Raw genomic sequence first — 57671 nt, 5'->3', positions numbered from 1 at the left:
ACCAGAGGCGGCGCGGACGCGGGTGCTGGACGCGGCCGAGGCCCTGTTCTACGCCCGCGGCGTGCAGAACGTGGGCATGGACGAGGTCCGCACCACCTCCGGGGTCTCCCTCAAACGCCTCTACCAGCTCTTCCCCTCCAAGGGCGACCTGGTCGAGGCCTACCTGCGGCGGCGCGACACCACCTGGCGCCAGGACCTGACCCGCTTCGCCGACGCCCCCGAGGACCCCCGGGAGCGGGTGCTGGCGGTCTTCGACTGGCTGGAGCAGTGGTTCGCCCAACCCGACTTCCGCGGCTGCGCGTTCATCAACGCGTTCGGCGAACTCGGCGCCACCGCACCGGCGGTGGCGGACGCGGTGGCCGAGCACAAGGCAGCCTTCCGCCACTACCTCGCCGGCCTGGCCACCGCCGCCGGCGGCACCGCCGCCCTCGGGGAGCAGCTCGCCCTGCTCGCCGAGGGCGCGATCACCACGGCCGCGATCAGCGGCACCCCCGCCCCCGCCCGCCAGGCCCGTACCGCCGCCCAGGCCCTGCTCCCCCACCGCGCATAGCGCCACCCCAACAACGAGCAAGCACCGCAGGCCTTTTCCTCCGATGACTGACGTGACCCTGACCGCCGGTCACAGCAGAAGGCTGCCTTCAAGGTTGGCTACAGAACCGCATATTACGGACGTTTGAGCGGGCAGGTGGCGAGCAATTCCGGCACAGCTCTTGTGGAGAGCTCGGATGTCTCCCAGAATCCCCGGAGAGTTCGCCACCCTTTCTCGCGTCCCCCGAGGCGGACGGCCCCCTCACCGTCGCACGCGGGTTGCCCCAGGAGGCCCTGCATGTCCGAACAGCCCCTGCCCCACTTCGAGTACCCCGCCGGCGCGAGCTCGCGGCGGGACTTCCTGCGGCTGGGGGGTGCCACCGGCGCGTTCCTGGCGCTGAGCAGTCTGCCGGTGTTCCGGCCGCAGACCGCCCAGGCGACGGCGCGACCGTCCACCGCGACCCTGGTCCCGCCAGGCCGGGCGACCACCCTGTGGTATCCGACGCCCGGGACCGAGTCCGGGATCATCCAGCAGGGGCTGGCCATCGGGAACGGCCGGATGGGCGGTCTGGTCACCGGCGACACCGCCGACGACGTCCTCTACCTGACGGACGCGACGCTGTGGACCGGCGGGCTGAACGCAAGCCTCGGCTCGGACGGCCAGTTCCCGTACGACACCGCGGACTTCGGCACCCTGTCGCTGCTGGCGAAGGTGTACCTGTCGATACCCGGGCACACCTCCTCGGCGATCAGCGGGTACCGCCGCCAGCTGGACCTGAGCAACGGGTACGTCTCCGCGACCTACCAGCTCGGCGGCGTGACCTACACCCGCGAGGTGTACGCGAGCCACCCGGACGACGTGGTGGTGCTGCGGCTGCGGCAGAGCGGTAGCGGCGGCTACACCGGCAGCGTGGCGCTGACCGGAACGCACGGCGAGACGACCGGCAGCGACGGCGCGACGGCGACGGCGTCCTTCGGCGGCACGCTCGGCAACGGACTCGCCTACGGCGCGGTGGTCCGCGCGACCGGCACCGGCGGCAGCGTCTCGGCCGGCGGCGGCCAGGTCGGCTTCACCGGCTGCTCCGAGGTACTGATCGTGATCGCAGCCGGCACCAACTACGTTCCTGATGCGAGCAGGCAGTTCATGGACACCACCGTCGACCCGCTGACCGTCGCACGTGGCAGGGCCGCTGCCGCCGCCTCGGTGTCCGGCGACTCACTGCTGGCCGCGCACGTCGCCGACTACCAGGCGCTGTACTCGACGCTGACCGTCGACCTGGGCAGCTCCACCGCCACGCAACGCGGCCAGGACACCGCGACCCGGCTCGCCGCGCGCGCCGCCGCCGGTGCCGTACCCGACCCGGAACTGGAGGCCAGCTACCTCCAGTTCGGCCGCTACCTGCTGATCAGCGGCTCGCGCGACAGCGTGCCCGCGAACCTCCAGGGGCTGTGGCTGGACCGCAACGATCCGGACTGGATGGCCGACTACCACACCGACATCAACCTCCAGATGAACTACTGGCTGCCGGACCGGGCCGGACTCGGCGGGTGCTTCGAGGCGTTCGCCGACTACCTGGTCGCCCAGGTCCCGTCCTGGACCGCGACGACCCAGTCGCTGTTCAACGACCCGCGCAACGGGTTCCGCAACTCCTCCGGCACGGTGGCCGGCTGGACCACCGCGATCTCCGCCAACATCTACGGCGGCCTGGGCTGGTGGTGGCATCCTGCGGGCAACGCCTGGCTCTGCAACTCGCTGTTCGACCACTACCAGTACACCCGGGATCCGGCCTATCTGGCGAAGGTCTACCCGCTGCTGAAGGGCGCCTGCCAGTTCTGGGAGGCACGGCTGGTCACCGACCCCGCGACCGGACTCCTGGTCGACGACGCCGACTGGTCACCGGAACAGGGTCCGACGAACGCCAGGGGCAACACGTACGCGCAGGAACTGGTCTGGCAGCTGTTCCAGAACTACGGTCTGGCCGCCGCCGCGCTGAACCTCGACGCCGGCTACGCCGGCACCGTCGCCGGGCTGCAGCAGCGGCTGTACCTGCCGGTGGTCAGCCCGACCACCGGCTGGCTGGAGGAGTGGATGACGCCGGACAACCTGGGCGAGACCGCCCACCGGCACCTGTCCCCGCTGGTCGGCCTGTTCCCGGGCGACCGGCTGACCTACGACGGCATGCCCGCCGACATCGCCACCGGGGTACGCAACCTGCTCACCGCACGCGGCATGACCAGCTTCGGCTGGGGCCTGGCCTGGCGGGCGCTGTGCTGGTCGCGGCTGAAGGATGCCGGCAACGCCTATCAGGAGTTCCTGACCGCGATCACCCCGTCGGTGAACTTCGGCAACGGCACCGCGATCAACTTCCTGGACATGTACAGCTTCGGCAACCGCGTCACCTTCCAGATCGACGCCAACTTCGGCGTGCCCAGCGCCGCGCTGGAGATGCTGCTGTACTCCCGCCCCGGCCTGGTCGAACTGCTGCCCGCACTGCCCTCCGCCTGGGCGGCCGACGGCAGCGTCACCGGCCTCGGCGCCCGCGGCGGCTTCACCGTGGACCTCGCCTGGTCCGGCGGCCAGGTCAGCTCGGCGACCCTGCACAGCACCCACGGCGGCAGCACCACGGTGAAGTTCGGCGACTGGACCCAGCAGGTCACCGTCTCCCCCGGCGGGTCCGCCACGCTCGCCCCACCGCCGACCACCACCACGTTCACCCTGGTCAACCGGCGCAGCGGCCTGGTGCTGGACGACCCGGGCCGGTCCACCGGCCCGGGCACCGGCCTGATCCAGTACGCAGGCAACGGCGGCACCAACCAGCAGTGGCGCTTCACCACCCAGGGCAGCGGGATCTACACCCTGACCAACGCCTTCTCCGGCCTGGTGGCCGACGTCGCCGGCGGCACCACCGCCGAAGGCGCGACGGTGATCCAGTGGCCGGGCAGCGGCAGCACCAACCAGCAGTGGACCCTCTCCGACGCGGGTGGCGGCTACCTCAAGGTCGTCAACGTCCGCAGCGGCAAACTCCTCGCCGTCGCCGGCGACTCCACCGCGAACCTCGGCAGCATCGTCCAGCAGACCGACACCGGCGACCCCAGCCAGCAGTGGACCCGCAAGCCCTACTGACCACCACACCCCGCAGGCCCTGCCCCCGACCCTTCTGCCCGGGGCTCAGTCGGCGATGCGGCGGAAGAGCCCCTCCTGCATCACCGACACCACCAACTGCCCCTGCCGGTTGAAGAGCTGCCCCCGGGCCAGACCACGGCCGCCCACCGCCACCGGCGACTCCTGCTGGTAGAGCAGCCAGTCGTCGGCGCGGAACGGCCGGTGGAACCACATCGCGTGGTCGAGCGAGGCCATGTCGAAGTGCCGCTTGCCCCACAGCGGTTCGACCGGCACCCGGACCGCGTCCAGCAGCGACATGTCGCTGGCGTAGGTCACCGCGCAGGCGTGCACCAGCGGGTCGTCGCCCAGCTGCCCGTTGGTCCGCAGCCAGACCCCGAGCTTGGGCTCGACCCCCACCAGCTCCTCCTGGCTCCACCTCAGCCGCTCCACATAGCGCAGGTCGAACGGCTGGCGGCGGCTGATGAACGGCGGCAGCTCACCCAGGACCGAACCGACCTCCTCCAGCGCGGTCGGCAGCGTCTCCGGGTCGGGGAGGTCCGGCATGGCGGTCTGGTGGGTGAACGGGGACTCCTCCGGCAGGTGGAAGTCCGCGGTCAGCGCGAAAATGGTCCGTCCCTGCTGCACCCCGAGCACCCGGCGGGTGGTGAAGGACCGGCCGTCCCTGATCCGGTCGACCTGGTAGACGATGGGCACGCCGGGCGTGCCGGGCCGCAGGAAGTAGGCGTGCAGCGAGTGCACCGGGCGGTCGGGGTCCACCGTCCGTCCGGCGGCGATCAGGGCCTGGCCCGCGACCTGCCCGCCGAAGACCCGCTGCAGCGATTCCTCCGGGCTGCGGCCGCGGAAGATGTTCAGCTCGATCTGCTCCAGGTCGAGCAGGTCGACCAGCTGGTCCACGGGGTTGCCCATCGCGGTACGTCCTCTCGGTGCGCCAGGTGCTGGCCCCCATTCTCGCTGGCCGGTCGCGGATCCACCCGCGAGGGGTGCGCACGGCGCCGCGCGCCGCTCATCCGGGTGATCCCGGCACCGCCTTCGCATACCCCCATCATTCAGCGATCGTCACAGGTCACGAAGTTGGGAATGGCGGATGAACAGCACGAACGGCGCGCGATTCGCGCAGGAATGCATGCAAAACTGCGCCCGTGCCTCTAGTGACCCCCGTGCCGTCGGCAGGTTCCACGCAGGTCGGCGACCCCGGCTCCGGCCAGGGGCCGTCGCGACTCTCCACCGGCGCCTGGCTGCGCATCCGGCTGAACCCGTTCGCCACCGGTCCCGGCGCCTCGCCCGGCGCCCTGCGCCGCCCGCCGGAGCAGGTCAACCGGATGCTCACGGTGCTGGCCTGCTCCAGCATGCTGATCGGCGCCCGGGACGTCTGGAACCGCACGATCATCAACCAGCATACGCACGCGCTCGCGGTGATCCTGTACTTCGGCGCCATTCTGGTGCTGGGCGTGCTGGCACTGTCGGTCCGCAGCCGCCGCGCGATGATCACCATCGACATCCTGGTGCTGGCGGTCGCCGCGCTGGAGTGCCTCAACCGCTTCTACACCGTCACCGCCGCGAAGCCCACCGGCACCGCCGCGACCAGCCACGTCTACTACGGCACCGACGAGGGCTCGCTCGTCGACATGGCCGCAAGAACGCTTCTCCACGGCGGCCACATGTACGGAACGCAGTGGCCGCAGATCTTCCGGCTGTTCCATGTCGGCACCACCCCGCTGATGGACGGCGGCGCCGCCACCGGCCTGGACTACCCGCCGCTCGGACCGGTGTTCACCGCCGTGCCGATGGCCCTGCACCTCAGCCACCCCCCGGCGGGGCTGGCCGCCACCGCGATGCTGCTGGTGGCCTCGGTGGTGATGTTCCTGCTGCTGCCCAAGCCGTGGCGTCCGGTCGCGGTCATCGTCTGCTACGGCTTCGGCTGGCTTCCGTCGTACGCGCAGATGGGCTACCCCGGCTGCATGGAGCTGCCGTTCCTGATGGTCGCCGTCGCGTACTGGCAGCGGACCGGACGCGGGGGCCGGCTCGGGCGCGGCGGGGTGGCCCGCGCGGTCTGCCTCGGGATCGCCGTCTGCCTGCACCAACTGACCTGGTTCCTGGCCCCGTTCCTGGTCGTCGGCCTGTTCATGATCCGCCGCGGCGAGATGTCCGGCAGGGACGCCGCCACGGTGGTCGGCCGGTACGTCGCGATCGTGGTCGGCGTGGCCTTCGCCATCAACCTGCCGTTCATCGTCCAGGACCCGTCGGCCTGGCTGCGCGGGGTGCTCACTCCGCTGTTCCAGAAGGCCATCCCCAGCGGCCAGGGCCTGGTGGGCATCTCGTACTACTTCCGCAGCGGCAGCGGCGATCTGCACCTGTACAGCGACGCGGGTCTGCTGCTCGGCCTGGCGATGCTGATACTGCTGATCGTCTTCCCGCGCCGGCTCGGTCTGGCCGTCACCATCATGCCGTGGCTGGTCTTCTACCTGTCCACGCGCTCGCAGGAGGACTACTTCGACCTGACCGTGCCGCTGTGGGTACTGGCCGCGGCCACGGTCAGCGCAGCCGACTTCGACCAGGCCTGGCATCCGCGCCGGTGGCTACTGCGGACCCGCAGCCGCCGGGCGCTGCTGGTGCCGGTGCTGCTGGCACCGGCCATGCTCTGCCTGGTCGCGGCGGTGCAGGCGCCCACTCCCGTCACCATGCGGATCACCTCGGTGTCCGGTTCCGGCGGGACCGGGCCGCTGGCGCTCACCGGCCTGGTCGGGCAGATCGACGTCGACGTCACCAACACCACCGGCGGCGCGCTGCAGCCGCACTTCGCCACCAGCACCGGGGCGAACATCTCCGACTACTGGCTGCTTCTGCGCGGCCCGGCCCAACTCGCCCCGCACACCACGGCGGACTACGTGCTGGCCGCACCGCCCGGTGGGGTCTGGGGGCCCGGCGTCCTCGGCAAGTTCCTGCTGCGCGTGGTGACGCCCAACCCGATGAGCCTGACGACCCAGCTGATCGGCATCGGCCCCAACGACGCCCAGATCGCCACCGCGAAGGCCGCGCAGGCGGCCCAGGCGGCCAGGGCGGCGCAGGTCGCCAACGCCGAACAGGCCGTCAGGGCAGCAGCCCGGGCGTCCGAAGCCCGGAAGCCGCACAGGGGGTAGCCGCAGGCTCAGCCGCAGCCGGGGGCGGCCGTGCCACCGTTGTTCATCGCGACCAGGGTGCAGAGGGTGGCGTCGGCGACCTTCCAGGTGCCCGTCTCCAGCACCGCCTTGCCCGCGGCGCCGGGGAGGGCCGGGGTCCCGCTCTCGCAGAGGTTGAAGGTGACGTCGGCCGTGGTGGCGCTGGTGAAGGTCACCGTCAGCACCGTCACAGTGGCCTTGGCGGCCAGCGGGTTGCCGTTGAACCCGGCGATCACCGGCTGCAGCATCGCGCCGTTCTGCAACAGCCCGACCTTGGTGTCACCGGGGGTCGCCGGGTCGAAGAACTTCGCGTAGTCGGTGGCCACCGCGGCTCCGGCCGAGGCGGTGTCGCTCGGCCCGCTGCCGCTCACCGTCGGAGTGCCCGACGTCCCGCAGGCCTGCCCCGAGGAGGCAGACGGGGCCGTCGACGCGGACGGGGCCGTCGACGCGGATTCGCTCGCGGACGGCACACCCCCGCTCGACGTGGCCGACGCGGCGGTGCTGCCGCCACCGCTGCTGCTGCAGGCCGTCGCCAGCAGCAGCACGAGCGCCGCGCACGCCGCCCCCGGCACCACTCTCCGAACGCCTGCGGAACCACCATCGACCATGGAACCCTCACCACCCGATTCGGCATCCCACCTGACTGCCCGTCAGCTCCCCCCACGATAGCGGCTCCGCTCCGCGCTGTGGACCTGCTGTCACGCTCAAGCGCACAATCGACGCCCGTCCAAGGATCAGCAACGAACCTCACCAATGCCGCTCGGCGATGGCGGCCAGGGCCCTCGTCGCGCTACCGCTACTACTGCTGGAAGGTCCAGAATTCCTGCACATCATCAGCGCTGTCGCCCAGCACGATCGGCTTCGGGCCAAGGCTCCTGTCCTCGACGACGCTGCGGCCGAGGTAGGAATCCGATCCGGCGAGGCTCACGGTGTACACGCTGTGCGCGACGTCGTTCTCGTCGTAGTCCTCGTCGTAGTCCTCGACCTGGTTGTCGTACTCATCGTCCTCCGCATCCACTGGCGCAATGACCCAGACGGCGTTGGGGGTGTTTGGGTCAGCGGACTTCGCCACGACCTGGGGCTTCCCGAAGTAGGACGGGCCATCGCTGTCGTCATCGGCGTAGCCGGGGACCATGGCCAGGTAGTTGCCCGTGAGCGCGTCCTGGATCTGGTACCCGCCATCGACCTCGGTGAAGTTCCAGGTGGTGCGGGTCTGGGTCACGTAGAAGTAGCCGAACACGAGGCCGTCGCCCCTCCCCACCCCGACCGTGTTGCCGCCGTTGGCGAGGGTGACCGGCTTCGTAAGGTCTGCCATGTGATGTCCTTCCGTGGCGCGCGGCTCGGTGATCAATGTCGCGATGCACTCGAACGTTCCCAGGGGAGCCAACACCCCTACAAGCACACGAATTTAGACACCGCCCTGGAATTTCGGCCGGATCAGCAAAGCCTGCGCCTGCGTCCTGATGCGGCAACAGGGACCCGGGGGGACCGGAGCCTGTTGGCGCCGGGGCGGGTCAGCGGAGTCTGAGGACTGTGCCGACGGCCAGGTTGTCGGGGTGGGGGCCGATGGCGGTGCGGTTGAGCCGGTACAGGGCGCGCCAGCCGTGAGGGAGCGCGAAGCGGGTGGCGATGGCCGCGAGGGTGTCGCCGGGGCGGACGGTGTAGAGGGTCGGCGCGGGAGCGGGGCCACCGGGCGTCGGCTGCGGCCCCGTCGGTGCGGACGGAGGTGTTGAGGCGCTCGGCGTGGAGGTCGGAGTGGGCGTGGGCCGGAGGATTGGCGTCAGCGTGGGCCGGGGTGTGGGCATGGGCGTCGGCCGACGCGTGGGCGCGGGCGTCGGGTGGGCCGTAGACGTCGGCGTCGGCGTGGGGTGGGGCGTCAGCGTGGGCGCGGGCGTCGGGTGGGCCGTAGACGTCGGCGTCGGCGACGGCGACGGCGTCGGCGTCGGGTGGGGCGACGGCGTCGGGTGGGGCTTGGGCGTTGGCGACGGCGTGGGGTGGTGGGTGGGGAGGAGGCCGAGGTCGTGGGCGCAGCTGGGCCAGGCTCGCCAGCCCTGCCAGCGGAGGATGCGTTCGGCGGTGGCGATCTGCTGGGCCTTGGTGGCCAGGTCGGGGCGTCGGGCGTAGCGGGTGCCACCCGCCTCGCGCCAGGTCTCGACGGAGATCTGGACGCCACCGTAGTAGCCGTTGCCGGTGTGGATGTGCCAGTTGCCGCTGCTCTCGCAGGCCGCGAGGGCGTCCCACACCGCAACCGCCACGCGCCCCGGCGCCGCGCCCGCGCTCGTCGCGCCCGACGTGGTCAGCAGCGCCACGACGGCGGTGGCCATCGTCGCCACCGACGCGGCCGTCATCACGATCCTCGTTGGTATGCCCACGGCGAATGACGCTATGTCGTATCAGCACACAAACAGCTGATCTGACAGTGCGGCACACCGCGCAGTCACCTGGACAGCCGTACGGCCCGCACCACCACACCGTGGTGCGGGCCATGCCGCGAGAGCTGCCCGAGGGCGGTGGAACGGACGGGTCGTCAGCCGACGGTCAGGACCTGACCCGGGAAGATCAGGTTCGGGTTGGACCCCACGGTGCCGGTGTTGGCGGCGTACAGCTTCTGCCAGGTGGTGCCCTTGGCCGCGGCGATCGCGCTCAGGGTGTCGCCGGACTTCACGGTGTAGCTCGCGCCGGAGGCGGTCCGCGGGCTCTGGGTCGGCGCGGCGGCGGCCGGGGTGCCGGATGCGGCAGCCGAGGAGGCGGTGTCGTTGCTGGTCTGCTGCGGGGCGGCGGACGCGGAACCGCTGTCGCCACTGCCCTGCTGCGTGCTCGCGGCGGAGCCGGAGGCGGCGGCACTGGAGCTGGACGAGCTGGAGCTGCCGGACGAGGTGTCCACGGCGGCCGGGGCGCCACCCTGGCTCAGGCCGGCCTGCGGGCCGCAGACGGGCCAGGCACCGGGACCCTGGGAAGCCAGGACCTTCTCGGCCACGGCGATCTGCTGGGCCTCGGAGGCCTGGCCGGCGCTGGACGCGTACTGGGTGCCGCCGTACGCGGCCCAGGTCGACGGCGAGAACTGCAGGCCACCGGAGTAGCCGTTGCCCGTGTTGATGCTCCAGTTGCCCGTGCTCTCGCACTGAGCGACCGCGTCCCAGGTGGAGACGCTGGCGGCGGAGGCGGTGGTGGCGGTGACCAGACCGGCCACGGGGGCGGCGACGCAGACACCGGCAAGAACGACGGCACGGAGCCGGGTCTTCTTCGAGCCACCCTCGGTGGTGGCGGTGCGGGCAGCGTCGGTCTCGCGGCGGAAGATCATCAAGTCCCTCTCGACAACCCCGGACCGGTCGACGGGCGGCGCGTTGCCGCGCATCTGCCCCGTCGTCACGGTTCACAGGACGGGCGGCCTCACGGGGGCGAGGCCTGACCGTCCCGGCGCCTGCCACTCGCCACCGACCTGTCGTGCGGCGGCGGGTGCGTCTCCGTGGATGACCACGGAGTCGCACAGAGGCGGGCGGACCCGGGTGGTGCTCGTTGCACCGGGGACTGAACGTAGGCAAGTCCAGTGCCGCATTCAACTAAATGTGCGTTCCAGCAGGTCAATCCGCGGTTACCAGCAGTACAGGTCGAGGATTCGAAGGTCATCCCTGGCATTTTGTCCGATTTATCCATGATTGAGAGAGGTCGTGGTGGCTTGTGCCACACACAGGACCGGGTGAGCTGTCCCACATCGTCGACGGAACGTCACTGGTGACGGCCTCACGGTGAGATCCGGAGCCCGGCTTTCCCTACTTCGCCCCGGTCAACCGTGACCCGGACCACACCCGGTCCGTTTGTCATCACGGCTGGGGCAGCACCGCCCCACGCCTCCGCGATCCAAGGAGTCTTCGTGCCGCGCTTGATCGACGTCAGCGACGAGGTCCGTGCCGAGATCGGCGACGACGAGGCCGACCGCCTGCTCTCCGGAATGACAGCCCCCGACCGGTACGACTGCACGTCCTGCCGTGCGCCGGGCGACGTCGCCCTCGAACCGACCGCGACCGTGCTGTTCATCGGCGAGGAAACGGCGGTGCTCGCCTTCGCCCATGCCCGCTGCATCCCCTCCCAGGTCGTTCCGGTCGCCGAGGAGCAGCTGCTCGGCGCGGTCCGCAGCATCGGGCAGGCAGGCGGTGTGGAGCCGGCCGGCGCCATCGGGCAGGCGGGCGCCGACACCCACGCCGTCCAGGTCCAGCCCCGGCCGGAGCCGCAGCCCGAGCCACACCAGCCCCAGCAGCCCCAGCAGTCGGCCGAGGGGGACGCGACGCCGCCCGCCGTGCTCGGCGTCACCTGCGGGCTCGTGCTGAGCCAGACGGGCCCGTTCGCCGGCGTCCCGCGTGCCGCGCTGGTGGTCGAGCCGACCGGCCCGGTCGGCCGGCCGGGGAGTGAGGGCGGGCAGGACCACTTCGCCGCTCTGCTGCTGGACCACGGCTTCGCCCAGGTCCGGGACGTCGAGCAGGCCCCGGCCGAGCTGCCCGGCTGGTCCGTGCTGATGGCGATGGGACAGTTGCACGCGATCCTGCAGCCCGCCCAGGTCGGCGGCACCGTCGCCTGGTGGCAGGCGCACCAGCCGCTGCAGGTCACCGAGGCGTGGCGGTCCGCGGCGAGCCAGCAGGGGCAGGTGCTGATGTACGCGGCCCCGGCCGGCAGTGTGGGCCGTCAGCCCCGGGAGGACCTGCTGCGGTACGCGATGGACGGAGCGGCCCGGCGCGGCCTGCTGTTCGGCGCGGTGCTGCCGCTGGCCGGCACCTGAGGCCCGACGCGACGGGGAGCATGGGTCCGGCGAGTACGGGGAGACCCCGCATCCGGCGGGGCGGCCGGTCGTTGGCCATGGTGTGCAGACCTTCGACGCCTTCCCGCCGCCCCGCCGGGCTCCCGGCTATCCGCCGACCTCCCCGGTGCCGTCCCCCCGCGCCTTCGAGAGGGAGCTGCCCACCGAGACTCCCATCTACGACGTGCTCTACTCCGAGTTCCGCCGGCTCTTCCGCGCACTCCCCGGAGACCGCTCGGGCGAGGAGGAGCTGCGGTTCACCGGGTTCGGCCACACCGGCAGCCCGGTCGGCTACGCCGCGCCCGGGGTGTTCACCCCGTGGGAGCGGATCTCCCCCTACCCGCAGGACTCCGTCGGCTACGACACCGCGGGCCACAGCGCGGGCCGGCACCGCAGCTACCTCTCGCTGCCCCCCGGCCGAGGCTGACCCCGCCCCCCTGGGCTGACCCCGGCCGCGGCGGACCTGCCAGAGCCGACGCCGGCCGCAGCCGCAGGAACGGCCGACAACACCGCGGCGACGGCAGCGCCGCGGCGGCAGCAGACCCCGGGCGCGCGGCTCCGCTCGCCGCGCCCCGGGCGTAGGCCCGTACTACTTCTTGCGCCCGCGCTTCTCGCGGACCCGCACGCTGATCGAGATCGGGGTCCCGACGAAGCCGAACTCCTCGCGCAGCCGGCGCTCGACGAAGCGGCGGTAGCCCGCCTCGATGAAGCCGGACGCGAACAGCACGAAGCGCGGCGGCTTCGCACCGGCCTGGGTGCCGAACAGGATGCGGGGCTGTTTGCCACCTCGCACCGGGTGCGGGTGCGAGGCCACCAGTTCGCCCAGGAAGGCGTTGAGCCTGGCGGTGGGGATGCGGGTCTCCCAGCCCTCCAGTGCGGTCTCGATCGCCGGGACCAGCTTCTCCATGTGGCGGCCGGTCAGCGCGGAGACGTTGACCCGGGGCGCCCACTGGACCTGCACCAGGTCCTGCTCGATCTCCCGCTCCAGGTAGTAGCGGCGCTCCTCGTCGAGCTTGTCCCACTTGTTGTAGGCGACGACGACGGCGCGGCCGGACTCCACCGCCATGGAGATGATCCGGGTGTCCTGCTCGGCCAGGGTGTCGCTGGCGTCGATCAGGATCACCGCCACCTCGGCCTTCTCCAGCGCGGCGGCGGTGCGCAGCGAGGCGTAGAAGTCCGCGCCCGCGGTCTGGTGGACGCGGCGGCGGATGCCGGCCGTGTCGATGAACTTCCAGGTCTTGCCGCCGAGCTGGATCAGCTCGTCGACCGGGTCGCGGGTGGTGCCGGCCAGCTCGTTGACGACGACCCGGTCCTCCTTGGCCACCTTGTTCAGCAGGCTGGACTTGCCGACGTTGGGGCGCCCGATCAGCGCGACCCGGCGCGGGCCGCCGACGATGTCGCCGGCGAAGGTCTGCGGCGGGGCCGGCGGGAGCTTGTCCAGCACCGCGTCCAGCAGGTCGCCGGAGCCGCGGCCGTGCAGTGCGGACACCGGGTGGGGCTCGCCCATGCCCAGCGACCAGAGCATCGCCGCGTCGGCCTCGGCGGACTGCCCGTCCACCTTGTTGGCGCAGAGCACCACCGGCTTGCCGGACCGGCGGATCAGCCTGACCAGCGCCTCGTCGGTGTCGGTCGCGCCGACCGTGGCGTCGACCACGAAGAGCACCGCGTCGGAGTTCTCGATGCCCAGCTCGGCCTGCGCGGCGACCATGGCGTCCAGGCCGAAGACGTCGATCTCCCAGCCACCGGTGTCGACCAGCCGGAACCGGCGCCCGTTCCAGGTGGCCTCGTACTGGACCCGGTCGCGGGTTACGCCGGGGCGGTCCTCGACGACCGCCTCGCGGCGGCCGATGATCCGGTTCACCAGGGTCGACTTGCCGACGTTCGGGCGGCCGACGACGGCGAGGACCGGCAGCGGCCCCTCGTCCTCCAGGCTGCCGATGTCCTCCGAGTCGAAGCCCTCCTCGGCGGCCAGCGCCATGAACTCGGCGTAGTCCGCGGGGTCGATCCCGCCAGTGCCTTCGGTCGCGGCGCTGCCTGCCGTCGCGGCGGTCCCGCCGACGTTCTCACTGCTCATCTGCCCGTGCCAACTCTCGTTCGTCGCTGCCCGGTCAGGGCGCAAAGCGTCAGTACTGCTCACTACATGCACTACATGCTGAAGGGGTGTTACCGCGCTATCGACTCACCGGCACGGCGGCGCGCTGCCGCACCAGGCCGATGATGTGGTCGATGACCTCGTCCGGGCTCATCTCGCTGGTGTCGACCTCGACCGCGTCGTCGGCCTTGCGCAGCGGCGCGGTGGCCCGGCCGGAGTCGGCGGCGTCCCGGCGCTCGATGTCGGCCATGATCGCGGCGACCTCGGCCGGGTCCTGCAGGCCGAGCTGCGCGGCGCGGCGCGCGGCCCGGGTGTCGACCGAGGCGGTCAGGAACACCTTGAGATCGGCGGCGGGGAAGACCACGGTCCCCATGTCCCGGCCTTCGGCCACGATCCCGCGCGGCGCGGCGTGCGCCGACCCGCGCTGCAGCTCCACCAGCCGGGTGCGCACCTCGGCGACGGCGGAGACGGCGGAGACGGCCGCGGTGACCTCCGGGCCCCGGATCGGCCCGGACACGTCCTGCCCGTCCACGGTGATCGTCGGTCCGCTCGCGTCGGTGCCGGACAGGATGACCGGCTTGGCGGACGCGTTGGCCACCGCCTCCGGGTCGTCCACGTCGACGCCGTTCTGGAGCAGCCAGTACGTCATCGCCCGGTACATGGCGCCGGTGTCCAGGAAGCTCAGGCCCAGGCGGGAGGCGATCTCACGGGAGACGGTGGACTTACCGGTGCCGGCGGGACCGTCGAGGACGACGATCACCGGGGCATCCGAGCGGTCGGCGGTTTCCACGGTGGAAGGTCCTTCTCTGTCGGTCTTTCGGGCGGCGGATCCGGCTGCTTCGCGGCATGGGGCGACGCGAGGCGAACGGAGGTCACCCTCAAGGTTACCGGTCGGAGCGGACCCTCCAGCCCCGCTCCTGCAGCGCGGAGGTCAGCGGACCGGCCGCCGGGGGGGCGACCATCAGCTGGACCAGGCCGGCCTGCTGCCCGGTGGAGTGCTCGATCAGCACGTCCTCGATGTTGACCCCGGCCCGTCCGGCCTCGGCGAACAGCCGCGCCAGCTCGCCCGGCTGGTCGCCGATGAGCACCGCGACGGTCTCGTAGCGGGTCGGCGGGGCGCCGTGCTTGCCCGGGATCCGGGCCCGTCCGGCGTTGCCCCGGCGCAGCACGTCCTCGACGGCGACCGCCCCGGCGCCGCGCTTGGCCTCGTCCTCGGCCTGCAGGGCGCGCAGTCCGGAGACCGCGCCGCCGAGGTCGGCCGCGAGCTCCTCCAGTACGTCCGCGACCATGCCGGCGTTGGCGCTGAGGATCTCCACCCACATCCGCGGATTGGATCCGGCGATCCGGGTGGTGTCGCGGATGCCGGGTCCGGCCAGGCGTACCGCGTTCTCCTCGGCGTGTTCGAGCCGGGCCGCGACCAGGCTGGCCAGCACCTGCGGGGTGTGCGAGACCAGGGCGACGGCGCGGTCGTGCGCGGCGGCGTCCATGACCACCGGGACGGCCCCGCACAGGGCGACCAGTTCCAGGGCGGCGTTGAGGGTGTCGGTGTCGGTGTCGGGGGTGGGTGTCAGCACCCAGGTCCGGCCCTCGAAGAGGTCGGCCCGCGCCGCCAGCGGGCCGTTGCGCTCGGCGCCGGCCATCGGGTGGCTGCCGATGTAGTGGACGGTGTCCAGGCCCAGCTCGGCGATGTCCCGCCGCGGGCCCGCCTTGACGCTGGCCACGTCGGTGTAGTGGCGGGCCAGGCCCTCGCGCTGGGCGGCGGCCAACACCGGGGCGATCAGGGCCGGCGGCACGGCGAGGACGGCGAGGTCGACCGGGCCCTCGGGATCGTCGAGGGTTCCCGCACCCAGCGAGGCCGCGGTCCTGGCGGCGTCGGGATCGGCGTCGCGCAGGTGCACCGCTATGCCGCGGGCGCTCAGCGCGAGCGCGGCGGAGGTGCCGATCAGTCCGGTGCCGATGACGGCGGCGGTGCGCATGGCGGGTTGTCCGTCCTCTGGTGCCCGGCCTTGACCGGCTGGGCCGTTGCGGTGAGCACCTGTCGCCAGGACCCTGCTGCGCCGGACCCGGACAGTGCCGGCTCTCATGATCCCGCATCGGCCCGGCGGCGGGGGTACGCCCGGCGCAACGGATCGGGAGATCGCCTGGCGGAGGTCTCGTGATGCACGGGAGATCCGCCGATCGGGCCGGGGCGCAGACCGACCCGATCAGCGAGCCGGTACGGCACCCCCCGCGAAGCACCGTACCGACCCTTCCGGCCGGGTCACCCTAGTCCGCCTGCCCGCCATTCGGAATTCTTCGTCCAGCGACCGAGACGCGGAGCTGCCGTCGGCCGTCCCGGCCCGCCCACTGGGTCAGCGCGATGCACCCCACCACCAGCGTCGCGGTCAGCAGGGCCAGCGGTGGCAGCGACTCCCGCAGCAGCAGCACCGACCAGAGCAGGGTCAGCAGCGGCTGCGCGAGCTGCAGCTGGCTGGCCCTGGGCACGCCGACCGCCGCCATCCCCCGGTACCAGAGCACGAACCCGCCGAACTGGGAGACCGCCGCCAGGTAGAGCAGTCCGGACACCGACCGTGCGGTCAGGTGCACCGGCTCCAGGGCCAGCGCCGGGACCGAGACCAGCAGGGTGACCGGCAGCGCGGCGACCACGCCCCAGGCGATCACCTGCCAGCCCGGCATCCGGCGGGCCAGCCGTCCCCCTTCCGCGTATCCGGCCGCGCACACCAGCAGCGCGCCGACCAGGAACAGATCGCCCAGGCCCGGACGGCCGCCGCTCTGCGCCACCGCGAACCCGGCCACCGCGGCCGCACCGACGCCGGCCGCGCACCAGAACACCCCGGTCAGCTGGGTCCGGCCACGGGCCGCCGCGACCACGGCGGTGGCCAGCGGCAGCAGGCCGACGACCACGGCGGAGTGCGCCGTGGTCGAGATCCGCAGGGCCAGCGTGGTCAGCAGCGGGAAGCCGACCACGCAGCCGAGCGCCACCACGGCCAGCGCCGGCCAGTGCTGCCGCGCGGGCACCGGGACCCGGGCCCGAATCAGGCAGACGCCGGCCGCCAGCGCCGCCAGCACGCCGCGCAGGCCGGTCACCGTCCACGGGCCGAAGCCGTCGCCGCCGCTCAGGGCCCAGGCGGTGGCCGGGAAGCTGAGCGAGAAGCAGAGCACGCCGAGCCCGGCGAGCAGAGTGCCACTGCTTCCCGATATCGACCTCGGGGAGATAGCGCTACCATGTATTCTCATGAATGAGCGTAGCAGTGTCGCCACCCTCGCCGACTCGCTGCGGCGGGAACTGCAGCGCTACACGGACGGCCAGATGCTGCCGCCGAGCCGGACGCTGATGGAGCGGTACCGGGTCAGCCCCGGCACGGTCTCCCGTGCGGTAGCGGTGCTGGCCGCCGAGGGTCTGGTGGTCTCCCGTCCCGGCGCGGGCGTGTTCCGTGCGCCGCGCGCCCATCCGCGCGCCGGGGCGGTGGGCGACCTGTCCTGGCAGCAGGTGGCGCTGAGCGCCCAGGCGGACGCCCGTACCGTCGACGCCTCCGGGGTGCTGGCGACCCTGTCCGTGCCGCCCGCCGAGGTGATCGACCTCAACGGCGGCTATCTGCACCCCTCGCTGCAGCCCGAACGCGCTCTCGCCGCCGCACTGGCCCGGGCCGGTCGCCGGCCCGGGACCTGGAGCCGGCCCCCGGTCGAGGGACTGCCGGAGCTCAGGGCCTGGTTCGCCGCCGACATCAGCGGCCCGGCCGGGTCGCTGAGCGCGGCGGACGTGCTGGTCACGGCGGGCGGGCAGAGCGCGCTGAGCACCGCACTGCGCTCGCTGGCCCCGCCCGGGGCGCCGGTCCTGGTCGAGTCGCCGAGCTATCCCGGCACCCTGGCCATCGCCCGCGCGGCCGGACTGCGGCCGGTTCCGGTGCCGGTGGACGACTCCGGCGTCCGTACCGACCTGCTGGCGGACGCCTTCGCGGCCACCGGGGCCCGGGTCCTGGTGTGCCAGCCGCTGTTCCACAACCCGACCGGCGCGGTGCTCTCCCCGCGGCGCCGCGGCGAGGTGCTGCGGATCGCCCGCGAGGCGGGCGCCTTCGTGGTCGAGGACGACTTCGCCCGCAAGCTGGTGCACGCCGACGCGCCCCCGCTGCCACTGCCGCTGGCCGCCGACGACCCGGACGGCGTGGTGGTCCACGTCGGCTCGCTCACCAAGGCCACCTCGCCCAGCCTGCGCATCGGCGCGCTGACCGCGCGCGGCGCGGCGTACGAGCGGCTGCGCGCGCTGCACGCCGTGGACAGCTTCTTCGTCCCCCGCCCGCTGCAGGAGACCGCGCTGGAACTGGTCGCCGCGCCCAGCTGGCGCAGCCATCTGCGGCTGGTCGCACGGGAGTTGCGGGACCGCCGGCAGGCCGTCGCGGGCGAGCTGCTGCGCCGTGCCCCCGAGCTGCTCCCGCCCGCGATCCCGCTCGGCGGCTACCACCTGTGGCTGCGGCTGCCCGAGGGCACCGACGAGGCCGCCGTCGTCGCCGCCACCCACCGCGCGGGCGCGGCGGTCACCCCCGGCCGCGCCTACTTCCCGGCCGAACCCCCGGCCCCGTACCTGCGGATCAGCTACGCCGGCGCCGCCAACACCCAGCAGCTCACCGACGGCATCGGCCACCTCCTGGACGCACTTCGGCGCTGACCGGGAGGTGAATGCTCCCCGTCAGCCGTCCAGGCGGACCAGGTCACGGGGGGTCAGGTTCAGGCGGTCGCCGCCGTCCTCGGTGCAGACGGCGATGTCCTCGATCCGGGCGCCGAAGCGGCCCGGGAGGTAGATGCCCGGTTCGATGGAGAAGGCCATCCCGGGCTCCAGCGGACGGGCCGAGCCGGAGACGATGTAGGGCTCCTCGTGGGTCTCCAGGCCGATGCCGTGGCCGGTGCGGTGGATGAACCGGTCGCCGTAGCCGGCCTCGGTGATCAGGTCGCGGCCGACCGCGTCCAACTGCTCGGCGGTGATGCCCGGGCGGACCGACTCGCACTGCGCGGTCTGCGCCGCGAGCAGGATCCCGAACGCCCGCAGGTACTCGGCCGGGGCCTCGCCGACGCAGTAGTTGCGGGTGGAGTCGGAGCAGTAGCCGCTCGGCATGGTGCCGCCGATGTCCACCACCACCGGCTCCCCGGCGCCGATGACCCGGTCCGAGAGCTCGTGGTGCGGGCTCGCGCCGTTGGGGCCCGAGCCGACGATGACGAAGTCGACCGTCTCGTGGCCCGCCGCCAGGATCGCGTCCGCGATGTCCCTGCCCACCTCGCGCTCGGTGCGGCCGGGCCGCAGCCACTGCCCCACCGCCGCGTGCACGGCGTCGATCGCCGCCCCCGCCTCGCGCAGCGCGGCCACCTCGGCGGCGGACTTGCGCATCCGCAGCGCCCCGAGGACCTCCCCGGCCAGCGCCTGCTCCACCCCCGGCAGCGCCGCCCGGAAGGCGAGCACCTTCTCGGCCCACATGTGGTTGTCCACGCCGACCCGCCCCTCGGGGCCCACCGGCAGCCGCCCGGCGACCAGCGCGTAGGGGTCCTCGGTCTCGCGCCAGCCGACGATCTCCAGGCCGAGCCCGCCCACCGGCGAGGCCTCCGCGGCCGGCTGCTCCAGCAGCGGCACCACCAGGAACGGGTCACCGTTCGCCGGAGCGACCAGGCAGGTGAGCCGCTCCAGCGGCAGCGCCTGGTACCCGGTGAGGTAGCGCAGGTCGGGACCGGGCGAGATCAGCAGGGCGTCGAGTCCCGCCTCGGCCGCCGCCTTCTGGGCGCGGGCGATGCGGTCGGCAGGGTACAGCTGTGCGTCATGGGCCATGCGGCCAAGTCCATCACGCCGTCACCTGCGCTGCCAGACAGATGACCTGCGGGCGGCGATCAGGTACAAACGGAGCATGATTCTGCACCTGACGACGCTCGACGGCTGGCTGGCGTACCCCGACCGCCCCTACGCCACGGCCTCGCTGGCGTTGGAGGGCTTCATCCACTGTTCACCCGACCCCGACACCGAACCCGGCGACCAGAACACCGTGCTGGCCGTCGCCAACGAGCGCTTCACGCGCACCACCGGCCCGCTGATGGTGCTGCTCATCGACGAGGAGGCGCTGGACGCCCCGCTGCGCTGGGAGGCCGCCGCCCCTGCCCCGCCGCCCGGATCGCAGGCGGTGCTGTACCCGCATGTCTACGGCCCGATCAACCGCAGCGCGGTGGTCGGCATGCTGGAGGTCCAGCGCGACGGCACCGGCCACTGGGCCCGCCTCACCGCCTGGAGCTGACCGCCCGACCCGCCTGACCGATCGTCACCCCGCCTGCTCCGCAAGGACGCAGCGCGCGGGGTGGGTCCCGCCTGTCCGGACCCGTCCGCGCTCCCGGCGCGTTACCGCCGGTTCACCTGCTTCTTACCGACGGTGAGCCAAACGCCCCCTGTCGCGTTCGCCGACCCTGTGGAACTCTGATGCGCGTGCGACGGGGGGCGTCCTTGGGGCCTTCCCGGATCACGATCTACGCGCGTCATATCCGGCGCGCGTCAGTGTCCAGAGAAGGAGCAGGATGCGCAAGAGGAAGGTACTCGCGCTGGCACTGGCCGCCGGCCTGGGACTCGGCGGGGTCACCGCCGGCTCGGCCGCCGCGACGTCGCCGCAGCACGGCGGCGGCAGCCAGGGCAAGAAGTCCGGTTGTCAGCTCTCCGCAGGGGGACGCGATGTCAGCCACGTGATCTACCTGCAGTTCGACAATGTGCACCTGACCCGGGACAACCCCAACGTCCCCTCCGATCTTGAGCAGATGCCGAACCTGCTCAACTTCCTGAAGAGCAACGGCGTGGTGGACAGCAACCACCACACGCCGCTGATCGCCCACACCGGCAACGACATCCTGACCTCGCTGACCGGCCTCTACGGCAGCGACCACGGACAGCCGGTGGCCAACTCGTACCGGTACTACAACCCGGACGGCACCACCAACTCGGCGAGCAGCTTCGCCTACTGGACCGACGGCGTCGCCGACACCTCGGTGCCGACCCCGACCGACTCCTCATACACGATGGTCGGCCAGAACGGCAAGAACACCCCCGCGCCGTGGGCCGCCTACACCAGGGCCGGCTGTGACTTCGGGGCCGTCTCGGCGGCGAACACCATCCTGGAGAACACCACCGTCGACATCAACAAGGTGTTCGGCCCCAACTCCGCCCAGGCCGCCGAGGCCAAGGCCGACCCGACCAAGGCCCAGGCCGACTTCGTCGGCATCGGCGTGCACTGCGCCAAGGGCTCCAAGGTCTGCGCCAAGGGCGGCACCAGTGCGGACCTGCTGCCCGACGAGCCCGGCGGCTACAACGGCTACCAGGCGCTGTTCGGCGCCAAGTCGGTGGACCCGGCGATCGCCGCCAACGGTGTGGTCGACTCCACCGACGGCAACCAGATCACCGACTACAAGGGCAACCCGGGCTTCCCCGGCTTCGACTCGATGACGGCGAACAACTCGCTCGGTTACGTCGCCCAGATGCAGGAGTCCGGCGTCCCGGTCACCTACGCCTACATCTCCGACGCCCACGACCAGCACGGCGCCAACAGCGGTGCCTACGGTCCCGGCGAGGCCGGATACGTGGCGCAGCTCAAGTCCTACGACAACGCCTTCGGCAGCTTCTTCACCCGGCTCGGCAAGGACGGGATCAACTCGTCCAACACCCTGTTCGTGGTGACCTCCGACGAGAACGACCACTTCGTCGGCGGCGCGCCCACTCCGGCGAACTGCGACGGCGTCACCGTGCCGTGCAGCTACCAGCAGATCGGCGAGATCAACGCCAACGCCAACGGCCTGCTCGCCACGCAGCAGAACAACACCACACCGTTCAAGCTGCACGCGGACTCCGCGCCGAACTTCTACCTGACCGGGAACCCGACGCAGACCGCGCCCGCGACCCGGGGGCTGGAGCAGGCCTGGTCCAAGGTCACGGCGGTGAACCCGATCACCGGCAAAACCGACACGATCAACAACTACCTCGCCGACCAGACCGAGATGAACCTGCTGCACATGGTCAGCGGCGACCCCAAGCGCACGCCGACGTTCACCTCGTTCGCCGACCCGAACTACTACGTCTACGGCGCGGCGAACAACTGCAACTCCCCGTGCGTGGCACTGGGCCCCGGCTTCGCCTGGAACCACGGCGACTTCTCCAGTGACATCAACACGACCTGGCTCGGCCTGGTCGGACCGGGTGTCCGCAAGCTCGGCCAGACCGGCGCGGTGTGGTCCGACCACACCGACATCCGGCCCACCATGCTGGCGCTGCTGGGCCTGCGCGACGACTACCGCAGCGACGGTGTCGTGCTGACCCCGTTCCTCAAGCACGACGCGCTGACCGGCTCCCTCGCCGACCAGACGGACTCGTACCAGCGCCTGGCGGCCGCCTACAAGCAGCTCGACGCCGGCGTCGGCCAGTTCGCGCAGGCGACGCTGAAGCTGTCCAACGCGGGTGTCTCCTCCAGCAGCGCGGGCGACGCCACCTACACCGCCGACGAGGCGAAGCTCGTCAAGCTCGGCACCGCGCGTGACAAGCTCGCGGCGCAGATCTCGCAACTGCTCGACGCTGTCGCCTTCCACCACGGCTGCATCGACCGGCACCAGGCCGCGACGCTGACCCACCAGGCCGACGTCCTGATCAAGCAGGCCCAGCAGGCCGCTGCCGCGTGACGCCGCCTGACGCAGCACCCGCACGAGGCCGGCCGCACGCCGAGGCCGGCTGATCCGCAGAACCGTGGGAGGGGCCACCCGGCCCCTCCCACGCCGCGTTCCCGCCTACGGCTCGTTCCCCAGCGGCGCCTACGCGGCACGATCCACTCGCGGCACGGCGCGGACGCGGGCGGTGTCAGAGCCAGCCTCGGTCGCGTGCGGCCATGCCGGCCTGGAAGCGGGTGCCCGCGTCCAGCTCGCGCATCAGCGCCTGCAGCCGCCGCTGCGTGGTGCGGTAACTCCACCCCAGGGCGCGGGCGATGCCCTCGTCGGTCAGGCCCGAGGCCAGCAGGGCGAGCAACCGCCTGCCGTCCTCGCCGGGACCGTGACCCTCCGCCCCGGCCGCCCCGGCCGCCGTGGCCTGAACCGGTACGGCCCGCTCCCACTCGCCCTCGAACAGCGCGACCAGCGCGTCCAGCAGCGAGGACGGGTGGATCACGTACGCGGCCTCGACCACGTGCTCCTGCGCCCCGATCGGGATGACGGCCTGGCGGGCGTCGGCCAGGACCATCTTCATCGGCAGCTCGGGACGCACCCGGGCCTGCTCCCCCTCCCCGCAGCTCACCAGGATGTCGCTCTCCAGCCGCCCCGGCCAGGCCACCGCCGCGCGGTCGTAGATGATCCGGTAGCCGATGCCCTCACGCAGCCGGCGCCGGGTACGGCCCAGATTGGCGCCCGGGTCCTCCAGGTAGGGCGGCCGGTCGAAGCCCCGGATCTGCTCGCGGGCACCCTCCTGGAGCTGGTTCACCCGGTGGCCGATGGTCTCGCGGCCGGTGAGCACCTCGACGGAGTGGGCGGGGTGGGTGTACCGGGAGGCCTCGCGGTAGGTCTCCATCAGCCCGTGCACCGCCGACCTGGTCTGCCGCAGCACCTCCTCCTGATGGCCGATCAACGAGCCGATGGCCACGTCCGGGGCGGCGGCCAGGAAGCGGGCCGGGCGACCGCCGGTCCGGCTGGCCATGCCGTCCCGCGCCAGCCGCGCCAGCGAGCGGCCCACCTGACCGGGCGCCAGACCGCAGGAGAGCCCCAACTCGGCGGCGCTCGCGTACGGATGGCCGACCAGCGCCGCGTACACGGCACCGTCCGGCCCAGGCAGTCCGACTGCCTCGAACATGGCCGTCCTCCCCACTGGCGTGGTTGCGCCACTTGGCGATTACCCGTCAGGCGATCATCTTGTGCCTCGCCGTCCCCACCTGCCAAGTTGCTCCCACGCGGCTGCCGGAATCACACCCCTGAACGAACTCCGGTGTCGTGGCTGCGGTTTGACGCCGCAGGTCATATGCGCGAACGCGACCCCGTCCGCGCAGAAAGGAAGCCCATGACCCGGCACATACCGGGCGGAGCCACCCGCGCTCTCGCTCTGCTCACCGCCGTCGGCGCGCTCATCGGCGCCGCCACCGGTCCCGCCACGGCCCTACCTGCCGCGACCTCCAGCACGGCGACCGCCAACACCGCCGCCGCCAACACCGCGGCCTCCGCCGCCCAGGCCGCGCCGCCGGTGTCCCCCGCAGCGCCCAAGGGCCACCCGGCCCTCGGGGCCGGCTGGACCCCGACCCCGGCCACGGGCGCGGCACGGAAGGCCGGACAGGTCGTCCCCGGACAGGTGCTGCTGCAACTCGCGCCGCAGACCACCCTCGCCACCACCAGGACCAGCACCGGTACCGCCGCGCCCACCTCCAGTGCTCCGCTGAACGCCGCGCTCGCCGGGCTGCGTGCGACCGCTCTGCACCCGCTGGCCGGCGGACTCCTGATCGCCGACGTCGGCACCGAGGACCCGGCCGCCGCCGCGGCCCGGCTGGCCTCGGTCCCCGGTGTGCTCCGCGCCGAGCCGAACCGCTATGTCGGCGGCATGAGCAGCGGCTACACCCCGCTGCCGGCCGCCGCCGTCAGGGCCGGGAAAGCCGCCACGACCGCCGGCAGGGCCGCAGGCACGGCGCCCTCGCCGGCGCCCTCGCTCCCGACCAACTACGGCCTCACCTCCTCCCTCGAAAGCTGGCTCAACGCCGGCGGGGTCGACGCCGTCGGCGCGTACTCCGACCTGACCGGCCGCTACGGCCAGCTCCCCGGCACCGGCGAGATCATCACCAATGTCTCGATCGGCGACCTCACCGACCAGTCCATGGCCGACGCGGGCGACCCCTACGTCCGGGCGAACGGCGCGACCACCGTGGTCAGCAACGGTCAGCGCTACCTCGACCTGCCCTCCATGCCGTTGATCCCCACCTTCACCGCCGACGCCTCCGGTGTGCTGAACCCGACCGGCTCCACCGAGGACCAGGACGCCTCCGACGGGGAGATCCTGCTCGACTTCGGCGTCATGTCCCCGCTCCCGCACGACCGGCAGCGCCCCGGGGCCACCGGCAGCGGCGTCACCGACCTGCTCGGCATCGCCCCCGGCGCCTCCTACCGCCTGGTGGTACCCGCGCAGCCGACCATGGACCAGGTCGCCGTCGCGCTGCTGGCCGCCGCCAGGCAGACCCCGCGCCCCGACGTGATCAACGCCAGCCTCGGCTTCGGCACCGACACCACCGGCTTCGCCGGGCGCTACCTGGAGGACGACCCGACCCTGCAGGGCGTGATCGCCACCATCGTGCACCAGTACGGGATCACCGTCACCGTCGCCGCCAACGACGGCACCCGCCTCTACACCCCGGCGGCGGTCGGCCCGGACGGCGGCAGCACCCCGACCGACGTCACCCGCGACCCCGCCAGGGCCACCGGCATCAACGACGACGCGGCCTCGACCACGCCCAGCGAGGTCGTCGACAGCGGCGCCATCGCCGCCGGCGGCAGCACCACCGACGACACCCTGGCCACCGGACCCGCCGGGGCGGCCACCGTGGCCGAGACCCGGATCAGCGGATCGGGCGACTTCTCCTCCGGTTTCGGCAGCCGGATCGACCTCTCCGCGCCCAGCGACAACATCGTCGCCATGGCCCACAGCGGCGACACCGCACAGTCCGTCGGCGTCGGCCTGAGCGGCGGAACCTCCGCCGCCGCGCCCGAGATCGCCGCAGCGGCGGCCGTGGTCAAGCAGGCCGCCCGGCTGGCCGGGCGCACGCTCACCCCCGCGCAGATCCGGGATCTGCTGGAGCACACCGCGCGCAGGGTCGGCACCGCCCCGCAGATCGACCGCAGCCTGCAGGTCGGCCCGCAGGTGGACCTGACCGCCGCCGTGGAGTCCCTGCTCCCCGGGGCGAAGGGGCAGCGCCTCCCCCGGATCGACCGCCTCTCGGTGGCCCACCGGGTCAGCGTGAGCGGCCTCGGCGGCACCTTCGTCGAGTACACCGACCAGGGCGCCATCGATCTGTCCGGGCCCGTCGACGGCAACGGCCGTGCCACCGGCCAGGGCCTGGCCGGACCGGTCACCATCGCCGCCGACGTCTCCGGCGCCGGACGCGACGCCCGTTACCGGCTCACCGTCGGCAGTACGGTGTTCGACTCCGACACCCCCTCGATCCGGGTCACCCCGGCCCAGCTCCTCACCGCCGCAGGGCTTCCGCTGGTCTCCACCGCCCCGCGCACCGTCGGCTACAGCTTCAGCGTGCGGCAGCCGCGCGGCGGCAGCGTCTCCGTCACCCGCTCGCTCACCCTCAGCGCCAGCACCGGTACGGTCACCGAGGCCGCACCCCCCACCGTGGCCCCGGTCGTCCGGGACGGCCAGGACGTCACCGTCCACTACGACCTCGGCGACGTACGCGGCGTCAAGTCGCCCAAGCTGGTGCTCTCCACGGTCGGCCACTGGAACCCGGCCCTCGCCGCGCTGTTCAACCCGGCCTGGTCCACGGCGCTCACCGCGACCAGCGGCACCGTCACCATCCCGGCGAGCGCCTTCACCGGCGGCGGCCTCTACGGCGTCGGCGTCATCCAGAACGACGTCGTCCCGGCCAACCCGGTGTACGGCGAGTTCGCACCGCTCCGCGTCGACGGCTTCACCGCCGACCGCCGCCCCGACGCCCCCACCCTCGCCGCCGCCGGCCAGCCCTACGGCCACACCGTCACGGTCACCCGCGCCGCCCCGGCCTTCAGCCTCCGCTACGACGTCTCCCGCGTCCACGGCGTGCGCGGCGCGGTGCTGGAGATCTCCGCCCCGGCCCCGACCCTGTTCAACTCGCTCAACACCTTCACCGCCCAGAACGGCACCGCCCGCGACAACGACGGCTTCGACAGCGGCTCCGTCGTCTACCAGCCCCTGCCTCGCCGCGCCGGCAGCGTCCGGCTCGACGCGCTGGCGCTGGGACTGGCCTCCTCGGTCCAGTACAACGTCCGGGTACTGCCGGTCGGCGGCGACGGGAAGCCGGTCGGACAGGCCTCGCCGAGCTCGGCGCTGACCGTCGACGACGGCCAGATCCCCGGCTCGGGCAGCCTGCTCGGCTTCGCCGCCGCCGGCCATGACTCGGTGGCGGCCGTCACCGGCCTCCCCCACGGCTCCACCACCGGCGCGTCGGTCCGCCGCTACGACACCGCCACCGGCCGGTACGGCGCGGTGGTCACCAGCGACGCCACCGCCTCCGCCCAGTACGACGTCCTCGGCGTGGACACCACCGCCCACAGCGTCCTGCTCGCCCACTGGACGGGGGACCAGTCCAAGACCCTGGAGGTCTGGAACCTCAGCACCGGCACCGAGATCGGCGCTCCGGTCACCCTGACCGCGAGCCGGTACCTGCTGTTCGGCGGCCGGGTCGACCCGACCCGGCACCGCGCGGCGCTCCTGGTCTGGGCCCAGCCCGGCAACACCGACCAGCTGCTGCCGCTGGACATGGCGACCGGCGCGCTGGGCACCGCGATCCCGCTCGACCCGGCGGCCGGGCAGACCAGCGGCCGGTACTTCACCGGCCTCGACCTGGACGCCTCCACCGGCACGGTCCAGGTCGCCCACCTCGGCGGTGGCGGGTTCTGCTTCGGCTTCGGCGCCAAGCAGGTCCTGAACGTCGACCTGGGCTCCCGGGCGGTCACCGCCTCACCCGCCGGCGTCAGCTCCTGCGGCGTGCAGTTCGCCTCCAGCCAGAACGGCAGCTCCAGCTGGAGCCTCACCTACTCCGCCTTCAGCGTCAACTTCCCCGGCACGGCCGGTCTCTCGGGCTACGACGAGCGGACCCTCGCCGCAGCCGGAGGTTTCCGCCAGCGCCAGGAGAACCCGCTCGGTCTCGCCGTGGACGGCGTCCACCACCTGGCCGTGGTCGCCTACGGCACCCCGGTCGGCCGGGTCGTCTACGGCCAGCCGTTCGCCGAGATCACCGACAGCAACGCCATGAGCCAGCTCGACGTGGTCGACCTCACCACCGGGAAGGTCCTGCGGACCCTCTCCTCCTTCAACTTCGCCCCCGCCCTGACCGGACCGCTCAGCCGCACCGCCGACCGCACCATCCAACTCGACCCCACCACCCGCACCGGCTGGACCTACGCCCCCAACAGCGCCCAGATCCAGGCCTTCACCTACTGACCCACCACCAACCCACCACCCCCCGAAGGCCCCGACCGGCACCCGGACGCCGATGGTGAATCGGCGGGTGCGTGACGTCGGCCTGCCCAACCCCGTCGGGGTTGGGCAGGCCGACGGTGCGTCGGGGAGAGTTCTGCCCGGACGCCGACGCCGGCCTGTCCACCGTCGACGCGCACGGCAACGTCATCACCTGCGGGATGGAGTCCGGCCGCCTCCACTGGCACTACTGAGAAGTACGGCCGGCGGGTAGGCCGCCGCCCCTGCTGACCGTTACACATTTCCGGATTGTTCCTCTTCTGATTCTCGTCCGCAGCGCTACGGTGCCCAGCAGCCCGGTGACCGATCCGGGATCGAGCGAAGGGTGACCACCATGAAGCTCACGTTCATCGGCAGCACGAGCGACAGCGGGCAGTGCCCGAGCCTGTACGAGACCCCGACCGGCGACTTCGTCGTGCAGGGATACGAACTCACCGACCCCGAGGCCCTGGGGCAGCTGCGCGACGTGCTGCCCGGCGAGAAGTTCGTCGTCGTCCCGCGAGAACTGCTGACCCGCTTCGGCCCGAGGGCGTGACGTGGCCGAGCTGATCAGCCCAGACAAGATCAACGAGTTCTTCGACGGCGGGTTCGAGCGCTCCGCATGGCGGTTGGAGACGCAGCGCAGGTACGACTCGGACACCCACAGCAGGCCCTACCAGCGCTTCATCGCCGGCCAGGACCCCTCCAGAGATCCTGACGGCCCTTGGTACGCCACCATCCGCTCCCTGGTGGCCACAGGCCGGACGGTGGAACGCGTGCGCCTGGTCGACACCCCGCCCACCGTGGGCCAGCGATTCCTGCTCACCGGCAGCCCGTTCAACATCGCTGCAGGTGAGGACATCAGGTACCTGACCCGGGACCAGGCACAGTCGCTCGGCCTGCCGATGCGGGACTTCTGGCTGTTCGACGACGCGGTGATCGCCACGCTCCACTTCGACGAGGGCGGAGTCTGCTCGGGCATGGAGCTGGACCATGACCCTGCCCGGATCGTGGAAGGGTGTCGGATCCGGGACCTGGCCTGGCAACACGCCGTCCGGTACGAGGAGTTCAGGGTCGCGGTAACGTAATTGCTACGAGCAGGCGCAGCAGAGGACGGACTCCAACGTGTGGAGTGGCCGGCGGGACGCGCTGTTCCGTCTGAAGACGTTCGTGGCCGCCACGCTCGGCGACGCCGAGGAGTAGGACAGCACGGCACTGCGCCCGCCTCGGGATGATGCCGGGGCGGGCGCCAGCCGTGTCCGACTGCTCGCCGTGAAGCTCAGCGGGCGGACGGGTGGTCACATGTGGACGGCCACAGGGGCGCCGGCCTCCTGGGTGACTCGGCCGCGGCGGTAGAGGAGGGCGGTGAGGAGCAGGCCGACGGTGAAGAAGCCCGCGGACCACCAGTAGGCGGTGGAGTAGCTGTGCAGCTGTGCCTGCGCCAGCACGTCCGGGGTGGGCCGGCGGCCGGTCAGGTAGTTCGTGGCGGCGCTGGCGGCCAGGGTGTTGAGCAGTGCCGTGCCGATCGAGCCGCCGATCTGCTGCATGGTGTTGACCGCCGCCGAGGCGACCCCGGCGTCCTCCGGGGAGATCCGGTCGGTGGCCAGGCTCATCGCCGGGGGCATCACCAGGCCCAGGCCGAAGCCGGTGACCAACAGCGCGGGCAGCACGTCGGCGGCGTAGCCGCTGTGCAGGCCGAGCGCGGTCAGCCAGGTCATGCCGGCCGCGGCGAGGCCCATGCCCAGCGGCACCACCGGCTTGGGGCCCAGGCGGGGGATCAGCAGGGTGGTCGACAGCTGGGCGGTGACCATCAGCGCGCCGACCATCGGCAGGAACGCCAGGCCGGTGCTGACCGGCGAGTAGTGCAGCGAGGCCTGCAGGTAGTAGGTCAGGAACAGGAAGACTCCGAACATGCCCGCGCCGGAGATGGCCAGCGCCAGGAACGACGCCCCCCGGTTGCGGTCCAGCAGGACGCGCAGCGGCAGCAGCGGGTGCGCGGCGCGGGTCTGCCACCAGGCGAAGACCGCCAGCAGCAGGCCGCCGGCGACCAGGAACCCCCAGGTCTGCGGCGAGGACCAGTGGTGCGTCTCTGCGTTGGAGAAGCCGTAGACCAGGCCGAACAGTCCGGCGGAGACCAGCACGGTGCCGGGCAGGTCCAGCTTGGGACGGTTGGCCGGACGGCCGGCCGTGAGCAGCACCAGTCCGCCCGCGAAGGCGAGCACGGCGAAGCCCAGGTTCACGTACAGCGTCCAGCGCCAGCTGGCGTGCTCGGTGAGCAGTCCGCCGAGCAGCAGTCCGATGCCGCCGCCGGCACCGGCGATGGCGCCGTAGATGGCGAACGCCTTGGCCCGTTCCCTGGCCTCGGTGAACGTGGTGTTCAGCAGCGAGAGCGCAGCGGGTGCGAGCAGCGCGCCGAACAGGCCCTGCAGGGCGCGCCCGGTGACCAGGATCTCGAAGTTCCCCGCGGCCCCGCCCAGGGCGGAGGCGGCGGCGAAGCCGACCACGCCGACCAGGAACACCACCTTGCGGCCGATCAGGTCCGCCAGTCGGCCGCCGAGCAGCAGCAGGCTGCCGAAGGCGAGCGAGTAGGCGGTGACGATCCACTGCCGGTCCGCGTTGGAGAAGCCCAGGTCGCGCTGGGCCGATGGCAGGGCGATGTTCACGATGGTGGCGTCCAGGACGACCATCAGCTGGGCCAGGCCGATGACGGCCAGCACCCACCAGCGGCGCGCGTGGGCGTGGTCGGGACCGGGCGCGGTGTCGACCTGCGCGTCGACGGCGGTCTGGGTCATGGCTACTCCCCGAACGAAACGGTTTCGTACTCAATGACCCTACGACACCCCCTTAGCGAAACGCAAACGTTTCGATAAGGGGGTACGGCCCCGGCAGCCGGCAGGTCAGCTGTTCAGCAGCGCGGGCAGGACCACGGCGTCCAGGTAGCGGCTCAGGTAGTCGAAGTCCGCGAACCGGTCCTCCAGTACCTTCCGCGACACCACCGAGCCCAGCAGCATGTGCGCGAAGAACTCCCCGGCCGCCGCGTCCGCGCGTACCTCGCCGCGGGCGACGGCCCGGTCCAGCATCGTGATGAGCACCGCGCGCTCCGGCTCGATCAGCATCTCCCGCAGCGCGTCGCCGAGCTCCGAGTTCTGGTGCACGGCGTGACCGATGGCGCTCATGAACACGGTGTCGCGTTCCGCCGCCTCGGCCACCCTGCGGGCCAGCTCCCGCAGGTCGCCGCGCAGGCTGCCGGTGTCGATGTCCACCATCGACACCGCCTTGGTGTGCCGCATCGCCGCCGCGACCAGCTGCGGCTTCCCCTGCCACTGCCGGTAGAGGGTCGCCTTGCTGGAGCGGGAGCGGGCCGCGACGGCGTCCATGGTCATCGCCTCGTAGCCGACCTCGGTCACCAGCGCGATCACGGCCCGGTACAGCTCCGCCTCGCGCTCGGTGCTCAGGCGGGTGCGGCGCACCGTCGCGGTCATCCGGCCCCCGCCCCTACAGACCGACGGACTTCATCAGCTGGCCGACCTCGGGGTTGGTGAGGCGGCGCAGCCAGCCGGACTTCTGGTCGCCCAGCGCGATCGGGCCGAACTGCACCCGCACCAGCTTCTCGACCGGGAAGCCGACCTCGGCCATCAGCCGACGCACGATGTGCTTGCGGCCCTCGTGCAGGCTGACCTCGACCAGGTAGTTCTTGCCGACGTTCTGCACCACCTTGAAGCTGTCGGCCCGGGCCCAGCCGTCCTCCAGCTCGACGCCCTTGGCCAGCTGCTTGCCCAGGTCGCGCGGGATCGGGCCCTGGATCGCGGCCAGGTACGTCTTGGTGACGCCGTACTTGGGATGGGTCAGCCGGTGCGCCAGCTCGCCGTGGTTGGTGAGCAGGATGATGCCCTCGGTCTCGGTGTCCAGCCGGCCCACGTGGAACAGCCGGGTCTCCCGGTTGTTCACGTAGTCGCCCAGGCACTGGCGGCCGTCCGGGTCCTCCATCGTGGCGACCACGCCGACCGGCTTGTTCAGCGCGAAGAACAGGTACGACTGGGTGGCCACGGTCAGGCCGTCGACCTTGATCTCGTCGTTGGCGGGGTCGACCCGCTTGCCCTGCTCGCGCACCCGCTCGCCGTTGACCTCGACCCGGCCCTGGTCGATCAGCTCCTCGCAGGCGCGACGGCTGCCCATGCCGGCCCGCGCCAGCACCTTCTGCAGGCGCTCGCCCTCGGGCTCGCCGAAGGTCTTCGGCAGCTTCACGGCCGGCTTGTCGTGCCGGGCCCTGACCGCGTCCTCGACCTTCGCCTGCAGCTCGCGCGAGCGCACCGGCTTGGCCGGACCGCGCTTGGCGCCGGCCCCGCCGCCCAGACCGCCGGGGCGGATCTGGCCGACCGAACGGCCCCGGCCCGGCTCCTTGGCGCCGAACTCGGGACGGTCGTACTGACGCTCCTCGGGACGCGGGGTCTCCCGCTCCCAGCCGCTGCCACTGCGGCGCTGGGGGGCCGTCGGCCCGCCGCGCTGCCCACTGCGGCCGCCACCGGCGCCGCGCGGGGTGCCGCTCCCGCGACCGCTCCCGCCACTCCCCCCGCGGCTACCGCCGCCGCCACCGCTGTTGTTCCTGCCGTTACCACTGCTACCGCTACGCATCAAGAAGTCCGTTGTCGAGTCCGTCGTCGGGGCCGCGTCCCAGGGCGGGTGTCACTGCCTGTCACCTGCTCCCTGCGACCGCCTCGGCGATCGCGGAGCCTTCCTGCGAGTCCGCTTCCACGTCGTCGGCCTCAGGCAGGAAGGGGGCCAGCTCCGGCAGCTCATCCAGGCCGCGCAGCCCCATCCGTTCCAAAAATTGTTGCGTCGTCCGGTACAGGATCGCTCCCGTTTCCGGTTCGGACCCGGTCTCCTCGACCAGACCCCTCTGTACCAGGGTACGCATTACGCCGTCACAGTTCACACCACGGACGGCGGATACCCGGGAACGGGACACCGGCTGACGGTAGGCGATGACCGCCAGCGTCTCCAGCGCGGCCTGCGTGAGCCGGGCCTGCTGGCCGTCCAGGACGTACCGCTCGACCGCCGGGGCGCAGGCCGCGCGGCTGTAGAAACGCCAGCCGCCGGCCACGAAGCGCAGCTCGAAGCCCCGTCCCTGGGCGGTGTACTCGGCCGCCAGCTCCCGCAGCGCGGCCTCGACCGCGCGACGGGGACGCTCCAGCACGTCCGCGAGATGGGCGCTGGTGGCCGGCTCGTCGACGATCATCAGAATCGCCTCCAGAGCCGGCTTCAGCTCCAGTTCCGCAAGCGCGGACGGCTGCGCCGAGGCCCCGCCCGACGACGGCACGAAGGGCGGCGGCGCTGTGGGCGACGCCGAGAGCGGCCCCGGATCGGGCACCGGCAGCGGCGGCGGTGCCGGGGGCAGCGGCGGTGGCCCGGGAGCAGGCGGGCGCGGCAGCGGACTCGGCACCGGATCCGGCTCGGGCACGGGGCTCGGCAGCGGCTCCGGCACCGGGCTGGGACCGGGCTCGGGCACCGGACGCGGCAGCGGCTCCGGCACCGGGCTGGGGCCGGGCTCGGGGACAGGGCGCGGCTCGGGCACGGGCGCAGGTCGCGGCGACGGCGGAGCCGGTGACGGGGCGGGCGTCGGCTCCGGGGCAGGCGTCGGCTCTGGCTCTGGCACGGGTGGCGGCCCTGGTACGGGAGCCGGTCCCGGGGACGGCTCGCCGTCGCCACGGGGTGCGGCTCGCGCTTCGTCGGGAGGCTCGATCCACGTGTCAGGGGGCTCGGCCCAGGTGGTCTCCAGGTACTCGGCCGGTCGGGGGCGGCCGGGCATGCCGAGGCGACGGCGGACGGAGCGGGACGCGCCGCCGTCGGGGGTCTCGTCGTCGTGAGTGCTGCTGCTGCCGGTCATCCGTCCTCGCCCTCCGGTCCGTCTCCGTCCTGATCCCCCAGTGTCCGATCCTGCTGAGCCGGATCCCGCCGCGGCTGGTCCGACCGCGCGTCATCCCCCTGCGGCGGAGCGTTCTGCGGCGGGGCGTCGAACTCCTCGCTCACCTCGATCCGCGCCCCCTCCTCGCCGATCCACTGCACCAGCAGCTCCCCCAGCGCCTCCGGCTGGTCGAAGTGCAGCACCCGCTCCCGGTACAGCTCCAGCAGCGCCAGGAACCGGGCCACCACGGTCAGCACGTCCGGGGCGTCCTCGGTCAGCGTGCGGAAGCTGGCCGTGCCCAGGTGCCGCAGCCGCTCCAGCACCAGCGCCGCCTGCTCGCGCACGCTGACCAGCGGCGCGTGGATGTGGTCGACGTAGACCACCGGCTTCGGCCTGGGCACCATCGCCTTCGCCGCCAGCCGGGCGAAGCCCTCCGGGCCGATGCTGATCACGACCTCGGGCAGCAGCGCCGCGTGCTGCGGCTCCAGGCCGACGGTACGCGGGCGGCGCAGCTGCTCCGCCGCCCAGCGCTCCGCGAAGATCGCGGCGACCCGCTTGTACGCCCGGTACTGCAGCAGCCGGGCGAAGAGCAGGTCCCTGGCCTCCAGCAGGGCCAGGTCCTCCTCGTCCTCCAGCTCGGCGACCGGCAGCAGCCGGGCCGCCTTGAGGTCCAGCAGCGTGGCGGCGACCACCAGGAACTCGCTGGCCAGGTCGAGGTCCCAGTCCGGGCCCATCGCGCGGATGTGCGCGATGAACTCGTCGGTCACCCGCGACAGCGAGACCTCGGTGACGTCCAGCTTGTGCTTGGCGATCAGGCTGAGCAGCAGGTCGAACGGGCCCTCGAAGTTGTCCAGCCGCACCAGGAATCCGCCCGTGGGCTCGGGCTCGGGCTCAAGCTCCGGCTCGGGCTCCGGCCCGGACTCGGGCGCCGGCTGGGGTTCGGACCCGGCCTCAGGCCCCGGCACGGAGGCAGGGGCCTGCCCGGCCTGGGCCTCCGGTCCGGCCCGGGTCGCCGGTGCTTCCGTGTCGGCGGGTTCCGAAGTGGTCGTCATCAGGGTCCATCGTGCTGGTCAGCGGTGGTTCGATGCCCCGCACACTACGCCGACACGCCGACAGCGACACCCCGCCGGGACCCCGGTCGGCCCACGCCGCACCCGCCCGCGCCGGGTCCGCACCCGCCCACGCCGGGTCCGCCCCGGCCCGCGTCTGCCGGGCGCTCAGCGCCCGCGCAGCCGCCGTACCAGGATGCTGGCCTCGCCGCGCTGCTCCAGGTCGGCCAGGACCACCGCGACCGCCTCACGCACTATCCGGCCGCGGTCGACCGCCAGGCCGTGCTCACCGCGCAGCACCAGCCGCGCGTGCTCCAGGTCGATGAGCTCCTCGGCCGAGACGTAGACCGTGATCTTCTCCTCGTGCCGCTCCCGGCCGGTGGGCCGGGAACGGGTGCCACCGCGCGGCTTGCGCCGGGCCGGGCCCTCCCCGGCCGGGGCCGGGCTGCCGTTGTGCTGGCCGGCCGGCTGCCGCTGCTGCGGCGCGGACGGTGCCTGCGGCTGGGCCTGAGCCGGGGCACCGGCCCCTGCGCCCGCCGCGGTGTGCTCGCCGATGGCGTCCGCGGACTTGCCGTCGCGGGCCTGCTCCGGGCTCTCCCGGGGCTCACGGTTCTCGCGGGGTGCGGGCGTGAGCGACATCCCCCCGGTGGTCCGGAACAGTTCGTCCGCTCCCGGCAGGCTCACTCGACGGGGCACCTGGCGAGCACCTCCCTGGCGAGCTGGCGATAGGCGGCGGCGCCGACCGAGTTGGAGGCGTAGGTGGTGATCGGCTCGCCGGCCACGGTGGTCTCCGGGAAGCGCACCGTACGGCCGATGACGGTGTGGAACACGTGCTCGCCGAAGGCCTCGACCACCCGGGCCAGCACCTCGCGGCTGTGCACCGTGCGCGAGTCGTACATGGTGGCCAGGATCCCGTCCAGGCGCAGCTCGGGGTTGAGCCGCTCGCAGACCTTCTCGATGGTCTCGGTGAGCAGGGCCACCCCGCGCAGCGCGAAGAACTCGCACTCCAGCGGCACGATCACGCTGTTCGCCGCGGTCAGCGCGTTGACCGTGAGCAGGCCCAGCGACGGCTGGCAGTCGATGATGACGTAGTCGTAGTCGGGCAGCAGCGGCTTGAGCGCCCGCGCCAGCGCGGACTCCCGGGCCACCTCGCTGACCAGCTGCACCTCGGCGGCCGACAGGTCGATGTTGGAGGGCAGCAGGTCCATGCCGGGGACGGCGGTCTTCAGCAGCACCTCGTCGGCCGTCAGGCCCCGCTCCATGAGCAGGTTGTAGACCGTGAGGTCGAGCTCCATCGGGTTGACGCCCAGGCCGACCGAGAGCGCGCCCTGCGGGTCGAAGTCGACCAGCAGCACCCTGCGGCCGTACTCGGCCAGCGCCGCGCCGAGGTTGATGGTCGAGGTGGTCTTGCCGACCCCGCCCTTCTGGTTGCACATCGCCACGATCTTCGCCGGGCCGTGCTCGGTCAGCGGCGAGGGGATCGGGAAGTACGGCAGCGGACGGCCGGTGGGACCGACCCGCTCGCGGCGCTGCCTGGCCGCGTCCGGGGCGAGCGTGGCCGCGTACTCCGGGTCGGGCTCGTACTCGGCGTCGGGGTCGTAGAACTGACCGTCCGGCAGCTCGGCGTAGGCGAGGCCGGGTTCGACCGCCGCCTCGCGGACCGGCTCCGCGTTGCGGGCGCCGGCGTCGAAGCGCTCCGTCGCGCCCAGGTACTGGTGGGTCTCGTACTCGGCGCCGTACTGCTGGCGCGCGTCAAAGGTGCGCACCTCCGCCGCGTTCTCACCGGAGTGACCGGCGACGTCCTGCACCAGTCCTGGCTGACCACCCCCGGGAGCAAATGTCGACTCATTCACAAGTCGTCTTACCTCCTTGGCGACCGCCGTTGACACGGACTCTGGATGGGGCTCTGGGGCTGTGCCCCCTCCGCTGGGCGGCATGTGCCGTGCCGCAGCCTAGCAACGACACAGTAGCGCCAACCACCACACCGGCGATGCATGAACCAACATGTCGATATGACTAGATCATCACCGGCTCACCGAGCGTACGCCCCTACAACGCCTCAAAGCCAAGCGGCAGCTGACGGAACAGCTCTTCCGACCACCGTCATCACCCGCATGCGAGGGTGATGTCACACCTGCTCGTGTTGACGATGTGTCGACATGGAGAAGGGCGGGGCGCCACGGTACAAACCGTGACACCCCGCCCGTTCAGCGGACCCGACCCGTCGGTCAGGCGAGCACGTCGTCCAGGTCGACCGAGTCCAGACCGTGCGCCTCGGCGACGGAGGCGTAGGTCAGCTGACCCTCGTGCGCGTTGAGGCCCTTGGCCAGCGCCGCGTCACGGCTGCAGGCCTCCTTCCAACCGCGGTTGGCCAGCTCGACGATGTACGGCATCGTCGCGTTGGTCAGCGCGTAGGTGGAGGTGTTGGGCACCGCGCCCGGCATGTTGGCCACGCAGTAGAAGACCGAGTTGTGGACCGGGAAGGTCGGGTCGGCGTGCGTGGTCGGCTTGGAGTCCTCGAAGCAGCCGCCCTGGTCGATGGCGATGTCGACGAGCACGGAGCCCGCCTTCATGCGCGAGACCAGCTCGTTGGTGACCAGCTTGGGGGCCTTGGCGCCGGGGATCAGCACCGCGCCGATGACCAGGTCGGCCTCGAGCACGGCCTTCTCCAGTTCGAAGGCGTTGGAGGCGATGGCCTTGATCTTCGTGCCGAAGATCCGGTCGGCCTCGCGCAGCTTGTTGATGTCGCGGTCCAGCAGGGTCACCTCGTAGCCCATGCCGATGGCGATGGTGGCCGCGTGCCAGCCGGAGACGCCGCCGCCGATGACCACGCACTTGGCGGGGTGGGTACCGGGGACGCCACCGGGCAGCGTGCCGCGGCCGCCGGCCGGGCGCATCAGGTGGTACGAGCCGACCTGCGGCGCGAGCCGGCCGGCCACCTCGGACATCGGGGCGAGCAGCGGCAGCGCGCCGTTGGCGAGCTGCACGGTCTCGTAGGCGATGGCGGTGGTGCCGGACGCGAGCAGCGCGTCGGTGCACTCGCGGGAGGCCGCGAGGTGCAGGTAGGTGAACAGGGTCTGGCCCTTGCGGAGGCGGTGGTACTCCTCCGCGATGGGCTCCTTGACCTTGAGCAGGAGGTCGGCGGTCGCCCAGACCTCGTCAGCGGTGTCGAGGATGGTGGCGCCTGCCGAGACGTACTCCTCGTTGGGGATGGAGGAGCCGACGCCGGCGTTGTTCTCGACGAAGACCTGGTGCCCGTTGCGGACCAGCTCGTGCACGCCGGCGGGCGTGATGGCCACGCGGTACTCGTGGTTCTTGACCTCGCGGGGGATGCCGACCTTCACGGCTAAACACGTCCCTTGCACATGGGGGGCCCGCTGACGGATACGCCGACGGGTGAACAGACGGGTGACCGCGTGCCAGGAACGGCTTTGTCGCGGCACTTACGAGTGTAATGAAGCCGCAGCGATGCGCCAGCCTTCCAATGTGACCAATTCTCTGAGAACGATTGGCAGTTTCGTAGGCTTGCAAGCCCTTGACACTCAGGAACCGAGTCGAAACTGCCAAATCACTCACATGATCCCTAACCAGGAGAAATCGGGCGCTCTTCCCGGTTCTTTACGTCCCCTCCGTACGCCTCCGCACCGTCCGCTTCGGGACCACGCGCCCCAGGACCGCGCGCCTCGGGACCGTGCGCCTCGGGACCGTGCGCCTCGGGACCGTGCGCTTCGGGACGCCGCTGCACCGGCGGCTGCGCCAGCAGCAGCGCCTGCTCGCGGTGCACCCGCGCACCGGCCGGGTCCCCGGCCCGCTCCAGCACCTCGGCCATCCGCAGCAGCACCAGTTCGGGCCACCGCCCCCCGGCCTGCCGGGCCCAGCCCAGCGCCTCGCGCTGGGTCTGCAGCGCCTGCTCGGCCCGCCCGCCGAGCTCCAGCACCCGGGCCGCGCCCAGCGCCGCTCCCACCGCGCCGCCCTCGTCGCCCAGCCGCCGGTGCAGCGCCACCGCCGCCCGGTAGTCGCGCAGCGCGTCGTTCAGCTTCCCCTGCGCCGTGCGGGCCGAGGCGAGCCGCCCCAGCAGCCGCAGCTCGTCGCGCTGCTCACCGCGCTTGCGCCGCAGCGCCAGCGCCCTGCCGTACCAGTCGGTGGCCCGCACCAGGTCTCCGGAGGCCCGGTAGGCACCGGCCACCGCCTCCAGGATCCGGCCGACCGCGATCTGGTCGTCCGCGGCCCGGGCCGGTCCCAGCGCCGAGCGGTAGCGTGCCAGCGCCCGCTCGTGCTCGGCCGCGGCGGCGTGCAGATCGCCCAGGTTCACCAGGGCGGCCGCCTGCTGGCGCGGCTTCCCGGCCCGCAGGGACAGTTCCAGGATCAGCGAGTGGCCCTCGAACAGCTCCACCGCGACGGCGTCCGCCCTGCCCGCCCAGAGCGGCAGCGCCCGAACCAGCGTGGTGACCAGCCGCATCGCCAGACCGTCCAGCCGCCCGTCGCCGACCGCGACCCGCGCCGCAGCGCGGAGCACGGGCAGCTCCTGGTCCAGCCACTGCCAGGCCTCGGCGGCGGTGCCGAAGCGCAGCGGGCCCGGCAGCGGTTCCGGCGCCGGCGCGCCGGGCGCCAGCAGCTGGACGCAGGCGGTGAGCAGCCGGGTGAGCCGCTCCAGCAGCCGGGCCCTGGCCAGCTCGGTCTCGCCCGGACGGTCGGCGGCCAGCAGTTCGGCCAGCGGCGGCCGCAGGCAGCCGGGCAGCCGGTAGCGGCCCCCCGGTTCGTCGGCCAGCAGTTGCTGCTCGGCCAGGGTGGCCAGGTGCACGGCGGCGGCGTCCACCGGGCAGCCCAGCAGCGCCGAGGCGGTCCGGGGCTCGGTGACTCCCCCGGGTGCGAGCAGCAGCAACCGCAGCAGCCGGGCGGCCTGCGCTGGCAGACCGCCGTGCACCACGTCGAAGGCCCGCCGCAGCGGCTCCGGGCCGCCCGGTTCGGCCGCACCGGGACGCTTGCTCAGCCGCACCTGCGGCACGGTGGTCACCGCCGGTACGGTCTGCGCGATCACCCGCAGTCCGTCGGTGACCGAGGCCCGGGGCCTGGCCCGCATCCAGCCGCCGATCAGCCGCAGCGCGGTCGGCTGGCAGGCGAGCGCCTCCGCCAGGGCCCGCGCGGCCACCGGGTCGCAGACGATCCGGGTGTCCCCCGCCAGCCCGGCCAGCAGCGAGGTGGCGGCGGCGAGGTCGAGGCCGCCGATCACGCACGGGCGCGCGTCCGCGAGTCCGGTGAGCGGACCCGCCGTCACCGCCACCAGCAGGCAGCCGGGCGCCTCCGGCAGCAGCGCCCGCACCTGGTCCGCGCTGCTCACGTCGTCCAGTACCAGCAGCACCCGGCGCGACACGAGCGCTGCCCGCAGGGCGACGCAGTCCGGATCCGCCGCCGGGTCGGCGCGGGGGTCGGCAGCGGGATCCACGCCGGGACGGCCGGAAGCGGTGGAAGCGACGGCCGGGCTCCCGGGCGAACCGTCGCCGCGGCCGGCAGCGGGGTGGGTGGCGGGGTCCATGCCGGGACGGCCGGAAGCGGCGGAGGCGACGGCCGGGCTTCCGGGCGAACCGTCGGTACGGCCGACGGCGGGGTTGATGGCGGACCCGGCGGCGGGATCCACGCCGGGCCGGGCCGGGCCGGAACGCTGGTCGGGGTGACGGTCGGGCTGCTGGGGCGCGTCCGGGCCGGCGCGCAGCGGGCGGGTCGCGGACGGCAGACCCAGCGCGGCGAGCAGCTGCCGGGCCGCGCGGTGGGCCGGCACCGGTGCGCCCTCCGCCTCGGCCATCCGCACGAAGAAGCAGCCGTCCGGGTACTCCGGCGCGATGCCGCGGGCGAAGCGCACCGCGAGGGCGGTGCGGCCCGACCCCGGCCGGCCCGCGACCAGCAGCACCCGGCTGGGCCCGGCGGCGTCGCCGAGCGCGGGACGGACCACCTCGTCGCGCAGTTGGGCGAGCTCGGCCTGCCGCCCGGTGAAGCAGGGCGGGTCCTGGGGCAGCTGGGCCCCCTGCTGACGTGCCGTCTGTGCAGCCACGACCGCAGCGTAGTTCACCGGGGCGGCCGGGCTCCGTACCTCGGCGGGGTCCGTCCGCCGCTCACTCGAACGGGCGCGCGGGCCAGGGTGCGTCGGCAGGCCGCAGGCCGTCCAGGCCCGCCGTGCCGAAGACCCCGCCGTCCAGCGCCGCCTTCGCCGCCAGCACCGACGACACCAGCGCGCCGTTGTGCAGCGAGCCGGTCAGCACCAGGCGCACCAGTTCGTCCAGGTCCACCCGGTCGACCTGCAGGTCCAGCTCCTCGTGCTCGGCCTCGAAGCGCTCCCCGTCGGCCTCGGCCAGGCCCTGTGCCACGAACACCCGGATCGCCTCGGAGGAGCCGCCGGGCGTGGGGTAGAGGTCCACCAGCACCCGCCAGTGCTCCGCCTTGGCGTGGGCCTCCTCGTAGAGCTCGCGCTGCGCGGCGTGCAGCGGGTTCTCCCCCGGCACGTCCAGCAGGCCGGCCGGCAGCTCCCAGAGCCGCTGGCGCACCGGGTGCCGGTACTGCCGCACCAGCAGCGCCCGGCGCTGCTCGTCCAGCGCGAGCACCCCCACCGCGCCGGGGTGCTGCTGGTAGTCCCGCGCGGTGGCGACGCCGTCGGGCATCACCACATCATCCGTGCGGATGTCCCAGATCTTCCCCGCGAACGCCGTCCGCGAGGCCGTGACCGGCCACTCCTCCGCGACATCGACAATCGTCTGTGCCATCCCTGACCTCCACACGTTCGGGCAAACGGGAACAACAACAGGGGCGCGGGGAACTGCGCTGCCAACCATGCACCTCCGTAGAGGGTTGGCAGCGCGCGCAGTTGATCGAGCAGAGCCCCGCGCCCCTTGGGCGGTCAGTGGCTACTCGCCGTTCTGACGCTTCACTGCTGCCGCAATGAGCCCTGCAAACAGCGGGTGCGGACGCGTCGGGCGGGACTTCAGCTCCGGGTGGGCCTGGGTGGCCACCAGGTACGGGTGGACCTCGCGCGGGTACTCGACGTACTCGACCAGGTCACCCTTGGGGGAGAGCCCGGAGAACACCAGCCCGGTCTTCTCCAGCTCGCTGCGGTACGAGTTGTTGACCTCGTAGCGGTGCCGGTGCCGCTCGTCCACGTACTGCTCGCCGCCGTACACCTCGCGGACGATCGAGCCCTCGGCGAGCTTCGCCGGGTACAGGCCAAGACGCATCGTGCCGCCCAGGTCGCCCTTGCCGTCCACGATCTCCAGCTGCTCGGCCATGGTGGAGATCACCGGGTGGGCCGCCGCCGGGTCGAACTCGGTGGAGTTGGCCTCCGGCAGCCCCGCCAGGTTCCGCGCCGCCTCGATGACCACGCACTGCAGGCCCAGGCACAGCCCCAGCAGCGGGATCTTCTTCTCCCGGCCGTAGGTGATGGCCGCGACCTTGCCGTCCACACCCCGGTCGCCGAAGCCGCCCGGGATGCAGATCGCGTCGACGTCGCCGAGCTGCTCCTCGGCGCCGGCCGGGGTCTTGCAGTCGTCCGAGGTGACCCACTTGATCTCGACCTTGGCACGGTTGGCGAACCCGCCGGCCCGCAGCGCCTCGGTCACCGACAGGTAGGCGTCCGGCAGGTCGATGTACTTGCCGACCAGCGCGACCTTGACGGTGTGCTCGGGCTCGTGGACCCGGCGCAGCAGGTCGTCCCAGACGGTCCAGTCCACGTCGCGGAAGGCCAGGTCGAGGCGGCGCACCACGTAGGCGTCCAGGCCCTCGGAGTGGAGCACCTTGGGGATGTCGTAGATCGACTTGGCGTCGATCGCCGCGACCACGGCCTCCTCGTCGACGTCGCACATCAGGCTGATCTTGCGCTTGATGGACTGCGGCACCTCGCGGTCCGCGCGCAGCACGATCGCGTCCGGCTGGATGCCGATGTTGCGCAGCGCGGCGACCGAGTGCTGGGTGGGCTTGGTCTTCAGCTCGCCGGACGGGCCGATGTAGGGCAGCAGCGAGACATGGACGAAGAAGACGTTGTCCCGGCCGACCTCGTGCCGCACCTGGCGGATCGCCTCCAGGAACGGCAGCGACTCGATGTCACCGACGGTGCCCCCCACCTCGGTGATCACCACGTCGACGTCGTCGGAGGCCATCCGGCGGATCCGGGACTTGATCTCGTTGGTGATGTGCGGGATGACCTGGACGGTGTCGCCCAGGTACTCGCCGCGGCGCTCCTTGGCGATGACCGTCGAGTACACCTGGCCGGTGGTCACGTTCGCCGAACCGTGCAGGTTGGTGTCCAGGAACCGCTCGTAGTGACCGATGTCCAGGTCCGTCTCGGCGCCGTCGTCGGTCACGAAGACCTCGCCGTGCTGGAACGGGTTCATGGTGCCGGGGTCGACGTTGAGGTACGGGTCGAGCTTCTGCATGGTGACCCGAAGTCCGCGCGCCTTCAGCAGGGCCCCCAGGCTGGAGGCGGTCAGCCCCTTGCCGAGCGAGGAGGCGACGCCCCCGGTGACGAAGAGGTGCTTGGTCGTCGTACTGCTCCGGTGGGTGCTGCCACTGTGACGATCAGAGGCGTGGGGCTGTGCCAAGAGGGGGCTCCCGTGGTTGCGTTTTCGAGTCGTCTTCAACGTCGGTGGCGGCCGGACCCGTCCCCCCGCAGTCGGGTCGGGGGTGGGTTGGCGGCGGTGCCTAGCACCAGTCCACGGGGTACCAGGGTATCAGCGACCCGACCCGCGCGTCCCCGCTCACCCGTCCGGCGGCGCGCCGCGATCAGGCTGTTCACGTCCACCGGCGTCGGCGTCGTATCCTGCACGGACGCGTTCCTCACCAGGAACCACACCGACGTCACCGCGGGCGCGCCCCCTGACGGACCGACCCCGACGGATCCGCGGCCGCCCCCCGGGCACCCGTTCCCGGACCATCCCCCCGGACCCGAAACCCCGCGAAACCCCCCAGCCCCTCCGTACTCCCCGCACCGGCGCTGCCGTGTCCCTTGCGAACTGGAGATCCACGTGGCCGCCCGCATCGAGGACTACGCACTCATCGGCGACATGCAGACCGCCGCCCTGGTCAGCAGGGACGGGGCGATCGACTGGCTGTGCCTGCCCCGGTTCGACTCCCCGGCGGTCTTCGCCGGGCTGCTCGGCAACGACGAGCACGGCTTCTGGCGGATCGGCCCGGCCGAACCGCTGGGGGCCGGTCAGGGCGCCGCCGCCAAGGGCCTGCCTGACTTCGTCGAATCGGGTGAGATCCGGATACTGCCGCCCACCGCCGCGGCCCCGGCCGCCCCGGCCACCCGGCGCCGCTACCGCGGCGACTCGCTGGTGCTGGAGCAGGAGTGGGAGACCTCCCGCGGCACGGTCCGGGTGATCGACTTCATGCCGCCGCGCGGGCTGCCCGAGCGCGGCGCGGTCCCGCAGATCATCCGCATCGTCGAGGGCGTCAGCGGGCGGGTCCGGATGCGGTCCGCGCTGCGGATGCGCTTCTCCTACGGACGCGTGGTGCCCTGGGTGCACAAGGTCGAGGTCGGCGACACCATCCGCACTGCCGCCGTCGCCGGGCCCGACTCGGTCTGGCTCGACGGCGAGGCCGAGACCTACGGCCGCAACCTCACCACGTACGCCGACTTCACCGTCGCGGCCGGCCAGCGCATCGCCTTCGCGCTCACCTGGCAGCCCTCGCACCTGGGCCCGCCGGACCAGCCGGACGCCGAGGAGGCACTGGCCACCACCGAGGAGTTCTGGCAGGACTGGGCCTCCCAGTGCACCTACCAGGGCCCCTACCGGGAGGCCGTGGTCCGTTCGCTGATCACCCTCAAAGCCCTCACCTACGCCCCCACCGGCGGCATCGTGGCCGCCCCCACCACCTCGCTGCCCGAGGACGTCGGCGGCGTGCGCAACTGGGACTACCGCTTCACCTGGCTGCGCGACGCGGCGATCACCCTCTCCTCGCTGCTGCGCACCGGCTACCGCGACGAGGCCCGCGCCTGGCGCGAGTGGCTGCTCCGCGCAGTGGCCGGCGACCCGGAGAACCTGCAGATCATGTACGGGATCGCGGGCGAGCGGGAGCTGACCGAGGCCACCCTGGACTGGCTCCCCGGCTACGAGGGCTCCACCCCGGTCCGGATCGGCAACGGCGCCGCCGACCAGCTCCAGCTGGACGTCTACGGCGAGGTGGTCGAGGCGCTGCACCTGGCCCACATGACCGGACTGGCCCGCAACGACCACGCCCACCTGCTGCAGCTGCGCCTGATCAGCTACCTGGAGCAGCACTGGCGCGAGCCCGACGAGGGCATCTGGGAGGTGCGCGGCCCGCGCCGGCACTTCGTGCACTCCAAGGTGATGGCCTGGGTCGCGGTGGACCGCACCATCCGCATGATCGAGGAGACCCCGCACGAGGGCCCGCTGGAGCGCTGGCGCGAGCTGCGCGACGCGATCCACGAGGACGTCTGCCAGAACGGCTACGACCAGGAACGCAACACCTTCACCCAGTCCTACGGCTCCAAGGAGCTGGACGCCGCGCTGCTGCTGATCCCCCAGGTGGGTTTCCTGCCGCCGGACGACAAGCGGGTGATCGGCACCATCGAGGCCATCCAGCGCGAGCTGCTGACCCCCGACGGCTTCGTGCTCCGCTACCCCACCAGCGGGCTTGAGGAGGGCGTGGACGGGCTGCCCGGCGACGAGGGCGCGTTCCTGGCCTGCTCGTTCTGGCTGGCCGACGACCTGGCGATGATCGGCCGGGTGTCCGAGGCCCGGGACCTGTTCGAGCGGCTGCTGGCGATCCGCAACGACGTCGGCCTGCTCGCGGAGGAGTGGGACCCGCGGCTGCAGCGCCAGGTCGGCAACTTCCCGCAGGCCTTCAGCCACGTCCCGCTGATCGACACCGCCCTGCGGCTGAACGCCTGCGGCGGGCTGCCGGAGATGTAGCGCCCCCGGGCGGGCCGCCCGGCCCGGTGCGGCCCCGCGCCGGCGGGCGTCGGCCCGGGGACCTCAGCCGGTGGAGGTGAGTTCGTCGTAGACGCTGAGCACCAGCGCGACGGTGGCCGCCTCGTCCGGCCAGGTCGCGGCCTGGACCGGGCCCGCCAGGGCGAGTTCGGCGCGGCGCGGGGCGTCCGCGAGCAGCGCGGAGACCGCGGCGGCCAGCGCCGTCGGGTCCGACGGCGGGACCAGCACCGCGGCGTCGCCCACGAGTTCGGGCAGGCCGCCGACCGAGGTCGCCACCAGCGGCACCCCGGCCCGCAACGCCTCCTGGGCGACCAGGGACCGGGCCTCCCAGCGCGAGGGGATCACCACCAGGTCGGCGGCGTCCAGGAGTTCGGGGATGTCGGAGCGATGGCCCAGCAGCCGCGCCCGCAGCTTCTCGGACTTGATCCGGGAGCGCAGCGCCTTGTGCTCCGGACCCTCACCCGCGATCAGCAGCAGCGGTTCCTCTCCGCCGCGCCAGCCGGAGGCCGCGTCCAGCAGCAGGTGGAAGTTCTTCTGCGGGACCAGCCGGCCCACGGCCAGCACGATCGGGCGGTCGTGCCGCTCCTTCGGGCCGAGCAGGGCCCGCCGGGTCCGCTCGCGGTCGGCTCCCGGGGCCGGTTCGGGCAGCGGCGGGGCCGCCACCGGGCCGAGCCTGGCGTCCGCCGCGCCCAGGTCGCGGGCCCGGCTGACCAGGTCCGAGGAGGCGCCGAGCAGCAGGTCCGCCGCGCGCGCCACCCGGCGTTCCATCAGCCGCAGCAGCCGCCGCTCCACCCCGGTCGCCAGGTTGGCGTGGTGCGAGGTCACCACCAGCGGGGTGCCGGCCCGCGCGGTGCGCAGCGCCAGATCGGACAGCAGCGCGGCCCGCAGCCCGTGCGCGTGCACCAGCGAGGCGCGGGCGAAGGCCCGGCGCAGCTCGCCGACCGCCGCCGCGTCGGTGCGCGGTCCCGGGGAGGGGGTGATCTCGACCGGGTGGAAGCGGGCGCCGGTCGCCGAGAAGCCGTACAGCTGGTCCGTCTCGGCCGGACCGCAGACGGTGACCTCCAGGCCGTGCGCGGTCAGCCCCTGGGCCAGCGAGCGGACGTGCGTGCCGATGCCGCCCGAGCTGCCGGCCAGCACCAGGACGGCGTGCAGCTGGCCGGTGGGGGCCGTCGCGGCGGCGGCGCTGTGCTCCACGGTCTGCGTCGTCTCCCTCTCGATCCGCCCCGGGCGGTCCGGGCGGCTCCACGATGCCAGCTCAGGCGGGGTCTTGGACAGTCGGCCCGGTGCGGGTCCGGAACCGGCTGTCCCCGGCTCACCCGTTCGGAGGAACGCCGTGGGTACGGGCGGCGGCCAGCAGTTCCTCGGCGTGGGCGCGGCCCAGCTCGGAGTCCTCCAGCCCGGCCAGCATCCGGGACAGCTCGCGGACCCGTTCGGCGTCGTTGAGCGTGGTGACGCCGCTGCGGGTGACCGTGCCGTCGACGGTCTTCTCCACCACCAGGTGCCGGTCCGCGAACGCGGCCACCTGCGGCAGGTGGGTGACCACCACGACCTGCGAGGTACGGGCCAGCCGGGCCAGCCGGCGGCCGACCTCGACCGCCGCCTTGCCGCCGACGCCGGCGTCGACCTCGTCGAACAGGTAGGTGGGGACCGGGTCCACACCCGCGAACACCACCTCCACCGCCAGCATCACCCGCGACAGCTCGCCACCGGACGCGCCCTTGGCGATCGGACGCGGCGGCGCGCCCGGGTGCGGGGCCAGCAGCACCTCGACCTCGTCCGCGCCGTAGGGGCCGAACTCGGGGGTGGCGGTGATGCCGAAGCTGACCCGCGCGTGCGGCATGGCCAGCTCGGTCAGCTCGGCGGTGACGGCCTCGGCGAACTTCTCCGCGGCGTCGTAGCGCGCGGCGGTGAGCTGGGCGGCCAGCGCGGACACCGCTTCCGTCAGCGACTCCTGCTCCGATTCGAGAGCACTGATCCGGTCGTCGTCCCCGTCCAGCTCCAGCAGCCGTACCGAGGCGGTCTCCGCCCAGGCCAGCACCTGCGCGAGGCCGCCGTCCGCGCTCCCGGCAGCGCCGGCAGCGCTGTTTGCATACTTGCGGACCAGGTGCGCCAGCACCGCGCGGCGCTCCTCGACGGCCGCGAGCCGGGCCGGGTCGGCGTCCAGGTCGTCCGCGTAGCCGGCCAGGTCCTGGGCGATGTCGGAGAGCAGGTAGCCCACCTCGCCGAGCCGGTCCGCGAGCGCGGCCAGCCGGGGGTCGTGGCCGCGCACGGACTCCAGCGCGCGCCGCGACTGCGCCAGCAGCGTCCCGGCGTCCACCGCGTCCGGCTCGGACGGCTCGCCGGCCAGTGCGGCGTGCGCCTGGGTGGCGGCGGAGGACAGCGCGTCGGCGTGCCCCAGCCGCTCGGACTCGGCGGCCAGCTGCACGTCCTCGTCGGCGAGCGGCTCGGCCGCGGCGACCTCGTCCAGGCCGAAGCGCAGCAGGTCGGCCTCCTGCGCCCGTTCCCTGGCCCGGGTGGTCAGCTCGTCCAGCAGCGCGCTGACCTCGCGCAGCCGGCGGTAGGCGGTCTGGTACTCGCCCAGCGGCACCGACACGGTGTCCCCGGCGTAGCGGTCCAGGGCGCCGCGCTGGCGGGCCGGCTGCAGCAGCCGCTGCTGGTCGGTCTGCCCGTGTACGGCGATCAGGTCCTCGCCCAGCGTCGCCAGCAGGCTCACCGGGACCGAACGGCCGCCGACGTGCGCCCGCGACCGGCCCTCGGCCGAGACGGTGCGGCTGATCAGCAGCGTGCCCTCGTCCAGCTCGGCGCCCGCCTCGATGGCCCGCAGCGCGGCCGGGGAGTCCGCGGCGAGCGCCACCCGGCCCTCCACCACCGCCCGCTCGGCGCCGTTGCGGACCAGGCCGGGATCGGCCCGGCCGCCGCACAGCAGACCCAGGCTGGTCACCACCATGGTCTTGCCCGCGCCGGTCTCGCCGGTCACGACGGTGAAGCCCGGGGACAGCTCGACGACGGCGTCCTCGATCACTCCCAGGGCGCGTATCCGCATCTCCTCCAGGCGGGGGCGCGGCGTACTGTCGAGCCCAGTGCTGTCGACCTGCACCTGGTCCTCTCGGTGAGTGCTCACTGGCCCCTCTGGGGAGAATTCCGGGGAGCTGAGGGCTCCCGCCTGTCCGGCATCAGGACTGAGCGTAGTGGTCGAACGCGGGGCACGGCCAAGCCGCACCGCTCCCGGGCGCTCCGCGCCCCAGCGGAACCGCGTCGCTCCACCCCACCGACCAGCAGTTCACACACTCCCGCGCAACAGTTCGCCGCCGCACCACCGACCAGTTCAGACACCGCCACGCCGCCCAGCGGTTCGGGCACCGCCGCACCGCCCAACGGTTCAGGCATCGCCACGCCGCTCAGCGGTTCGGGCCCCGCCGCACCGCCCGGCTCTGCCCGGCGCAGCCGCTCAGCGGTTCGCGGCGCCGCGCCAGCCGGTGACCGGGAGTGCGAACTTGGCCACCAGCCGGTCGGTGAACGGCGCCCGGTGCAGCCGGGCCAGCCGTACCGGCGTGCGCCCACGACGCACCTCCACCCGTGCCCCGGGCGGCAGTTCGACCGTCCGGCGGCCGTCGCACCAGAGCACCCCGTGCGGGGTCTTCTGCTGCACCTCGACCGCGAGCACCGAGTCCGGCGAGGTCACCAGCGGCTTGGCGAAGAGCGCGTGGGCACTGATCGGCACCATCAGCAGCGCCTCCACCTCCGGCCAGACCACCGGCCCGCCGGCCGAGAACGCGTACGCCGTCGACCCGGTCGGTGTGGCGCAGACCACCCCGTCGCAGCCGAAGGTGGACACCGGGCGCCCGTCGACCTCGGTCACCACCTCGATCATGCGCTCGCGGGACGCCTTCTCCACCGAGGCCTCGTTCAGCGCCCAGTCCTGGTGCACGATCTTCCCGTCGGTGCGCACCAGCACGTCCAGGGTCATCCGCTCCTCGACCGCGTAGTCGCTGGCCACCACGCGCTCGACGACCTTCTGCAGGTCGTCGCGCTCCGCCTCGGCCAGGAAGCCCACCCGGCCCAGGTTGACCCCGAGCATCGGCACTCCCGACGCCCGGGACAGCTCCGCGCCGCGCAGCAGGGTGCCGTCGCCGCCCAGAACCATGATCAGCTCACAGCCCTCGACCGCCCCAGGCCCGGTCGGCACTGCTTCCACACCGGCGGGGAAGCCCATGTCCGGGGCCTCGGCCGCGAGCACGCGCACCCGGATCCCCGCCTTCAACAGCCCTTCGACCAGGCACTCGACGCTCTGCAACGCCTCCTCGCGACCGGTGTGCGCGAGCAGGAAGACCGTACGGTCAGTCATCTGATCCTCCAGCGCGTGCCAGGACGACCTCGGCCGGGCCGCGCCTCCCCCTCGGGTTTGTCATGAAGAACCTCGACCCTACCTGCTGGCCGCCGCCGCGTACCGCTACTGCGGGCCCTCCGCGACGGCACGCTGCGCCTCGGCCGGATCCAGCGGCTCGGCGCCGCGCCGGAACCACAGGAAGTACTCGACGTTCCCGGACGGCCCCGGCAGCGGACTCGCGGTCACCCCGCGCACGCCCAGTCCCACGGCAGCCCCCTGCCCGGCCACCTTCTCGATCATCTCCCGGCGCAGCTGCGGGCTGCGCACCACGCCGCCGCTGCCGAGCCGCTCCTTGCCGACCTCGAACTGCGGCTTGACCATCAGCACCAGGTCGCCGTCCGGAGCGGTGCAGGCGGCGAGCGCGGGCAGCACCAGGCCCAGCGGGATGAACGACAGGTCGCTCACCACCAGGTCCACCGGCACCCCGCCGATCTGCTCCACCGTCAGCTCGCGCACGTTGGTCCGGTCCATCACCGTCACCCGGTCGTCGCTCTGCAGCGACCAGGCGAGCTGGCCGTAGCCGACATCCACCGCCAGCACCTCGCGGACCCCGGCGCGCAGCAGCACGTCGGTAAACCCGCCGGTGGACGCCCCCGCGTCCAGGCAGCGCCGCCCCTCCACCGCCAGGCCGGCCGGGACGAACGCGGCAAGCGCGCCGGCCAGCTTGTGGCCGCCCCGGGACACGTAGTCGGGGTCGTTCTCGTCCTTCGCGACCACGACGGCCGCGGAGGTCTCCACCTGCGTAGCGGGCTTCGTCGCGGTCGCGCCGCCCACGCTCACCCGCCCCGCGGCGATGAGCTCGCTGGCGTGCTCCCGCGAACGGGCCAGGTTGCGACGGACCAACTCGGCGTCAAGACGCCGTCGTGCGACTGCCACGTGCGGTTCAGCTCCTGCGATTCGGGTCGTACGGACGGTGGTTGGGTTGCGGGGCGGGCTGCGGCGTGGGCCGCGGGCCGCCCGGGCCGGGCTCGTCCAGCGCGGACAACGTGGTGCGGAGGGCCTCGTGCACGCCCTCGAACACCCCGGCGTGAGCGTCGACCGGCACGCCCTCCAGCTCGGCGAGGGCCGCGAGCGCGGCGTCCACCCGCGCATGCCCCGTCTCCACCGGCGCCGGAGGCTGCACAGCCTCGGGCACCGCCCCGGACTCACTCATCGCCGACCCCGCCCGATGCGAGCCCACCGGCCGCCGGAGCCTGCGTCTCCGGCACCGCCGCCTTCCTGGCGGGGGCCTTCCTGGCGGGGGCCTTCTTCGCCGGGGCCTCCTCGACGGTGGCCTTCTTCGCGGCAGGGGCCTCCTTTGCGGCGGCGGGCTTGGCTGTGGCCTTCCGCGCGGTGGCGGGTTGCGCTGTGGCGGGCTTGGCCGTGGCCTTCCGCGCGGTGGCGGGCTTCGCGGCGGCGGGCTTGGCTGTGGCCTTCCGCGCGGTGGCGGGTTGCGCTGTGGCGGGCTTGGCCGTGGCCTTCCGCGCGGTGGCGGGCTTCGCGGCGGCGGGCTTGGCCGTGGCCTTCCGCGCGGTGGCGGGCTTCGCGGGAGCCGTCGTCGGCGACGCGGCCTCGCCGGTCGACGTCGGCGTGGCGGCATTCCGGACCGTCGCCTTCTTCGCGGCCGTCTTCTTGGCTATGACCTGCTCAGCGGCGGACGCCTCGACTGCCGTAGCCTTCTTCGTCACGGCGGTCTTCCTCGCCGTAGTCGTCTGCTTCACCGCGGTGGGCTTCTTCACCGCCGTGGTGGCTTTTGCCGCGCTGGCCTTCCTGGTCACCGGAGCTGGGGCAGGGGCCTCGGTGGCCACTGCGTCCTCGGTGGCGGGCGCGGGCTTCGCGTGCGGGCGCGCCACAGTGTGGGCGTCCGCCGCGACCGCGGCCCTGGCCGCGCCGGGCTTGGGCTCGTGCCCGTCACCGGCCGCGGCGGCACGGCGCTCCGCCGCCTTCTTCATCCCGGGCACCGCCGCACGCCGCCGCGCGGCCGCGCTGGTCTCGTCGGTGTCCTCGTCCACGACGACCCGCACCGGGCGGGGCCCGGCCGACGTACGGCGCCGGGGGGACGGGAACGCCTGCTCGGCACGGGCGGACGGCTGCTCGCGCTCCGCCGCAGGGGCGGGGGCAGCCGGGGCGGAGTCGCCGCCGCCCTGCAACTGCCGCACCTGCTGTTCGAGGAACTCCAGCACCACGCCGACCTGCACCACACCGTCGCCCAGCCTGCCCCAGGCCCGGTCCGCCTCCGCGCGCACCGCACCGGCGACCACCTGGACCGGCACGGGCACCTTCGCGGCCAACTCGTCCGGGTCCAGCCCGGCCAGCTCCAGCAGCTCGCGGGCGGCGCCCTCGGCCCGGCGCCGGGCCTCCCCCACCGCCCCGGCGCCCACCTGCGCCGCGATCCTGAGCGTGTCCCGCAGCGTGTCGAGCATCCGGCTTCTCCCTCTTCCGTACGACCGTCCGTACTGTCCCCGTGCTGTTGCCCGTACCGTCCGTCACATCGGCGTCCCAGGACGACGCTACCGCTTCACCGTGCCCGGTCGCGCATCAGCGCCGCTGCGGTAGCGTCGCAGCTACCAGCCGACCCGTCCCCCAGCGTCAGGAGCACACCGCACCATGGCCACCCCCGCCGAGTGCCGCGCGGCACTGGAACAGCTCAGCGAGAACCTCGGCAAGGCCAACGGGGACATCCGCAGCGCGGCCGCCATGGACCGCTCGCTCACCTGCTGGATCACCGACCTGGACCTGACCTTCAGCGGACGCCTGCGCGGCGGCCACATCACCGAGGTCACCGAGGCCCCCGGCCGTCCCGCCGAGCGGGCGCAGATCCGGCTCGCGATGTCCGGTGACGACCTGGTGGCCCTGGTCGGCGGACGGCTGAACTTCGCCTCCGCGTGGGCCACCGGCCGGGTCAAGCTGGAGGCGGGCATCCGCGACCTGCTCCAGCTCCGCACCCTGCTCTGACCCACCCGCCGGCACCCGCGGGCACCCGCCGGCACCGCCGCACAGCGCCCCGCCCTGCCCGGGCTCAGGCGAGGCCCAGCTCGGCGAGCGCCTCGCGCCACTTGGGCGTCGCACCGTCCGCCGCGTCCGCCGCCGCCCAGGCCGTCGCGCACAGCGCCCGCAGGCCGTCGTAGGGGTCCTCGCCGCGCTTCGCGTCGATGCGCAGCGCACCGTCCCGGACGGTCACCGTCCAGCCGCCGCAGCTGTGCGAACCGTCCGCACCAGCCAACAGCTCCGGCTGCACCCGCAGCAGTCCGCGCAGGTCGGCGGCCACATAGGTCGGCCGGAACCGGGCCGGCGCCTCGGGCAGCTCCTCGGGACGGCTCACCCCGGTGAAGACCAGCAGGCTGTCCACGCCGCCGTTGAAGGCGCCCTCGATGTCGGTGTCCAGCCGGTCGCCGACCACCAGCGGCCGCCGCGCGCCGGTCCGCAGCACCGTCTCCCGGTGCATCGGCGGCAGCGGCTTGCCCGCGACCTCCGGCTCCACCCCGGTCGCCGTCCGCACCGCCGCGACCAGCGTCCCGTTGCCCGGCGCCGTGCCCCGCGCGGTGGGGATGGTCAGGTCGGTGTTCGAGGCCACCCACGGCAGCCCGCGCGCCACCGCGTAGGAGGCCTCCGCGAGTTGCTGCCACCCCACCGTCGGGTCGTAACCCTGGACCACGGCGGCGGGGTCGTCGTCCAGCGAACGCACCGGGCGCAGTCCGCGCTCACGGACCGCCTCCATCAGCCCCTCTCCGCCGATGACCAGCACCGCCGCGCCCTCGGGCACCTTCCCGGCCACTAGCCGCGCCGCCGCCTGGGCCGAGGTGATCACGTCACCGGGCTCGGCGGCGACACCCAGCTCGGTCAGGTGCGCCGCCACCGTCTGCGGCGTGCGCGAGGCGTTGTTGGTCACATACGCCAGCCGCATCCCGCCCGCCCGCGCCTGCTCCAGCGACTCCACCGCGTGGTCGATCGCCCGCGGCCCGGCATAGACCACGCCGTCCAGGTCGAGCAGGGCCGTGTCATAGATCCGGTAGAGCGGCTGCTCGGGAAGCTCAGGCATCGCACACATCTTCCTAGTGGTCCGGGTCGTTCCTCTGGTCCTGCTCAGCCCCGACCGTACCGAACCCGCCGGCCCGGGCCTTCAGGGTGGCCCGGGTCTGCCGCAGGGCCGCCCGGTAGTGCTCCGAGCCCGGACGCATCGCCACCGCCAGGGCGAGATGCTCCGCCGAGGTCTCGAAGTCCCGCAGCCGCGCCGCCGCCAGGCCCCAGCCGAACTGCGCGTAGTCGTCCGAGGGATCGGCCAGCGCCACCGCCCGGAAGTTCTCCAGCGCGGCGGCGTAGGAACCCGCGTCGAACTGTGCTCTGGCCAGCATCTCCCGGATCGCTCTCGACTCCGGTTCGGCCGCCGCCGCACGGGCCAGCAACTGCTCCGCGGCGCCCGGATGCCCGGCCGCCAGCAGTTCCCCACCACGGCGGAACCAGTCGTAGACCTCCCCGGCCGGAGTGCCCTCGTCGCTCCGTGTCCGCTCCCTCATCTCCGCCCCAATCCACCGAAGTCCCCCTGCGGTATGCATTCCCGATCATGCCAACAGGGCATACCCGGTTAACATGCCCAGGGTGAGAGCAGTCAGTGCAGACGACTCAGCTGATTTTCGGTACGGCGACGCGGGGCGCGTGGCCGCCGCCGGCCTTTCCCTTGCCCCGTTCCGGGGCCTCCGCTATGACCCGGAGCGGGTGAGCTCGCTCGCGGCCGTGACCTCGCCGCCGTACGACGTGGTCGATGCGGACGGCCGGCTGCGGCTGGAGACCGGCGACCCGCACAACGTGGTGCGCCTGATCCTGCCCCGTCCCACGCCCACCGCCGAGAGCGGCTACCGCAGGGCCGCGCGCCTGCTGGCCGACTGGCAGCGCAACGGCGTGCTCGCCGCCGACCCGTCCGCCGCGCTCTACGTCTACGAGCAGCAGTCACCACCCGACCAGGGCGGCACCCTGCAGCGCGGACTGATCGGCGCCCTCGCCGTCAGCGACGCCAAGGCCGGCGTGGTCCTGCCGCACGAGGACGTGATGCCCCGCCCGGTCGCCGACCGGGTCGGCCTGATGCGGACCACCAAGGCCAACCTGGAACCGCTGCTGCTCACCTACCGGGGCGACGGCGGCGCGGCGGGCGTCATCGAACGCGCCGCGCTCACCACCCCGCTACTCACCACGACCACCAGCGACGGCACCACCCATCGGCTGTGGTCCGTCACCGACCCGGCCGAGCTCGCCGCGATCAGCGCCGACCTGGCCACCTGCCGCGCGCTCATCGCCGACGGGCACCACCGCTGGGCAATGTACCTGCGGCTCCAGCGCGAACACCGCTACCTGGCCCACAGCCCCTGGGACCGGGGCATGGTGCTGCTGGTGGACACCGCCCGCTACCCGCTGCGGGTCCGCGCCATCCATCGCGTGCTGCACCAGCTCCCGGTCGCCAAGGCACTCTCGGCACTCGGCCACGCCTGGGAGGTGACGCCCCTGCACGGTGACCAGGACGACGCGCTGCACGCGCTGGCGGATGCCAAGGCACGCGGCGAGAACGCCTTCGTCCTCGCCGGCGACGGCCAGTTCCGGCTGCTCACCGGCCCGGACAAGACCACCCTGGACGCCGCCGTCCCGGTCGACCGCCCCGACGAGTACCGGCGCCTCGACGCGACCGTGCTGCACTCCGTCCTCTTCGACGAGGTCTGGCACATCCCCGACTCCCCCGAGCACATCGGCTACCTGCACGACACCTCGGCCGCGGTACGCGAGGCGGAACGCTGCGACGGCACAGCGGTACTGCTGCACCCGGTCGAGGAGGGCGTCGTCCGCAGGCTCGCGGAACAGGGCGTGACCATGCCCCGCAAGTCCACCTCCTTCGGCCCCAAGCCGGCCACCGGTCTGGTCCTGCGCAGCCTGCTGCTGGGCTGAGCGCCGCTGCTGCCGACCACCGCGGCCTGCTGGGCCACGCCGGAAACGACTCTGCCCGCACCGGGGATCCCGGTGCGGGCAGAGTGGTCATGCGGTGGAGTCATCCGGTGGCCGGATCAGGTTTGCGGGTGCTGCTCCTGGTCGTCCGGACGCTCCAGGAACGGGCTCGCGGCAGAGGGGCCGTTCGAGGGGGCGGTGTAGCCCTCCTCCTCGTCCTCTTCGTCATCGTCGTCGTAGTAGTCCTCGCCGCCGCCGGCAGCGAACTCCTCGCCGTGCTGGTCCTCGACGTCGTCGTCGTCCTCGTCGTCGTCCTCGTCGTCGACGTGGCCGCTCTCGACATCCCGGACGTCCTCGTCCTCGTCGTCTTCGACCTCGATCTCCGGGTCCAGGGCGTCGACGAACTCGATCCCGTCGATCTCGGCCAGGCGCTCGGCGGCGTTGGTCGTCCCGTCATGGTCCGCCTCGGCGGCCTTGGCGAACCACTCCCGCGACTCGCCCTCACGACCGGCCGCGATCAGCGCGTCGGCGTAGGCGTAACGCAGTCGGGCGGTCCACGGCTGCACGGAGTTCGAGCCCAGCTCGGGGCACTCCAGCGTGACCACAGCGGCGTCGAACTGCTCCATGTCGCTGCGCGCGCCGGCCGCGACCAGACGCATCTCGATCTGCCCGGCCTTGTCCAGCTGCTTCACCTCGGGCGCCCCGGCCATCTCCAGCGCCCGCTCCGGCCGCCCGAGACCACGCTCGCAGTCGGCCATGACCGGCCACAGGTCCGCCGAACCGGTCATCCGGCGCGAGGCGCGGAACTCGGTCAGCGCCTCGGAGTAACGCTCCGTCACATACGAGGCGAAGCCGGCGGCCTCACGCACGGCCGCGACCCGCGACGCCAGACGCAGCGCCACCCGGGAGTAGGCGTAGGCCTCCTCCGGCTCGGTGTCGAGCAGACGCGCCACCATCACGAGGTTCTTGGCGACATCCTCGGCGAGCGTCTTCGGCAGGCTCATCAGCTCCTGCTTGACGTCAGCGTCGATCTCCTGACCGGTGACGTCCTCGTCGATCGGCAGCCGGCGAACCGGCTCAGCGCGACGCTCATCGCCACGGTCGTCCCGGCTGTAACCGCCGGAGGAGGGACGGTCGTCCCGGCGCGGACCACGGTCATCGCGGTTGAAGCCGCCACCGGAGGGGCGGTCGTCACGACGGAAGCCGCCACCGGAGGGGCGGTCGTCGCGGCGCGGGCCACGGTCATCGCGGTTGAAGCCGCCACCGGAGGGGCGGTCGTCACGACGGAACCCACCACCGGAGGAGGGACGGTCGTCCCGACGCGGCCCACGGTCGTCACGGTTGAACCCGCCACCCGAAGGGCGGTCGTCACGACGGAAACCGCCACCGGAGGAGGGACGGTCGTCACGACGCGGACCACGGTCGTCGCGGTTGAAGCCGCCGCCGGAGGGGCGGTCGTCACGGTTGAAGCTGCGCGGCCGGTCATCGCGGCTGTAACCACCACCGGACGGCCGGTCGTCACGACGGAAGCCGCCACCGGAGGGGCGGTCGTCGCGGCGCGGGCCACGGTCGTCACGGTTGAAACCACCACCCGAAGGGCGGTCGTCACGACGGAACCCACCACCGGAGGA

At 73.0% G+C, this 57671-nt stretch carries 46 protein-coding genes (1 of these 46 running past the window's edge); 15 read left to right on the top strand and 31 right to left on the bottom strand.

Annotated elements, in window-relative coordinates:
- Together ABH925_RS31500 and ABH925_RS31495 are read left to right on the top strand one after the other, a co-directional pair.
- Window positions 1-550 carry the 3' portion of a TetR/AcrR family transcriptional regulator gene (locus ABH925_RS31500; protein ID WP_370153515.1) on the top strand. 53 nt of this gene lie to the left of the window's left edge, so only the last 550 of its 603 coding nucleotides appear in the window; the start codon falls outside the window, past its left edge; it ends in the stop codon at window positions 548-550.
- A gap of 276 nt (window positions 551-826) precedes the next feature.
- On the top strand, window positions 827-3652 hold the full coding sequence (locus ABH925_RS31495; RefSeq protein ID WP_370153514.1) for a glycoside hydrolase N-terminal domain-containing protein: 2826 nt from the start codon (window positions 827-829) through the stop codon (window positions 3650-3652).
- Between the two features lie 45 nt (window positions 3653-3697).
- On the opposite strand, the gene ABH925_RS31490 is transcribed toward ABH925_RS31495, so the two are convergent.
- The gene (locus tag ABH925_RS31490; RefSeq protein WP_370153512.1) at window positions 3698-4558 is read right to left on the bottom strand and encodes an acyl-CoA thioesterase; all 861 of its coding nucleotides are present in this window, start codon (window positions 4556-4558) and stop codon (window positions 3698-3700) included.
- Window positions 4559-4809: 251 nt separating this feature from the next.
- Here ABH925_RS31490 and ABH925_RS31485 point away from each other — a divergent pair, with 251 nt between their 5' ends.
- Window positions 4810-6789, top strand: coding sequence for a hypothetical protein (locus ABH925_RS31485; protein WP_370153510.1), 1980 nt, complete (start codon window positions 4810-4812; stop codon window positions 6787-6789).
- A gap of 8 nt (window positions 6790-6797) precedes the next feature.
- Here the strand turns inward: ABH925_RS31485 and ABH925_RS31480 are convergent, their stop codons facing one another.
- Complete coding sequence (locus ABH925_RS31480) at window positions 6798-7133, bottom strand: hypothetical protein (protein WP_370153509.1); 336 nt, start codon at window positions 7131-7133, stop codon at window positions 6798-6800.
- Between ABH925_RS31480 and ABH925_RS31475 the strand changes: the two genes are divergently transcribed.
- On the top strand, window positions 7126-7476 hold the full coding sequence (locus tag ABH925_RS31475; protein ID WP_370153507.1) for a hypothetical protein: 351 nt from the start codon (window positions 7126-7128) through the stop codon (window positions 7474-7476). The genes ABH925_RS31480 and ABH925_RS31475 overlap by 8 nt on opposite strands.
- Before the next feature lie 130 nt (window positions 7477-7606).
- Here ABH925_RS31475 and ABH925_RS31470 read toward each other — a convergent pair whose 3' ends face one another.
- The 3 genes from ABH925_RS31470 to ABH925_RS31460 form a co-directional block, all read right to left on the bottom strand.
- The gene (locus ABH925_RS31470; RefSeq protein WP_370153506.1) at window positions 7607-8122 is read right to left on the bottom strand and encodes a hypothetical protein; all 516 of its coding nucleotides are present in this window, start codon (window positions 8120-8122) and stop codon (window positions 7607-7609) included.
- A 199-nt stretch (window positions 8123-8321) separates the two neighbouring features.
- Window positions 8322-9179 (bottom strand): transglycosylase family protein, encoded by an 858-nt coding sequence (locus ABH925_RS31465; RefSeq protein WP_370153504.1) that lies wholly within the window; start codon window positions 9177-9179, stop codon window positions 8322-8324.
- A 155-nt stretch (window positions 9180-9334) separates the two neighbouring features.
- Complete coding sequence (locus tag ABH925_RS31460) at window positions 9335-10108, bottom strand: transglycosylase family protein (protein WP_370153539.1); 774 nt, start codon at window positions 10106-10108, stop codon at window positions 9335-9337.
- Between the two features lie 570 nt (window positions 10109-10678).
- Here ABH925_RS31460 and ABH925_RS31455 point away from each other — a divergent pair.
- Together ABH925_RS31455 and ABH925_RS31450 are read left to right on the top strand one after the other, a co-directional pair.
- Entirely contained in the window at window positions 10679-11578 is a 900-nt protein-coding gene (locus ABH925_RS31455; protein ID WP_370153503.1) for a hypothetical protein, read from the top strand.
- 82 nt (window positions 11579-11660) lie between these two features.
- Complete coding sequence (locus tag ABH925_RS31450; RefSeq protein WP_370153501.1) at window positions 11661-12023, top strand: hypothetical protein; 363 nt, start codon at window positions 11661-11663, stop codon at window positions 12021-12023.
- A gap of 162 nt (window positions 12024-12185) precedes the next feature.
- Here ABH925_RS31450 and der read toward each other — a convergent pair whose 3' ends face one another.
- From der to ABH925_RS31430, 4 genes are all read right to left on the bottom strand, one after another.
- Window positions 12186-13574 (bottom strand): ribosome biogenesis GTPase Der, encoded by a 1389-nt coding sequence (gene der, locus ABH925_RS31445; protein ID WP_370153538.1) that lies wholly within the window; start codon window positions 13572-13574, stop codon window positions 12186-12188.
- A gap of 193 nt (window positions 13575-13767) precedes the next feature.
- Window positions 13768-14478, bottom strand: a complete 711-nt coding sequence (cmk, locus tag ABH925_RS31440; protein ID WP_370153500.1) for a (d)CMP kinase — start codon at window positions 14476-14478, stop codon at window positions 13768-13770.
- A 94-nt stretch (window positions 14479-14572) separates the two neighbouring features.
- Window positions 14573-15664, bottom strand: coding sequence for a prephenate dehydrogenase (locus tag ABH925_RS31435; protein WP_370153498.1), 1092 nt, complete (start codon window positions 15662-15664; stop codon window positions 14573-14575).
- Window positions 15665-15953: 289 nt separating this feature from the next.
- A complete protein-coding gene (locus tag ABH925_RS31430) occupies window positions 15954-16925 on the bottom strand; it encodes a DMT family transporter (RefSeq protein ID WP_370153497.1) in 972 nt (323 codons plus the stop codon).
- Here ABH925_RS31430 and ABH925_RS31425 point away from each other — a divergent pair.
- Window positions 16924-18351, top strand: a complete 1428-nt coding sequence (locus tag ABH925_RS31425) for a PLP-dependent aminotransferase family protein (protein WP_370153495.1) — start codon at window positions 16924-16926, stop codon at window positions 18349-18351. The two genes, ABH925_RS31430 and ABH925_RS31425, sit on opposite strands and share 2 nt — an antisense overlap.
- A gap of 21 nt (window positions 18352-18372) precedes the next feature.
- On the opposite strand, the gene ABH925_RS31420 is transcribed toward ABH925_RS31425, so the two are convergent.
- Window positions 18373-19497, bottom strand: coding sequence for a M24 family metallopeptidase (locus ABH925_RS31420; RefSeq protein WP_370153493.1), 1125 nt, complete (start codon window positions 19495-19497; stop codon window positions 18373-18375).
- Between the two features lie 76 nt (window positions 19498-19573).
- Here ABH925_RS31420 and ABH925_RS31415 point away from each other — a divergent pair, with 76 nt between their 5' ends.
- Window positions 19574-19954 carry a DUF952 domain-containing protein gene (locus ABH925_RS31415; RefSeq protein ID WP_370153491.1) on the top strand — a complete coding sequence of 127 codons (381 nt, stop codon included), beginning with the start codon at window positions 19574-19576 and terminating at the stop codon, window positions 19952-19954.
- A 274-nt stretch (window positions 19955-20228) separates the two neighbouring features.
- On the top strand, window positions 20229-22367 hold the full coding sequence (locus tag ABH925_RS31410; protein WP_370153489.1) for a hypothetical protein: 2139 nt from the start codon (window positions 20229-20231) through the stop codon (window positions 22365-22367).
- A gap of 175 nt (window positions 22368-22542) precedes the next feature.
- Here ABH925_RS31410 and ABH925_RS31405 read toward each other — a convergent pair whose 3' ends face one another.
- A complete protein-coding gene (locus ABH925_RS31405) occupies window positions 22543-23520 on the bottom strand; it encodes a transcriptional regulator (RefSeq protein WP_370153487.1) in 978 nt (325 codons plus the stop codon).
- Window positions 23521-23724: 204 nt separating this feature from the next.
- On the opposite strand from ABH925_RS31405, the gene ABH925_RS31400 reads away from it, so the two are divergent.
- The 3 genes from ABH925_RS31400 (at window position 23725) to ABH925_RS31390 (ending at window position 28952) form a co-directional block, all read left to right on the top strand.
- A complete protein-coding gene (locus tag ABH925_RS31400; RefSeq protein WP_370153485.1) occupies window positions 23725-27849 on the top strand; it encodes a S8 family serine peptidase in 4125 nt (1374 codons plus the stop codon).
- A 370-nt stretch (window positions 27850-28219) separates the two neighbouring features.
- Window positions 28220-28420: a hypothetical protein gene (locus ABH925_RS31395; protein ID WP_370153483.1), complete on the top strand. Its 201-nt coding sequence runs from the start codon at window positions 28220-28222 to the stop codon at window positions 28418-28420.
- A gap of 1 nt (window position 28421) precedes the next feature.
- Complete coding sequence (locus ABH925_RS31390) at window positions 28422-28952, top strand: DUF6879 family protein (protein WP_370153482.1); 531 nt, start codon at window positions 28422-28424, stop codon at window positions 28950-28952.
- A 210-nt stretch (window positions 28953-29162) separates the two neighbouring features.
- On the opposite strand, the gene ABH925_RS31385 is transcribed toward ABH925_RS31390, so the two are convergent.
- From ABH925_RS31385 to ABH925_RS31335, 11 genes are all read right to left on the bottom strand, one after another.
- Complete coding sequence (locus ABH925_RS31385) at window positions 29163-30656, bottom strand: MFS transporter (protein ID WP_370153480.1); 1494 nt, start codon at window positions 30654-30656, stop codon at window positions 29163-29165.
- A gap of 105 nt (window positions 30657-30761) precedes the next feature.
- Window positions 30762-31346, bottom strand: a complete 585-nt coding sequence (locus tag ABH925_RS31380) for a TetR/AcrR family transcriptional regulator (protein WP_370153479.1) — start codon at window positions 31344-31346, stop codon at window positions 30762-30764.
- Window positions 31347-31359: 13 nt separating this feature from the next.
- A complete protein-coding gene (locus ABH925_RS31375; RefSeq protein ID WP_370153477.1) occupies window positions 31360-32496 on the bottom strand; it encodes a pseudouridine synthase in 1137 nt (378 codons plus the stop codon).
- A 61-nt stretch (window positions 32497-32557) separates the two neighbouring features.
- The gene (gene scpB / locus ABH925_RS31370; RefSeq protein ID WP_370153536.1) at window positions 32558-33181 is read right to left on the bottom strand and encodes an SMC-Scp complex subunit ScpB; all 624 of its coding nucleotides are present in this window, start codon (window positions 33179-33181) and stop codon (window positions 32558-32560) included.
- A gap of 563 nt (window positions 33182-33744) precedes the next feature.
- Window positions 33745-34818 carry a ScpA family protein gene (locus ABH925_RS31365; RefSeq protein ID WP_370153475.1) on the bottom strand — a complete coding sequence of 358 codons (1074 nt, stop codon included), beginning with the start codon at window positions 34816-34818 and terminating at the stop codon, window positions 33745-33747.
- Between the two features lie 165 nt (window positions 34819-34983).
- Window positions 34984-35499 (bottom strand): hypothetical protein, encoded by a 516-nt coding sequence (locus ABH925_RS31360; protein WP_370153534.1) that lies wholly within the window; start codon window positions 35497-35499, stop codon window positions 34984-34986.
- A complete protein-coding gene (locus tag ABH925_RS31355) occupies window positions 35496-36623 on the bottom strand; it encodes a ParA family protein (RefSeq protein WP_370153473.1) in 1128 nt (375 codons plus the stop codon). Before ABH925_RS31355 ends, ABH925_RS31360 begins: the two co-directional genes overlap by 4 nt.
- Window positions 36624-37043: 420 nt before the next feature.
- Window positions 37044-38159 carry an alanine dehydrogenase gene (gene ald / locus ABH925_RS31350; protein ID WP_370153472.1) on the bottom strand — a complete coding sequence of 372 codons (1116 nt, stop codon included), beginning with the start codon at window positions 38157-38159 and terminating at the stop codon, window positions 37044-37046.
- A gap of 239 nt (window positions 38160-38398) precedes the next feature.
- Window positions 38399-40861: a hypothetical protein gene (locus ABH925_RS31345; protein ID WP_370153471.1), complete on the bottom strand. Its 2463-nt coding sequence runs from the start codon at window positions 40859-40861 to the stop codon at window positions 38399-38401.
- Window positions 40862-40922: 61 nt separating this feature from the next.
- Entirely contained in the window at window positions 40923-41567 is a 645-nt protein-coding gene (locus ABH925_RS31340; RefSeq protein ID WP_370153469.1) for an NUDIX domain-containing protein, read from the bottom strand.
- A 141-nt stretch (window positions 41568-41708) separates the two neighbouring features.
- The gene (locus ABH925_RS31335; RefSeq protein ID WP_370153467.1) at window positions 41709-43394 is read right to left on the bottom strand and encodes a CTP synthase; all 1686 of its coding nucleotides are present in this window, start codon (window positions 43392-43394) and stop codon (window positions 41709-41711) included.
- Between the two features lie 423 nt (window positions 43395-43817).
- On the opposite strand from ABH925_RS31335, the gene ABH925_RS31330 reads away from it, so the two are divergent.
- Window positions 43818-45731, top strand: coding sequence for a glycoside hydrolase family 15 protein (locus ABH925_RS31330; RefSeq protein ID WP_370153466.1), 1914 nt, complete (start codon window positions 43818-43820; stop codon window positions 45729-45731).
- A gap of 63 nt (window positions 45732-45794) precedes the next feature.
- Here the strand turns inward: ABH925_RS31330 and ABH925_RS31325 are convergent, their stop codons facing one another.
- The 6 genes from ABH925_RS31325 to ABH925_RS31300 form a co-directional block, all read right to left on the bottom strand.
- The gene (locus ABH925_RS31325; protein ID WP_370153464.1) at window positions 45795-46943 is read right to left on the bottom strand and encodes a glycosyltransferase family 4 protein; all 1149 of its coding nucleotides are present in this window, start codon (window positions 46941-46943) and stop codon (window positions 45795-45797) included.
- Window positions 46944-47061: 118 nt separating this feature from the next.
- Window positions 47062-48792, bottom strand: a complete 1731-nt coding sequence (recN, locus tag ABH925_RS31320) for a DNA repair protein RecN (RefSeq protein WP_370153532.1) — start codon at window positions 48790-48792, stop codon at window positions 47062-47064.
- A gap of 405 nt (window positions 48793-49197) precedes the next feature.
- Complete coding sequence (locus ABH925_RS31315; RefSeq protein WP_370153462.1) at window positions 49198-50094, bottom strand: NAD kinase; 897 nt, start codon at window positions 50092-50094, stop codon at window positions 49198-49200.
- A 105-nt stretch (window positions 50095-50199) separates the two neighbouring features.
- Window positions 50200-51012: a TlyA family RNA methyltransferase gene (locus ABH925_RS31310; RefSeq protein WP_370153460.1), complete on the bottom strand. Its 813-nt coding sequence runs from the start codon at window positions 51010-51012 to the stop codon at window positions 50200-50202.
- Window positions 51013-51019: 7 nt separating this feature from the next.
- Window positions 51020-51289 (bottom strand): hypothetical protein, encoded by a 270-nt coding sequence (locus ABH925_RS31305; protein WP_370153459.1) that lies wholly within the window; start codon window positions 51287-51289, stop codon window positions 51020-51022.
- On the bottom strand, window positions 51282-52538 hold the full coding sequence (locus tag ABH925_RS31300) for a hypothetical protein (RefSeq protein ID WP_370153458.1): 1257 nt from the start codon (window positions 52536-52538) through the stop codon (window positions 51282-51284). The genes ABH925_RS31305 and ABH925_RS31300 overlap by 8 nt, the downstream gene beginning before the upstream one ends.
- A gap of 184 nt (window positions 52539-52722) precedes the next feature.
- Here ABH925_RS31300 and ABH925_RS31295 point away from each other — a divergent pair, with 184 nt between their 5' ends.
- Window positions 52723-53070, top strand: coding sequence for a sterol-binding protein (locus ABH925_RS31295; RefSeq protein WP_370153456.1), 348 nt, complete (start codon window positions 52723-52725; stop codon window positions 53068-53070).
- A gap of 64 nt (window positions 53071-53134) precedes the next feature.
- On the opposite strand, the gene ABH925_RS31290 is transcribed toward ABH925_RS31295, so the two are convergent.
- Together ABH925_RS31290 and ABH925_RS31285 are read right to left on the bottom strand one after the other, a co-directional pair.
- A complete protein-coding gene (locus ABH925_RS31290) occupies window positions 53135-54163 on the bottom strand; it encodes an HAD-IIA family hydrolase (protein ID WP_370153455.1) in 1029 nt (342 codons plus the stop codon).
- A 4-nt stretch (window positions 54164-54167) separates the two neighbouring features.
- Window positions 54168-54629 (bottom strand): tetratricopeptide repeat protein, encoded by a 462-nt coding sequence (locus ABH925_RS31285; RefSeq protein WP_370153454.1) that lies wholly within the window; start codon window positions 54627-54629, stop codon window positions 54168-54170.
- A 73-nt stretch (window positions 54630-54702) separates the two neighbouring features.
- Here ABH925_RS31285 and ABH925_RS31280 point away from each other — a divergent pair, with 73 nt between their 5' ends.
- Window positions 54703-56043 (top strand): DUF1015 family protein, encoded by a 1341-nt coding sequence (locus ABH925_RS31280; RefSeq protein WP_370153452.1) that lies wholly within the window; start codon window positions 54703-54705, stop codon window positions 56041-56043.
- Window positions 56044-56159: 116 nt separating this feature from the next.
- Here the strand turns inward: ABH925_RS31280 and ABH925_RS31275 are convergent, their stop codons facing one another.
- Window positions 56160-57044, bottom strand: coding sequence for a hypothetical protein (locus ABH925_RS31275; RefSeq protein WP_370153530.1), 885 nt, complete (start codon window positions 57042-57044; stop codon window positions 56160-56162).
- Between the last annotated feature and the right edge of the window lie 627 nt (window positions 57045-57671).

It is taken from the genome of Streptacidiphilus sp. EB129, from assembly GCF_041262645.1.
GTDB lineage: Bacteria > Actinomycetota > Actinomycetes > Streptomycetales > Streptomycetaceae > Streptacidiphilus.
Note: the sequence above shows the minus strand (reverse complement) of the source record. Positions and strands in the feature narration are given on the sequence as shown.

Bases quoted from the DNA above. Each gene is read 5' to 3' on its own strand.
- ABH925_RS31495 (WP_370153514.1), top strand. From the start codon at position 827: ATGTCCGAACAGCCCCTGCCCCACTTCGAGTACCCCGCCGGCGCGAGC.
- ABH925_RS31490 (WP_370153512.1), bottom strand. From the start codon at position 4,558: ATGGGCAACCCCGTGGACCAGCTGGTCGACCTGCTCGACCTGGAGCAG.
- ABH925_RS31470 (WP_370153506.1), bottom strand. From the start codon at position 8,122: ATGGCAGACCTTACGAAGCCGGTCACCCTCGCCAACGGCGGCAACACG.
- ABH925_RS31460 (WP_370153539.1), bottom strand. From the start codon at position 10,108: ATGATCTTCCGCCGCGAGACCGACGCTGCCCGCACCGCCACCACCGAG.
- der (WP_370153538.1), bottom strand. From the start codon at position 13,574: ATGGCGCTGGCCGCCGAGGAGGGCTTCGACTCGGAGGACATCGGCAGC.
- ABH925_RS31435 (WP_370153498.1), bottom strand. From the start codon at position 15,664: ATGCGCACCGCCGCCGTCATCGGCACCGGACTGATCGGCACCTCCGCC.
- ABH925_RS31425 (WP_370153495.1), top strand. From the start codon at position 16,924: ATGAATGAGCGTAGCAGTGTCGCCACCCTCGCCGACTCGCTGCGGCGG.
- ABH925_RS31430 (WP_370153497.1), bottom strand. From the start codon at position 16,925: ATGAGAATACATGGTAGCGCTATCTCCCCGAGGTCGATATCGGGAAGC.
- ABH925_RS31420 (WP_370153493.1), bottom strand. From the start codon at position 19,497: ATGGCCCATGACGCACAGCTGTACCCTGCCGACCGCATCGCCCGCGCC.
- ABH925_RS31415 (WP_370153491.1), top strand. From the start codon at position 19,574: ATGATTCTGCACCTGACGACGCTCGACGGCTGGCTGGCGTACCCCGAC.
- ABH925_RS31410 (WP_370153489.1), top strand. From the start codon at position 20,229: ATGCGCAAGAGGAAGGTACTCGCGCTGGCACTGGCCGCCGGCCTGGGA.
- ABH925_RS31405 (WP_370153487.1), bottom strand. From the start codon at position 23,520: ATGTTCGAGGCAGTCGGACTGCCTGGGCCGGACGGTGCCGTGTACGCG.
- ABH925_RS31400 (WP_370153485.1), top strand. From the start codon at position 23,725: ATGACCCGGCACATACCGGGCGGAGCCACCCGCGCTCTCGCTCTGCTC.
- ABH925_RS31395 (WP_370153483.1), top strand. From the start codon at position 28,220: ATGAAGCTCACGTTCATCGGCAGCACGAGCGACAGCGGGCAGTGCCCG.
- ABH925_RS31385 (WP_370153480.1), bottom strand. From the start codon at position 30,656: ATGACCCAGACCGCCGTCGACGCGCAGGTCGACACCGCGCCCGGTCCC.
- ABH925_RS31380 (WP_370153479.1), bottom strand. From the start codon at position 31,346: ATGACCGCGACGGTGCGCCGCACCCGCCTGAGCACCGAGCGCGAGGCG.
- ABH925_RS31375 (WP_370153477.1), bottom strand. From the start codon at position 32,496: ATGCGTAGCGGTAGCAGTGGTAACGGCAGGAACAACAGCGGTGGCGGC.
- ABH925_RS31365 (WP_370153475.1), bottom strand. From the start codon at position 34,818: ATGACGACCACTTCGGAACCCGCCGACACGGAAGCACCGGCGACCCGG.
- ABH925_RS31340 (WP_370153469.1), bottom strand. From the start codon at position 41,567: ATGGCACAGACGATTGTCGATGTCGCGGAGGAGTGGCCGGTCACGGCC.
- recN (WP_370153532.1), bottom strand. From the start codon at position 48,792: ATGCGGATACGCGCCCTGGGAGTGATCGAGGACGCCGTCGTCGAGCTG.
- ABH925_RS31315 (WP_370153462.1), bottom strand. From the start codon at position 50,094: ATGACTGACCGTACGGTCTTCCTGCTCGCGCACACCGGTCGCGAGGAG.
- ABH925_RS31305 (WP_370153459.1), bottom strand. From the start codon at position 51,289: ATGAGTGAGTCCGGGGCGGTGCCCGAGGCTGTGCAGCCTCCGGCGCCG.
- ABH925_RS31300 (WP_370153458.1), bottom strand. From the start codon at position 52,538: ATGCTCGACACGCTGCGGGACACGCTCAGGATCGCGGCGCAGGTGGGC.
- ABH925_RS31295 (WP_370153456.1), top strand. From the start codon at position 52,723: ATGGCCACCCCCGCCGAGTGCCGCGCGGCACTGGAACAGCTCAGCGAG.
- ABH925_RS31290 (WP_370153455.1), bottom strand. From the start codon at position 54,163: ATGTGTGCGATGCCTGAGCTTCCCGAGCAGCCGCTCTACCGGATCTAT.
- ABH925_RS31285 (WP_370153454.1), bottom strand. From the start codon at position 54,629: ATGAGGGAGCGGACACGGAGCGACGAGGGCACTCCGGCCGGGGAGGTC.
- ABH925_RS31280 (WP_370153452.1), top strand. From the start codon at position 54,703: ATGCCCAGGGTGAGAGCAGTCAGTGCAGACGACTCAGCTGATTTTCGG.
- ABH925_RS31275 (WP_370153530.1), bottom strand. From the start codon at position 57,044: ATGAGCCTGCCGAAGACGCTCGCCGAGGATGTCGCCAAGAACCTCGTG.